The 52,748-nt window shown below is 43.4% G+C and carries 54 protein-coding genes and 1 pseudogene (1 of these 55 only partly in view); 30 read left to right on the top strand and 25 right to left on the bottom strand.

Going from position 1 to position 52,748, the window contains the following annotated elements; genetic code table 11:
• The 3 genes and pseudogenes from FTU00_RS03935 to FTU00_RS03925 all read left to right on the top strand — a co-directional run.
• Positions 1–108 (top strand): annotated as a pseudogene (locus FTU00_RS03935) (IS5/IS1182 family transposase); the annotation flags it as partial.
• A 646-nt stretch (positions 109–754) separates the two neighbouring features.
• The gene (gltS, locus tag FTU00_RS03930) at positions 755–1,993 is read left to right on the top strand and encodes a sodium/glutamate symporter (RefSeq protein ID WP_180105060.1); all 1,239 of its coding nucleotides are present in this window, start codon (positions 755–757) and stop codon (positions 1,991–1,993) included.
• Positions 1,994–2,035: 42 nt separating this feature from the next.
• Positions 2,036–3,511 (top strand): sodium:alanine symporter family protein, encoded by a 1,476-nt coding sequence (locus FTU00_RS03925; RefSeq protein ID WP_180179130.1) that lies wholly within the window; start codon positions 2,036–2,038, stop codon positions 3,509–3,511.
• A 53-nt stretch (positions 3,512–3,564) separates the two neighbouring features.
• Here FTU00_RS03925 and chrA read toward each other — a convergent pair whose 3' ends face one another.
• Positions 3,565–4,776, bottom strand: coding sequence for a chromate efflux transporter (chrA, locus tag FTU00_RS03920; protein WP_180179129.1), 1,212 nt, complete (start codon positions 4,774–4,776; stop codon positions 3,565–3,567).
• Between the two features lie 121 nt (positions 4,777–4,897).
• Between chrA and FTU00_RS03915 the strand changes: the two genes are divergently transcribed.
• The 7 genes from FTU00_RS03915 (at position 4,898) to FTU00_RS03885 (ending at position 10,825) form a co-directional block, all read left to right on the top strand.
• Positions 4,898–5,893, top strand: a complete 996-nt coding sequence (locus FTU00_RS03915; RefSeq protein WP_159123384.1) for a patatin-like phospholipase family protein — start codon at positions 4,898–4,900, stop codon at positions 5,891–5,893.
• Positions 5,894–6,226: 333 nt separating this feature from the next.
• Entirely contained in the window at positions 6,227–6,403 is a 177-nt protein-coding gene (locus FTU00_RS03910; RefSeq protein WP_005236977.1) for a hypothetical protein, read from the top strand.
• A gap of 316 nt (positions 6,404–6,719) precedes the next feature.
• On the top strand, positions 6,720–7,241 hold the full coding sequence (locus tag FTU00_RS03905) for an acyl-CoA thioesterase (RefSeq protein WP_004784949.1): 522 nt from the start codon (positions 6,720–6,722) through the stop codon (positions 7,239–7,241).
• A gap of 141 nt (positions 7,242–7,382) precedes the next feature.
• Entirely contained in the window at positions 7,383–7,946 is a 564-nt protein-coding gene (locus FTU00_RS03900; RefSeq protein ID WP_180179128.1) for a TetR/AcrR family transcriptional regulator, read from the top strand.
• Between the two features lie 40 nt (positions 7,947–7,986).
• Positions 7,987–9,189 (top strand): MFS transporter, encoded by a 1,203-nt coding sequence (locus FTU00_RS03895; protein ID WP_180179127.1) that lies wholly within the window; start codon positions 7,987–7,989, stop codon positions 9,187–9,189.
• Between the two features lies 1 nt (position 9,190).
• Positions 9,191–10,087: a LysR substrate-binding domain-containing protein gene (locus FTU00_RS03890; protein ID WP_180179126.1), complete on the top strand. Its 897-nt coding sequence runs from the start codon at positions 9,191–9,193 to the stop codon at positions 10,085–10,087.
• Between the two features lie 123 nt (positions 10,088–10,210).
• Complete coding sequence (locus FTU00_RS03885; protein ID WP_180179134.1) at positions 10,211–10,825, top strand: glutathione S-transferase family protein; 615 nt, start codon at positions 10,211–10,213, stop codon at positions 10,823–10,825.
• Between the two features lie 61 nt (positions 10,826–10,886).
• Here FTU00_RS03885 and FTU00_RS03880 read toward each other — a convergent pair whose 3' ends face one another.
• Together FTU00_RS03880 and FTU00_RS03875 are read right to left on the bottom strand one after the other, a co-directional pair.
• Positions 10,887–12,491 carry a bifunctional 3-(3-hydroxy-phenyl)propionate/3-hydroxycinnamic acid hydroxylase gene (locus tag FTU00_RS03880; protein WP_180179125.1) on the bottom strand — a complete coding sequence of 535 codons (1,605 nt, stop codon included), beginning with the start codon at positions 12,489–12,491 and terminating at the stop codon, positions 10,887–10,889.
• Positions 12,492–12,818: 327 nt separating this feature from the next.
• On the bottom strand, positions 12,819–13,073 hold the full coding sequence (locus FTU00_RS03875; RefSeq protein ID WP_034170131.1) for a hypothetical protein: 255 nt from the start codon (positions 13,071–13,073) through the stop codon (positions 12,819–12,821).
• Between the two features lie 388 nt (positions 13,074–13,461).
• Between FTU00_RS03875 and FTU00_RS03870 the strand changes: the two genes are divergently transcribed.
• The 5 genes from FTU00_RS03870 (at position 13,462) to FTU00_RS03850 (ending at position 18,245) form a co-directional block, all read left to right on the top strand.
• Positions 13,462–14,466, top strand: a complete 1,005-nt coding sequence (locus FTU00_RS03870; protein ID WP_180179124.1) for a GTP-binding protein — start codon at positions 13,462–13,464, stop codon at positions 14,464–14,466.
• 100 nt (positions 14,467–14,566) lie between these two features.
• Positions 14,567–15,097 carry a YaeQ family protein gene (locus FTU00_RS03865; protein WP_180179123.1) on the top strand — a complete coding sequence of 177 codons (531 nt, stop codon included), beginning with the start codon at positions 14,567–14,569 and terminating at the stop codon, positions 15,095–15,097.
• Positions 15,098–15,184: 87 nt separating this feature from the next.
• Entirely contained in the window at positions 15,185–15,808 is a 624-nt protein-coding gene (locus FTU00_RS03860) for an MgtC/SapB family protein (RefSeq protein ID WP_004784935.1), read from the top strand.
• A 79-nt stretch (positions 15,809–15,887) separates the two neighbouring features.
• Positions 15,888–16,226 (top strand): FKBP-type peptidyl-prolyl cis-trans isomerase, encoded by a 339-nt coding sequence (locus FTU00_RS03855; protein WP_159123393.1) that lies wholly within the window; start codon positions 15,888–15,890, stop codon positions 16,224–16,226.
• Between the two features lie 231 nt (positions 16,227–16,457).
• Positions 16,458–18,245: a GGDEF domain-containing protein gene (locus FTU00_RS03850; RefSeq protein WP_257229782.1), complete on the top strand. Its 1,788-nt coding sequence runs from the start codon at positions 16,458–16,460 to the stop codon at positions 18,243–18,245.
• A 13-nt stretch (positions 18,246–18,258) separates the two neighbouring features.
• On the opposite strand, the gene FTU00_RS03845 is transcribed toward FTU00_RS03850, so the two are convergent.
• Positions 18,259–18,705, bottom strand: a complete 447-nt coding sequence (locus tag FTU00_RS03845) for a GNAT family N-acetyltransferase (RefSeq protein ID WP_180002160.1) — start codon at positions 18,703–18,705, stop codon at positions 18,259–18,261.
• A gap of 390 nt (positions 18,706–19,095) precedes the next feature.
• Here FTU00_RS03845 and FTU00_RS03840 point away from each other — a divergent pair, with 390 nt between their 5' ends.
• Positions 19,096–19,581 carry a hypothetical protein gene (locus FTU00_RS03840; RefSeq protein WP_180179133.1) on the top strand — a complete coding sequence of 162 codons (486 nt, stop codon included), beginning with the start codon at positions 19,096–19,098 and terminating at the stop codon, positions 19,579–19,581.
• Positions 19,582–19,615: 34 nt separating this feature from the next.
• Here the strand turns inward: FTU00_RS03840 and FTU00_RS03835 are convergent, their stop codons facing one another.
• Entirely contained in the window at positions 19,616–20,497 is an 882-nt protein-coding gene (locus tag FTU00_RS03835; protein ID WP_180179121.1) for an alpha/beta fold hydrolase, read from the bottom strand.
• Positions 20,498–20,654: 157 nt separating this feature from the next.
• On the opposite strand from FTU00_RS03835, the gene FTU00_RS03830 reads away from it, so the two are divergent.
• Complete coding sequence (locus tag FTU00_RS03830; RefSeq protein WP_180179120.1) at positions 20,655–20,927, top strand: hypothetical protein; 273 nt, start codon at positions 20,655–20,657, stop codon at positions 20,925–20,927.
• Between the two features lie 137 nt (positions 20,928–21,064).
• The gene (locus FTU00_RS03825; protein ID WP_180159243.1) at positions 21,065–21,562 is read left to right on the top strand and encodes a DUF2505 family protein; all 498 of its coding nucleotides are present in this window, start codon (positions 21,065–21,067) and stop codon (positions 21,560–21,562) included.
• A 53-nt stretch (positions 21,563–21,615) separates the two neighbouring features.
• Here FTU00_RS03825 and FTU00_RS03820 read toward each other — a convergent pair whose 3' ends face one another.
• Entirely contained in the window at positions 21,616–22,893 is a 1,278-nt protein-coding gene (locus FTU00_RS03820; protein ID WP_180179119.1) for an MFS transporter, read from the bottom strand.
• 317 nt (positions 22,894–23,210) lie between these two features.
• Here FTU00_RS03820 and def point away from each other — a divergent pair, with 317 nt between their 5' ends.
• Positions 23,211–23,699 carry a peptide deformylase gene (def, locus tag FTU00_RS03815; protein WP_179992623.1) on the top strand — a complete coding sequence of 163 codons (489 nt, stop codon included), beginning with the start codon at positions 23,211–23,213 and terminating at the stop codon, positions 23,697–23,699.
• Here def and FTU00_RS03810 read toward each other — a convergent pair whose 3' ends face one another.
• From FTU00_RS03810 to sdsA, 9 genes are all read right to left on the bottom strand, one after another.
• Positions 23,700–24,137, bottom strand: coding sequence for a YbjQ family protein (locus tag FTU00_RS03810; protein WP_180179118.1), 438 nt, complete (start codon positions 24,135–24,137; stop codon positions 23,700–23,702).
• Between the two features lie 3 nt (positions 24,138–24,140).
• Positions 24,141–24,497, bottom strand: coding sequence for a YbjQ family protein (locus FTU00_RS03805; protein WP_103799673.1), 357 nt, complete (start codon positions 24,495–24,497; stop codon positions 24,141–24,143).
• A gap of 57 nt (positions 24,498–24,554) precedes the next feature.
• Complete coding sequence (locus FTU00_RS03800) at positions 24,555–25,352, bottom strand: RsiV family protein (RefSeq protein WP_180179117.1); 798 nt, start codon at positions 25,350–25,352, stop codon at positions 24,555–24,557.
• Positions 25,353–25,489: 137 nt separating this feature from the next.
• Positions 25,490–26,956 carry a multidrug efflux RND transporter AdeIJK outer membrane channel subunit AdeK gene (adeK, locus tag FTU00_RS03795; RefSeq protein WP_005236902.1) on the bottom strand — a complete coding sequence of 489 codons (1,467 nt, stop codon included), beginning with the start codon at positions 26,954–26,956 and terminating at the stop codon, positions 25,490–25,492.
• Entirely contained in the window at positions 26,956–30,132 is a 3,177-nt protein-coding gene (locus FTU00_RS03790) for an efflux RND transporter permease subunit (protein WP_180179116.1), read from the bottom strand. Before FTU00_RS03790 ends, adeK begins: the two co-directional genes overlap by 1 nt.
• 13 nt (positions 30,133–30,145) lie before the next feature.
• Positions 30,146–31,414, bottom strand: a complete 1,269-nt coding sequence (locus tag FTU00_RS03785; protein ID WP_034170140.1) for an efflux RND transporter periplasmic adaptor subunit — start codon at positions 31,412–31,414, stop codon at positions 30,146–30,148.
• 35 nt (positions 31,415–31,449) lie between these two features.
• Positions 31,450–32,052 carry a phosphatase PAP2 family protein gene (locus tag FTU00_RS03780; protein ID WP_180179115.1) on the bottom strand — a complete coding sequence of 201 codons (603 nt, stop codon included), beginning with the start codon at positions 32,050–32,052 and terminating at the stop codon, positions 31,450–31,452.
• 159 nt (positions 32,053–32,211) lie between these two features.
• The gene (locus FTU00_RS03775; RefSeq protein ID WP_180105315.1) at positions 32,212–34,254 is read right to left on the bottom strand and encodes a site-specific recombinase; all 2,043 of its coding nucleotides are present in this window, start codon (positions 34,252–34,254) and stop codon (positions 32,212–32,214) included.
• A 15-nt stretch (positions 34,255–34,269) separates the two neighbouring features.
• Entirely contained in the window at positions 34,270–35,247 is a 978-nt protein-coding gene (gene sdsA / locus FTU00_RS03770; RefSeq protein ID WP_004784900.1) for an All-trans-nonaprenyl-diphosphate synthase, read from the bottom strand.
• 444 nt (positions 35,248–35,691) lie between these two features.
• Between sdsA and rplU the strand changes: the two genes are divergently transcribed.
• The 8 genes from rplU (at position 35,692) to FTU00_RS03730 (ending at position 42,047) form a co-directional block, all read left to right on the top strand.
• Positions 35,692–36,003: a 50S ribosomal protein L21 gene (gene rplU, locus FTU00_RS03765; protein ID WP_004784898.1), complete on the top strand. Its 312-nt coding sequence runs from the start codon at positions 35,692–35,694 to the stop codon at positions 36,001–36,003.
• Positions 36,004–36,022: 19 nt separating this feature from the next.
• On the top strand, positions 36,023–36,277 hold the full coding sequence (gene rpmA, locus FTU00_RS03760; RefSeq protein WP_004784896.1) for a 50S ribosomal protein L27: 255 nt from the start codon (positions 36,023–36,025) through the stop codon (positions 36,275–36,277).
• Between the two features lie 247 nt (positions 36,278–36,524).
• Positions 36,525–37,217, top strand: coding sequence for an outer membrane lipoprotein chaperone LolA (lolA, locus tag FTU00_RS03755; RefSeq protein ID WP_180179114.1), 693 nt, complete (start codon positions 36,525–36,527; stop codon positions 37,215–37,217).
• Between the two features lie 165 nt (positions 37,218–37,382).
• A complete protein-coding gene (locus FTU00_RS03750) occupies positions 37,383–38,144 on the top strand; it encodes a DUF3298 domain-containing protein (RefSeq protein WP_180179113.1) in 762 nt (253 codons plus the stop codon).
• A 100-nt stretch (positions 38,145–38,244) separates the two neighbouring features.
• Complete coding sequence (gene serS / locus FTU00_RS03745; RefSeq protein ID WP_005236894.1) at positions 38,245–39,516, top strand: serine--tRNA ligase; 1,272 nt, start codon at positions 38,245–38,247, stop codon at positions 39,514–39,516.
• Between the two features lie 73 nt (positions 39,517–39,589).
• Positions 39,590–40,963 carry a siroheme synthase CysG gene (gene cysG, locus FTU00_RS03740; protein ID WP_180179112.1) on the top strand — a complete coding sequence of 458 codons (1,374 nt, stop codon included), beginning with the start codon at positions 39,590–39,592 and terminating at the stop codon, positions 40,961–40,963.
• A gap of 34 nt (positions 40,964–40,997) precedes the next feature.
• On the top strand, positions 40,998–41,474 hold the full coding sequence (locus tag FTU00_RS03735) for a tRNA (cytidine(34)-2'-O)-methyltransferase (protein WP_180179111.1): 477 nt from the start codon (positions 40,998–41,000) through the stop codon (positions 41,472–41,474).
• 183 nt (positions 41,475–41,657) lie between these two features.
• On the top strand, positions 41,658–42,047 hold the full coding sequence (locus FTU00_RS03730; protein ID WP_180002158.1) for a hypothetical protein: 390 nt from the start codon (positions 41,658–41,660) through the stop codon (positions 42,045–42,047).
• Between the two features lie 69 nt (positions 42,048–42,116).
• Here the strand turns inward: FTU00_RS03730 and FTU00_RS03725 are convergent, their stop codons facing one another.
• The 6 genes from FTU00_RS03725 to rpoD form a co-directional block, all read right to left on the bottom strand.
• A complete protein-coding gene (locus FTU00_RS03725) occupies positions 42,117–43,505 on the bottom strand; it encodes an APC family permease (protein ID WP_004784881.1) in 1,389 nt (462 codons plus the stop codon).
• A 264-nt stretch (positions 43,506–43,769) separates the two neighbouring features.
• On the bottom strand, positions 43,770–44,954 hold the full coding sequence (locus tag FTU00_RS03720) for an iron-containing alcohol dehydrogenase (RefSeq protein WP_180179110.1): 1,185 nt from the start codon (positions 44,952–44,954) through the stop codon (positions 43,770–43,772).
• Between the two features lies 1 nt (position 44,955).
• Positions 44,956–45,489 (bottom strand): hypothetical protein, encoded by a 534-nt coding sequence (locus FTU00_RS03715; RefSeq protein WP_180179109.1) that lies wholly within the window; start codon positions 45,487–45,489, stop codon positions 44,956–44,958.
• Between the two features lie 74 nt (positions 45,490–45,563).
• Entirely contained in the window at positions 45,564–46,223 is a 660-nt protein-coding gene (lipB, locus tag FTU00_RS03710; RefSeq protein ID WP_159123448.1) for a lipoyl(octanoyl) transferase LipB, read from the bottom strand.
• A gap of 163 nt (positions 46,224–46,386) precedes the next feature.
• A complete protein-coding gene (locus FTU00_RS03705; protein ID WP_159123449.1) occupies positions 46,387–46,674 on the bottom strand; it encodes a YbeD family protein in 288 nt (95 codons plus the stop codon).
• 107 nt (positions 46,675–46,781) lie between these two features.
• A complete protein-coding gene (rpoD, locus tag FTU00_RS03700; protein WP_180002122.1) occupies positions 46,782–48,668 on the bottom strand; it encodes an RNA polymerase sigma factor RpoD in 1,887 nt (628 codons plus the stop codon).
• Between the two features lie 373 nt (positions 48,669–49,041).
• Here rpoD and FTU00_RS03695 point away from each other — a divergent pair, with 373 nt between their 5' ends.
• Together FTU00_RS03695 and FTU00_RS03690 are read left to right on the top strand one after the other, a co-directional pair.
• Entirely contained in the window at positions 49,042–49,248 is a 207-nt protein-coding gene (locus FTU00_RS03695) for a PA3496 family putative envelope integrity protein (protein ID WP_004784869.1), read from the top strand.
• Positions 49,249–49,319: 71 nt separating this feature from the next.
• Positions 49,320–49,844 (top strand): YecA family protein, encoded by a 525-nt coding sequence (locus FTU00_RS03690; RefSeq protein WP_004784868.1) that lies wholly within the window; start codon positions 49,320–49,322, stop codon positions 49,842–49,844.
• Positions 49,845–49,931: 87 nt separating this feature from the next.
• Here the strand turns inward: FTU00_RS03690 and FTU00_RS03685 are convergent, their stop codons facing one another.
• The 4 genes from FTU00_RS03685 to FTU00_RS03670 form a co-directional block, all read right to left on the bottom strand.
• Positions 49,932–50,360 carry an ABZJ_00895 family protein gene (locus FTU00_RS03685; protein WP_159123450.1) on the bottom strand — a complete coding sequence of 143 codons (429 nt, stop codon included), beginning with the start codon at positions 50,358–50,360 and terminating at the stop codon, positions 49,932–49,934.
• A 29-nt stretch (positions 50,361–50,389) separates the two neighbouring features.
• On the bottom strand, positions 50,390–51,007 hold the full coding sequence (locus FTU00_RS03680; RefSeq protein WP_159123451.1) for a DedA family protein: 618 nt from the start codon (positions 51,005–51,007) through the stop codon (positions 50,390–50,392).
• A gap of 88 nt (positions 51,008–51,095) precedes the next feature.
• Complete coding sequence (locus FTU00_RS03675) at positions 51,096–51,374, bottom strand: FUSC family protein (RefSeq protein WP_159123452.1); 279 nt, start codon at positions 51,372–51,374, stop codon at positions 51,096–51,098.
• Positions 51,375–51,580: 206 nt separating this feature from the next.
• Entirely contained in the window at positions 51,581–52,513 is a 933-nt protein-coding gene (locus tag FTU00_RS03670; RefSeq protein ID WP_180179108.1) for a rhodanese-related sulfurtransferase, read from the bottom strand.
• 188 nt (positions 52,514–52,701) lie between these two features.
• Here FTU00_RS03670 and FTU00_RS03665 point away from each other — a divergent pair, with 188 nt between their 5' ends.
• Positions 52,702–52,748 carry the beginning of a DUF1289 domain-containing protein gene (locus FTU00_RS03665; protein ID WP_179992824.1) on the top strand. It continues 439 nt past the right edge of the window, so the window shows 47 of its 486 coding nt (coding positions 1–47); it begins with the start codon at positions 52,702–52,704; its stop codon lies beyond the right edge, outside the window.

Below are 52,748 nucleotides of genomic sequence, written 5' to 3'. Positions count from 1 at the left end.
AAAACCTTCAAAATCCTTGCTGAGCGTTATCGAAATAGAGGTAAAAGGCTTGGTTTGAGATTCAATTTAATCGCTGGAATCTACAACTTGGAACTGAGCAAAAAATGATTTATGAAAGAGGTCTATTCAATCTTAAAAATAAAATTAAATATCCGTTTTTACGTTCAATTAATATTTTATTTCGATTAAAATTTGGGGGTAGTAAACTATAAAAAATAAGAAGTTATAATTATTTTTTATATATTCACTAACTATAGTTAATAAAAAACAATAAAACTTTATACAAAGAAACAGCATAATGTGCGACTTTTCAGTTGAATACATGCATTTTGAAGAAATAATGAAGATTGCATGGTCAAGCTCTATTTGAAATATCTTATTGCAAATGACTTGATGAACTCAGTTAGGTTAAAAGCACTCATGCAGCAATTCATGCTGGTTGAGAAGTAAAAAATATAGGCTGGATGTTATCGCTATGAGTTGCACGTTTAGATGAATTTACGCATCTGGCGTAGCTTATGCAATCAGCAAAAGGCCGTTTTTCGCTTTTATAAATCTCTCACTGAATATGATCATCACGATGATATTCATAAGTTTGAAACAGATGCGGAATGCTTTGTTGATTCTAAAGGCGATGGATGAATGAAGTAGATGACAATTACATGGGGTAATGTAAGGTTTTCTTCTGTGGAAATGAATCGCAACACGACTTTTAGAATGACAAAAATTCAGAACCATCTTGGACAAAAAAATTATGGATTTTACTTTTAACGCATTTTATACCCTGATCGCTGCAGTAATTGTGCTATTACTGGGCCGGTTTCTGGTAGATAAAATCGATTTTCTAAAACGTTACAACATTCCTGAACCTGTCGCAGGTGGTCTGGTTGCAGCGGTTATCTCTCTGCTGGTTCATTCGTTCTGGGGCTACAGCATTACCACGAGCGCGGAACTGCAAACCAGTTTTATGCTGATTTTCTTTGCTTCGATCGGTCTGAGTGCGAACTTCGCTAAATTACGCGAAGGCGGGATCGGACTGGTGATCTTCCTGGTCGCTATCTCAACATTTATTGCACTACAAAATGCAGTCGGCATGGGCTTGGCAAGTTTACTGGGTATTGATCCTCTGATCGGTCTGATTGCCGGCTCGATTACGCTGACTGGTGGACATGGTACTGCTGGGGCTTGGGGTGAAATTATGGAGGTTCAGCACGGTATTCAGGGGGCTTTGGCGCTCGGGATGGCAAGTGCGACCTTTGGTCTGATTATTGGTGGAATTATCGGCGGGCCTTTGGCGAAACTGTTGATTAACCGTCATAATCTTGCTGTGGCCCGTACCGATCAGCAGATCGAAAAACGTGACAACACGCCAATGGACAGCACGACAGATGAATATGTGCAATTTGAATATCCACATCGTGTCCGTCTGATCACTGCCGATAATGCCATTACCACACTTGGTCTGTTTGCAGGCTGTCTGGCATTTGCAGAACTGATGACTGGCTTCAGTAAAGATACAGTATTTGAACTGCCAACATTTGTATGGGCACTGGCAGGTGGCGTGATTCTGCGTAACGTGCTGGAAGGCATCCTGAAAATCCAGATCTTCGACCGTGCGATTGATGTGTTTGGTAATGCTTCATTGTCGCTTTATCTGGCCATGGCGCTGCTGTCATTAAAATTATGGCAACTGGCGGATCTGGCAGGACCATTGATGGTGATTCTCGGTGCACAGACCTTGACTATGGCTTTATATGCAGCATTTGTCACTTTCCGGGTGATGGGCAAAAACTACGATGCCGCAGTACTTGCTGCAGGTCACTGTGGTTTCGGGATGGGTGCAACCCCAACGGCTGTTGCCAATATGCAGGCGATTACCAATATGTATGGCGCTTCGCATAAAGCCTTTCTGATCGTTCCATTATGTGGTGCTTTCTTCGTTGACTTGATTAATGCCACGATCATCCAGATGATCTTGAAATTTTTCGTCTAATTTTAAGCTTGATAATGAGTCATAAGCTCATAAGGATATGACATGAATGATCAGCTAAATGAAACCTTACTGGGCTGGGTCGATGCCTTAAATGGTCCACTCTGGGACTTTTTGGTGGTGTTCCTGGTCGCAGTCGGTATTTTGTATACGATCATGACCGGTGCAGTACAGATCCGTTTATTCTGGCACAGTATCAAAGTCATGAAACGTAGTCGTGGCAAGGTCGATGATGACCATGGTATTACGCCGTTTCAGGCCTTTGTAACAGGTCTGGCTAGCCGGGTCGGTGTGGGTAATGTTGCAGGTGTTGCCATTGCGATTGCTGTCGGTGGTCCAGGTGCTGTGTTCTGGATGTGGTTTACTGCATTTCTGGGAATGAGTTCTGCTTTTGTAGAATCGTCATTAGCCCAGTTGTTTAAAGTTCGGGATAACAAGAACCAGCAATTCCGTGGTGGACCTGCGTATTACATTACTCAGGGTCTTAAACAGAAATGGCTGGGAATTGTCTTTGCAATTGCGCTGATTACGACCTATGGCTTTGTGTTCAATGCCGTGCAGGCCAATGCGATTACTGGTGCAACCTCACATGCCTGGGGCTGGAATGAAGCCAATCTGATGTTGCCATTAGGCGGTTTCGATCTGGAAGTTTCCTGGATTGGTCTGGTATTAGTCTTGATTACGGCCATGATTATTTTTGGCGGGATCAAGCGGATTGCGAAAGTTGCTGAAGGTGTAGTGCCTTTCATGGCAGTTCTTTACCTGGCTGTTGCTTTATACATTGCTGTCATCAATTACGATGTGTTGCCGTCTATTTTCCATCTGATCTTTAGCAAAGCTTTTGAGTTTGAAGCAGCTGCAGGTGGTTTCTTCGGTGCCATGATCTCGATGGCCATGATGATGGGGATTAAGCGCGGCTTATTCTCGAATGAAGCGGGGATGGGTTCAGCACCAAATGCGGCAGCTGCCTCTGACGTGAAACATCCGGTGAATCAGGGTCTGGTTCAAATGCTTGGCGTATTTGTAGATACCTTCGTGGTGTGTTCATGTACCGCTATCATTATTTTAGTCTCTGGTCTGTATGAAAATGCCGGTTTTGAAGGCGTAACCTTGACTCAGATGGCGCTTGAAAGCCAGATTGGTGCTTGGGGTGATGACTTCCTGGCCTTGATTCTGTTCCTGTTTGCCTATTCTTCTATCATTGGTAACTATGCCTATGCAGAAGGAAATATTCAGTTCATCAATAATAACAGCAAGGTCATGTTTACTTTCCGATTGCTGGTATTGTTTATGGTGTATTTCGGCTCGATTGCCAGTGTGCCATTGATCTGGAATATGGCAGATCTGTTCATGGGTGTCATGGCCAGTATCAACCTGATTGCGATCGTACTGCTGATGCCATTTATTTTGATGCTGCTCAAGGACTATACCGGTCAGCTGAAACGTGGCATCGAGCAACCAGAGTTTAAGCTCGATGATCATCCGAAATTTAAAGATAAAGTTAAATCAGATATCTGGTAAGACTTGAGCAAAAAGCCCTGACTGGTTCGGGGCTTTTTTATGAGCTTAAATTGTTAGAATGACACAAAATTAAGATAACTTTGATATAGGATAAAGCCAGCAATCAGGCTGAACCAGACTGGTAATTTTGAGCGTAACAGTAGAATCATCACGATGACAAAAACCAGATCAGACCAGGAACGAAAATATGCCTGAGAGAGATCAATCAGCAAATATAAAAGCAGTCCGACCACTGCCGCATTAATCCCGCTTACCGCCTGAAAAATAATACGTTGCTGCATTAACCATGACCAATAAGGCAAAGTAGCAAAAATCAGAAAAAATGAAGGCAGGAAAATGGCACAGGTTGCTAAAAGTGTATTAATCCAGGGTGAGCCTGTCCAAGGCAACAGGGCACCGACATAGCTGGCAAAGCTAAATAATGGACCCGGCATCAGTTGAGCAAACGCATAACCTAGATCGAAAGATTGGGACGAAAGTAAATTGGTCGCCACAAAGTCCTGATACAGCAAAGGCAGAATGACATGTCCGCCACCAAAAACCAGTGAACCGGTTTGATAGAAATCAGCAAAAAATGTGAGTTCAGGCCAAGAACCAGATTTGACTAGTAGAGGAATCAGGAAAAAGGGCAGTATAAATGCGATGAACCAGTAGGGTGCATGACGTGGCCGAATATAGCTTGAGTGAATGGTAGATGAATTTGAAGCAGGCTTATTTTCCTGAGGATTAGAAAATTTTGCCATTACAAGGCCAAAAACCGCCCCTAAAATAATGACCAGTAGCTGGTTCAAACTGATACTAATGAAGCTCAGGATCAGAACTGAAATCAAGACCAGTATACACTGCCAGATGCTCTTGCAGAAACTGTTAAGCATTTGCCAGAATGCCCAGACGATTACAGAAAAAACGATCAGTTGAATGCTATGAAAGCTGTTTGAGTTTAGAATATGGAAATAGTGCTGACCGAGTACGGCGATCAAACTCATCAAAAGCGCTGAAGGCAGGGTAAAGCCAAGCCAGGCCATGAATGCCCCAGCATAACCCCTTTGCAGATAGCCAATTGAAAGGCCTACCTGGCTGCTACTTGGGCCGGGCAAAAGCTGCGCTAATGCAACCAGCTGACCATATTGTGTCGCATTTAACCACTGTAACTGGTCGACAAATTTACGGTGAAAAAACACCAGATGCGCTGCCGGTCCACCGAATGCCATACAGCCCAGTTGCAGGAAGGTGAGAAAGATCCAGTACAGTGAAGGTGTATTCATACAGTGGTTGAAAATTGAAAGACATTAGTGCAACTGTATGACAGTTTTACGAAATTCTACAGATTATTTAAGCATGTGTTTATACACTATGCTGCTTTAACAAAATGAGGACGTGCTCTGCATGCAGAAATATGTACTGAGTATATTGGCGATGACAATGGTAGGTTTGAGCGGCTGCCAAACGACATCCGGTTTTAATCCATCTAACTCTAGTCATATCAAATCTGCCAGTTCAGTAGCAGAAGCCCAGGCACGTCCAAACCAGATCAATTTCCGCAAGATCAAGCAAACAGAAAACCGTCCGGTGATTGCACTCGTTCTTGGCAGTGGCGGTGCGCGTGGCTATGCGCATATCGGTGCAATTGAAGTATTGGAGCAGGCAGGCATACAACCTGACTTTATTGTGGGAACCAGTGCTGGCAGTATCGTAGGTTCCATTTATGCCAGTGGTAAACCAGCGATTGAACTGCGTAATATTGCATTAAGCATGAAAGCAACTGACGTCCGCGACATCAAGCTGGACCGTAAAGGCTTTTTTGATGGCAAAAAAGTTGAAAATTATGTGAATTTACAGGTCGATCAGACACCTCTGCAAGCCATGAAAATCCCGATGTTTGTGGTAGCCACAGCCTTGAAAGAGGGCAAGCGCGTAGTTTTTAATTATGGTAATACCGGTCAGGCAGTGCGTGCATCCGTTTCTATTCCAAGCATGTTTATTCCGACTGTTATCCAGAAAAAAGAATATGTGGATGGAGGACTGGTCAGTCCGGTACCGGTCAAAGTAGCTCGTGAGTTGGGCGCTGATATTGTGATTGCTGTCGATATTCTGGCGCAGCCCATCCATACTGAAACCACCAATGTCTGGGGCTTATTCAACCAGAATATTAATATCATGCAGCAACGTTTAGCTTCTGAGGAACTGCAATACGCCGATGTGGTGATTCAGCCAGACTTACGCGAAAAAGGTCATATCTTTGATGTGCGTGGCAGGGAATTGACCATGGATGCTGGGATTGAGGCGGCTAAACTCAAGCTACCAGAAATTGCTCAGGTCTATCAGAAGCATAATTATAGCCAAGGTCATCAGATTCCATTGCTCTTGGCTCAGCAACAATAGTTTGTTCTAAGATTTTGAATAAAATATTTATTTTTCAAATAGGTGTATAAAGATATTCACCACTTTCCTCATATAGGTGAAAAGCGGCTCATTTTTGCTCATCGTTTTTAGAGATGAGCTGATGTTTTCTACCTATTGAAAGTCACTTAAAGCCCAAGTTTTAATGGGAAATAAATCTTTGAATTATAAAAATATAGTGATTTTATGAAAATATTTTAAGGCTATTTTTTGATTTTAACAAAATTATTCACAGACTTAAGTTAAACAACTGTTCAAAAGCTTAGAAGATCATGACAGAATAAAAATCGACAGATTAATAAATGTAAAAGCCATATGAATCACATCGAAATTGGCCAGCAAGTCACATTAGCTCAGTTTGAAAATACGATTTTTACTGTAACTAAAGTTCATCTCGATGGTTCTTTTACCGTTGAAACTATATTGCATGGCCAGCAGACTTTAAGTTATGAGAATGTGGCGCGAGAAATGTTGAGACAGGTGCCTGCTTAATTCGAGGTTATTTTTTGTTAATGCATGCAGTTTTCTTAAACCGAGTTTTGCATGCTTAATGGAAAATCTCTTCATCACAGTGCATTGATTCAAGAAAATAATTTAGTGGATAAATTCCTGTTTATTTTATAGTTACTGAAAATAACTTTCCGATGATTTCTATGAATCCTTAGAGAAATATCTTTTTTTTTGTATGAAGAAAAATTTCATATCAAGAATTATGATGTTTTATTTGCCGAATTGAACATTTTATTTAGGTCAAAAACGCTATAATAATGGTCTATATCATTGTCATTCAAAGAGTTCAGAGAAAACGATGGCCCCTTTAGATCAAATTGCAACAGCATCGGATGACCAGTCAGAGTTAACGATGTCGGTTCTTATGACGCCAGATATGGCGAACTTTTCAGGAAATGTACATGGTGGAACAATTCTGAAATTATTGGACCAGGTTGCTTATGCTTGTGCGAGTCGCTATTCGGGTAGTTATGTCGTAACCCTGTCTGTAGACAAAGTAAATTTCAAAGAACCGATTCATGTCGGTGAGCTAGTGACTTTCCTGGCAAGTGTGAACCATGTAGGTCGTACTTCCATGGAAATTGGCATTCGTGTAGAAGCACAAAATATTCAGAAACGTACTGTACGCCATACCAATAGTTGCTACTTTACAATGGTCGCTGTTGATGAAAATGGTAAGCCTAAACAGATTCCCCCACTGAATCTGGACAATGACTGGAAACGTTGCCGTTTTGAAGCAGCTGAACAACGTAAAGTTGCCCGTCTGCAGGAAAACCATCATCCTTCATGCAGTATCTATAAAAAATCAGCACATAGCTAAATGCTAAACTTAATTTGCTTGTTAAAAAGACCTTCAATGTGAGGTCTTTTTTTTTGCTAAAAATTCATTCAACTCTGGCTTAAGCTTCTTTTTTAATCTAATATGAAACGATACGTATCGTTTTGTTTTTTGGTTTTAAGCATGAGTGAAGAAGAAAAATGTTCACGGCGTCAGCACAGTATTCTGCAGGCGGTTTCGGATGCACTGGCAGAAGGTGAATATCATCAGCTAACCATTGAAGATGTGGCTGCACGGGCAGGGGTTGGCAAATCTACGATTTACCGCTGGTGGAAACATAAATCTGAAGTGGTACTGGATGCGTTTAAGCAGCGCACAGCAGGGGTATTTGAACTGGATGCTTCACAAAGCCTGCGCAGCAATCTGGTTCAACAGCTAACTCTATTGGTTCAGGCACTTAATCATCCAGTAGGCCGTGCTTTGCTGGTCGTTATGGCCAATCATCGGGAGCTGGCTGCAGACTTTTTTCAGCAATATCTGTTACCACGTCGAAAACAAACCCATCAATTGATCCAACAGGCCATCGAGCGTGGAGAATTACGTGCGGATTATCCTTTTGATCTGATGCTGGACACCTTATACGGACCGATTCATTACCAGATCATTTTTTTCAACCGCATGCCGGATGATCAATATATCCAGAATCTGGTAGATCTGGCCTTAAGCCCAGCTTTGATTTCTCCCTGAGTTTAGTCAGTTCTTAAATTTGCTTTAAAAGTTGCGTGTTATGTCTGCTAGTCCTGAGCGCTTATGGAATCGCTCCTTTATTCTGTGTTTATTGAATAATCTGTTCCTGTTTGTCTATTACTTTGCCTTACTGACCATTCTGCCGGTTTATATCATGAAAGATCTGGGCGGATCAGTCAAAGAAGCAGGTTTGGCTTTGACTCTGTTCTTAGTTTCATCCATCGCCATTCGACCTTTTTCTGGCATGATCATCGAGAAACTCGGCAAGAAATTGGCAATGCGCGGAGCCGGAGTTATTTTTGCCTTATTTTCCTTTAGTTATCTGCTGGTCGATAGCATGTGGTCATTATTGGCAGTGCGTTTCTTACATGGGATCTGGTTCAGCATACTGACGACGGTCACCGTTCCTGTCGCGAATGAGTTTATTCCTGAACAACGTAAGGGCGAGGGCATGGGCTATTTTGTCATGTCGACCAATCTGGGCGTGGTATTTGGTCCATTACTGGCCTTAACCATCGTTCAGTTTACTAGCTTTAAAGTGCTATTTGGCTTGCTTGCCGTGATTATCTCTATCGGCTTGATCTTTTCCTTCATGTTGAAAATTACCGAATTACCAAAACATCAGATCAAAATAGCTGAAAAAGCAAAATTCAGCCTGCATGACATTATTGAAGTCAAAGTGCTGGCAGTCAGTTTTGTGGCTCTGCTCACCGCTTTTGCTTACTCCAGCATCATGAGTTTTATCACGCCCTTTAGTGAAACCAAGCAGCTATTGGCTTATACCGGCATCTTCTTTATTGTTTTTGCTGCCTCAATGTTGTTGGTACGGCCTTGGGTGGGCAAAATTTACGACCGTAAAGGGCCAAGTGCAGTTATCTATCCTTCCTTTATTTTCTTTGCGATTGGCATGATGATTGTCAGTGTCATGTCCAGCCAATGGATCATGTGGTTGTCTGCGGTATTTATCGGAATTGGTTACGGTTCATTATTTCCATGTTTACAAACTCTAGCGATTCAATCTGTCGAAAAACAGCGTATGGGCCATGCAATTTCTACCTTTTTTACCCTGTTTGATATTGGACTGGCAGGGGGTTCAGTAGTGATGGGTATGATCATTGCGCAATACGGTTTTGAAAAGACCTATATGTTCTGTGCAGTGATGGTGATTTTCACTTTATTGATCTACCGTCAATATGTGGCCAGGAAGCAACTTTCGATTTCAGCATCCTTACCGGAAGAATAAAATGGAATTAAGACATTTACGCTATTTTGTTACAGTGGCTGAAGAGCTGAATTTCACCCGGGCAGCTGAAAAACTGAATACTGTTCAGCCTTCACTCAGTCAGCAGATTAAGGATCTGGAGCGTGAAGTGGATGCGCAGTTGCTGGAGCGGAATAACCGCAAGGTTGAGCTGACCGAGGCTGGACAGGCTTTTTTAAAGGAAGCTTTACTGAGTTTGGAACATGCAGAACGTGCCGTGCAGGCAGCTCGACAGATCGCACATGCGCATAAGGGTCAGCTGAATATCGGCTTCGTACCGGTCGCGGAAATGAAAATTTTTCCTTATATCATGCCGAATATCCGTGCACATTTTCCTGAACTGAAAGCACTGTTTCATAGCCTGACCGATGCAGAACAGTTTAGCGCGCTAAGACAGGGCAGTATTGATATTGCCTTTACCCGTTATCAGGATCAGTCGAATGAGTTTGAATCCGTTCAGATTTTTGATGAGCCACTGGCGCTGATTGTGCCGAAAAATTCTCCAGTCGCAAAAATGCCCTATGTCAGTATCAAGAAGTTTGAAAATCAGGACTTTGTGATTAGTGATGAGCAGGCTTCACCACAGCTGCATAAGATTATTGATGATTTCTTTAGGCAGTCGAAACTGAACGTGAATGTGGTGCAGTATTCCACCAATATTCTGCTGAATGTCAACCTGGTCGGCATGGGGGTTGGCTGGAGTCTGGTACCAGCCTATGTGATTCCTTTACTCGGCGATAATATTGTGGTGAAGAAAACGCTGGAACCTTTACCGATGATTGCTCTCTATGTCAGTTACCGTAAAAATAACCAGCATCCTGCGATTGAACTGATTCTGAAAGTGCTTAAAGAAAAGTTTTGTGTAGACCTTTTTAAGTAAATTATTGATCTTCCATAAATGAAATGTGCTACAGAAATGATCTGTAGCACATGCTTTTTAATCGCAGAGGAAAATCGCTTTATACTGAAATTCAAAAAATAAGAAATCGGTTGAAGCAGAATGATGAAGCTCTATAACAACCCTCAGTCACGTGGCATGACCTTGCTGCCTATACTTAAAGAACTACAGATTGAAGACCAGCTTGAGCAGGTGGAAGTTCCTTTTAAAGATATGCATCAACCTGAATATCTTCAGATCAATCCGATGGGTAAAGTTCCCTGTCTGGTTGATCAAGGCATCGTGATTTCAGAAATGGCTGCCATCATTATCTATCTGGCAGATAAGTATCAGGACAAAGGATTGGCACCCGCTTTAGATGATCCCAAGCGTGGTACTTATTTAAAATGGATTTTCTTCTGTCATGGGCCACTGACTGAATATATTGATGTAAAAAATTTACTGGTACCCCAAGAACAGATTGAAAAGGTCCGAACCAGTTTAAGTTTTGGTAACGAAGCCGCGGTATTTGATTTTCTTAAACGAGGCTTGTCGCAGGCCAAGCCTTATCTTTTAGGTGAAAAAGTTTCTGCTGCAGATCTATATGTAGCCTATTGTCTGATCTTCGCGATTAGTACCAAAATTTTACCGCCGTTGGAAGAATTTAAACCTTTCCTACAGCAGATGGCACGTCGTGATTCTCTCAAAGATATTTCATGGTTTAAGCAATACCGGACTTAGCTTTTATGTTCATCTATAAATAGGAAACCACGCCGTAGCGTGGTTTTTTGACTGAGGTCAATTATTTGACATGGAGCTTGTTAAATAGCGCCTGACTTGTGCTTTCCATAGATTGTGGAATCGCTAAGGCTGCCACGAAGCGGTCTGGACGCAGGATGACGATAGAGTCCTTGGTCTTGCCGAACCAGGTACGAATGTCCGTACCAATATCACCAATGGTGATCACATCTTTGTATTTCTTGCGCTGTTGGTTGGACAATTGAACCGCAGGAATGACTTGGATAAATTTCACACCCAATCTTTTCCACTGTTGTATCGTTTCTTTGCTTAAGCCCCATTTTGGATCCACACCCCAAGCAATGATGGCGAAGTCATTGCCAATCACTTCATCGAGTAATACAGTTTCACCAGACTCCAGTTTCACCTGCGGCTGAATAAACATCTTGCCGACTGGAGAGTCTTTTTGAGTATTGGCCAGCAGGGCACCATTATGATATTTCGGCATAGGCTTAAAGCGCATTTCCAGCAGGTACTGTTTGATTGGCTTGATATAGTTCAATGCATAAGCAATACCGTCACGAACAAAGCCTTGCCATTTTTTTGGTGGAGCAAGGACGTGGCCTGCCATGACTGAAAGATCGATCATCGCTTTGGCATGATCCTTACGTTCTACCTGGTAAGAGTCCAGTAATTCATGGCCTGCTTTACCCTGGATCACCAATGCAACTTTCCAGGCCAAGTTAAAGGCATCACGCATACCGCTGTTATAGCCTTGGCCTTGCCATACCGGCATGATGTGCGCAGCATCACCAGCGAGCAGAATGCGGTCAGCACGGAATTTATCTGCAATACGTGCATTGTGGGTATAGACACGTTGACGAATCACTTCAATACCGTCGGTATTTGGTAAAACTTTAGACAACAGTTTGGCAATATTTTCCGGTTTGCTGAGTTCTTCCTGAGTTTCGCCTGGCATGACCATGAATTCGAAGCGGCGAATGCCATGCGGCAAGGCAGCCGATACATAAGGACGTACGGGGTCACAGCATAGATAAATATGTGGGGTTGCCAATGGGTCATTATCGATATCAATCACGATCCACTGATTTGGTGCAGTTTCACCTTCAAATGGAATATTCAGCGTACGGCGTACATAAGAGTTACCACCATCACAGGCAATCAGGTATTGGGCATGTATAACTTCTGCGCCACCGTCTTTAGTCTGAACATTTAAAGTTACACCCTCAGCATCCTGGCTGAAATGCGTCAGATGGCGAGAGAACAGTACTTCAGTTTTCTTATATTGTTTGAGGCCTTCTAGCAGAACATTATCTACTTGAGGTTGAATGAAAGCATTACGGCGGGAGAAACCAAATTCACGAGTTAGTGGCTGAATGTCTGCGAAGCAACGGCCTTTGGGTGTCAGGAAGCGCATGGCATGGTTAGGGGTCGTATGCGGCAAGACCTGATCAACCAGTCCCAAAGATTGAATGGTACGCAAGGATTCATCATCAATGCCGATGGCACGCGGGTAATCGATCAGACTATCTAGCTGTTCAACTACGGTGACTTGTATACCCTGTTTGCTTAAATAGTTGGCAATCGTTAAACCTACCGGGCCAGCCCCCAAAATCGCCACTTCAGTGGTGTAATTTGTATTGCTCATAGCGAATGTCCATTCAATTAATTCAGGATTGAGACTATTAAGGAACAATCAATGGCGCTAAACAAGCTAGTCCATAATAGGTTATGTCTATCAAAAATATTTAGTTGAAAAGATTTTAATTTTAATAAGTTATTGATAATAAATGATAATATTTAAATTTATTCATAAGATGAATGAATCCTATGATCATTTTTGGCTATAGTGAACAGCCTATAACATATAAAAAAGCTGAATCACGCAGTTGCATGATTCAGCCTCAGTCTACATCCGGCAGCATAGGTTGAACCTACTGGAGATTTACTGTACGAGATGTTGCTTTAAACCTGATTAACGAGTCGATGTCGACTTAGTCGTTTTTTTACCATCTTTGTCTTCTGTAGCAGCTTCAGACGCAGCAGGCTGGTCAGCAGGTCCAGCCGTGGTTACATTTGGATTTGGATTATTCGTTGCAGGAAGTTCCTGAGTTGTCACAGTGACTTTCTGTTCCTCAGTGGTCTTCGTGTCAGTGGTATTGTTTGCTGCAAAACTGGTAGCTGCGGCTGCAGTAAGTGTTGTTGCAAGTAAGATTTGTGCATATTTCATGTTGAGCATCCTTTTTATTACATTTATAAACTGCCGAATGACCATCACATCAATCCCGCAGGAATTCATCCTAAGCATGAAAATTTTATGGAGCAAAGCAATTAACAAAAGCCGCACGAAGCTGTTAACCAAGCAAATACAATCATTGGAAATTTGTTTTCTTCTGTTAAATGTATAGGAGATTGTTAGCTGGAAATGTGTGTAAATATTTCAAATATAGCGTTTAAGTGAACTAGTTAACGTTAAAAAGTACTTATTACAGGCTGCTATTTTTATTTACACTGAGTTAAATAGAATCTAATCATCCAAGAATGAACATTTTTGCAAGAGTCCAGTGTTCTATAATAGTCAGGTTTACTACTTCTAATTCTACCTTTGAGAATCAATTTTGAAAGTTCTTGCCGCTCAGCAGCCTATTCCTGTACACATCATTTCCGGATTCTTGGGTGCCGGTAAAACCACTTTATTAAAATATTTACTGAGCCAGAAACCGGAGCAGGAAGTCTGGGCTGTGCTGATGAATGAATTTGGTCAGATTGGCGTCGACCAGCAATTATTGCCTCAGGATCAGGGCTATGCAGTAAAAGAATTGCTCGGCGGCTGTTTATGTTGTAGCAGTCAGTTGCCAATGCAGATTGCGTTGTCCCGGCTATTGTCAGAAACTAAACCGGACCGGCTATTTATTGAACCTACAGGACTCGGACATCCCGGGCAATTGCTGGAACAGCTCACCGAACCGCATTGGCAGAGTCATTTGAAAATGCAGGCTTTGGTCACGGTAGTCGATGGTTCACGTTTACATGATCGGGACTGGACGCATCAAAACCTGTATGCGGATCAGCTGAAAGTTGCCAATATCGTGGTCATTTCCCATGCTGACTTGATGACTGAAACTGATCATGCTGCTTTAACTGAACTCAAGGCTGAGTATCAGCCATATGCCCAGCACTGGCTGATGATAGAAAACGGACAGCTGGATATTGAGCAAATCAAACAGGATTATCAGGGTACTCCACGGCAGATCCAGCCACTGCTCAAGCAACAGCGCCAAGTGTTGGGAGAGGTGCCAGCTATCGTACATCAGTTGCCTTATCATTATGTAGAAAGTGCACAAGGCTATCAGGTGGCAGGTTGGAAATTGCCAAAACGCTGGCAATTTGATTTTTATGATCTGCTGGATTTGCTTTGTGAGCAGCAGGACTGGCTCAGAATCAAAGGGATTTTTAATACCAATCAGGGCTGGAAAAGCTTTAATTTCAATCCTGATCAGTTTAATTATCAGTCTGCCGAAGAAGGCATTGATAACCGGGTAGAAGTGATTTACCAGACCTCACGTGACTGGCTGGAATTTGAAACCGCCTTAATGCAATGCCGGATTGATCAGGAAAAATAGCTTCAAATCTGCGCAGAGAAAATAGCTGGATAAGACGAAATCTGTCCAGCAAAAATGCAATAAATCTTATATGCTAGGCGCCAAATTTGAGGATTATGTTATGGCGTTAAAAGCGACAATTTATAAGGCAGATTTGAATGTTGCCGATATGGATACCCATCGTTATGAAGACTATCAGTTGACGATGGCGCTGCATCCTTCGGAAACCATTGAACGTCTGATGGTACGTATTCTGGCTTATGCACGTTTTGCTGGCGAGGCACTTGAATTTACCAAAGACCTGTTTGAGACTGATGAGCCAGCGTTGTGGGAAAAAGACCTGACTGGCCAATTATTGAAATGGATCGAAGTGGGTTGTCCTGACGAAGATAAAGTCAAGAAAGCCAGTGCGCGTTGCAAGCAGGTCGCAGTAGTTGCTTATGGTTCTTCAGTTGATGAATGGTATAAACGTAATTCCAAATTGAAAACTTTATCAAATGTTGAGGTCTGGAAAATTTCAACCGCCAGCACTGAAGCGGTACAACAGTTATGTGAACGTACCATGCAGCTGCAACTAAATATCATGGATGGTGAATGGACCCTGATCGGTGATCAGGCCCAAGCTGTAATTGAATGGGAAAAGTTACAATAACAACTCACAAGGATGCAAGTTTCGACTTGTATCCTCGCCCCAATATTTCGTATATCTGGAGACAATAATAAGGTCCAGGGACGAAGCATGTATCATGAACTTTATGATTTGCTGTTAGCAGTCGTGATTGGTGCAGTTATTGGGGCAGAACGGGAATATCACAGTAAATCTGCCGGACTGCGCACCATGATCATGGTCAGTCTGAGTTCCTGTCTATTTACTATTATTTCCTTAAAAATCGGCGTCGCCAACCCCGACCGTCTGGCAGCCAATGTTTTAACCGGTCTGGGTTTTCTGGGAGCCGGAGTAATTTTAAAAGATGATAACCGGATTTCTGGTATTACCACTGCGACCACGATCTGGATGACTGCTGCACTGGGCATGGCAGTCGGTGCCGGCTATGAACTGTTAAGTGTCTGGGCAACGGTGATTGTGCTGGTGGTGCTGGTACTATTGGTCTATGTGCAACGTGGGATTGAGCATCTGAATCAAGAACGTAACTACGAAATTGTCTGTCCTTTTGAGCAGCATGAGCCGGATCATTATGAAAAACTGTTTAAACAATACAAATTAAAAGTCATTCATTCCAGCCAGCAAAAAATCGACCGACGGATCACAGGCCGCTGGATCCTGATGGGTTCGGCTAAAAATCACCAGAAATTAACCCAGTATTTATTACAGGATAACAAGATTCAGGAACTCAGCTTTTGATCCATTGGAGTGAAAGTCTGAGGAATTTGGCTTAATCGTGTTTATACTAGGGCTATTTGCAAAATGAAGGATATTGGTCATGACCAAAGAGCTAGAAATTATTGATTTGAAAGTGGGTGAAGGGAAAGAAGCGGTTAAGGGCGCGCTTATTACAACTCACTATACCGGCTGGCTAGAAGATGGCACCAAGTTTGATTCATCACTGGATCGTGGTAACTATTTTGAAACCGTGATTGGCACTGGCCGTGTGATCAAGGGCTGGGATCAAGGGATTATCGGTATGAAAGTAGGCGGTAAGCGTAAATTGATCGTGCCTGCTCACTTGGCTTATGGCGAACGTAAAATGGGTAATATTATCCCGGCCAATTCCAACCTGATTTTTGAAATCGAACTGTATGATGTTAAAACACGTGATTAATTTACTGCCATAAGCTTCATTCATTGTTATGAATGAATGCTGAACGGGTGAAGTCATAGCTAGATGGACTTCATCCGATGAACTACAAAAAAAGCTTTGCACTCTCTGTTATTCGACGTAGATTATAAGAAGAATAAAGCACTTTTCAGGAAAATACTGTCTTTGCAAAACATGATAAGGAATGTCTATTCTGTAATATTGATTTGGAGCATTAGCTGGGTCCTATTAGTGATGATTCCAGTTTTCGCCCAGGCATCTCTTGAATCTTCCTCTGTCACGCAGCACAGTCAACCGCATATTTCCGAAATTCACTTTACTGAAGATCATAGTAGCCAATTGCCCCAAAATTGGCAGTTTTATCCAAACCAGTTTATTACTGAACCAAGTTCCGTACTTACTCCGCAAGAGGTTCAATTACCCGCTTCATTTAAAGACCTGACCGGTTCAAATATTGGCTATGGAACCTTTATCGGACATTTCAAAATTCCATCAGAATTTATCGGACGTCGGATCGCTGTGCATATTCCGGCTGAATATGGTGCCTATCGAATCTATATCGATGGAAAATTTATTCTGCGGCATGGGGAAATTGCGAAAACAGCGGAAGAGCAGAGAAATGAAAGGGCTCCTCGAATCGGTTATTTTGTTCCTGAGAGTGAATATTTCACCATGAGTATTCAGGCCTCAAACTATACCCATCTGCATGGCGGGATTGAACAGCCTATACGCATTGGAACAGCCGGAACTATTAACCGTCAGTATCAGCAGCTTATGATGAGCATCAGTATAGTCTGTGGACTGGTGCTTGGGGTGGGTTTTTTTACGATTCTTTTTTCGATGTTCAGGGGTTCAACCGAACGCAATAGCAAAAGTATTTTTATCTTTGGCTTGTTCATTATTTTTCTGGCCCTGCATAACTTTTTTGCAGCGCCGTATGCCTATTCGATCGTGACTAAGCTCGGTTGGCTATGGGGAACACGCCTGGAATATCTGTTCACTTTCCTGGCGATTCTATTTTTCCTCAGTTATATGTACCTGTTTAATCAGCGCTATTTGCATCGATTCATTTATGGCGTTGCAGCAGGATTTTTACTACTGAACTGTGCCGTAACCCTGTTGACCGATCCGGAAACTTTTCAACGTCTGGCCTTGTATAGCGCGATTTTCGGGATAGTCGTGGTGGCCAATTTTATCTATGGCTTTTATCAGACTTTGCATCATAAAGACAATTATTCGCGCTTAACTCTCTATGCGGTCATTTTTCTATGTCTGACCTTTATAAATGACTATTTATTGCTGATCAATGTGATTGAAAGTGTGCATCTGTCTTTTATCTCGACCAGTCTGTATGCCGTGATCATTATGTTTCAGCAGTCGCAAAATTATGCCCATCAAACCTATGCGACAGAGCAGTTGAATATGAATCTGAAAGAGTTAAATAATTCACTCGATCAGAAAGTCAAAGCACGTACCGAGCAATTACGTGAACTGAATGCCAAACTCGAACATCAGGTGAATATTGATGCTTTGACGGGTGCCTTTAACCGCCGTGCTTTAAATGACCAAATCCAGCAGCAGTTTTTATACTGTCAGCAACATCCACACAGTACACTGATTTTTGCCATGCTCGATGTCGACTATTTTAAAAACTACAATGATTATTATGGGCACTTAAAAGGAGATGAAATTTTACAGAATCTGGTCAAGGTCATTCAGACGGTACTCCCCGAATCCGCGTATTTAGCCCGCTATGGTGGAGAAGAATTTGCGATTCTACTTACTGATGTACCTGTCCAGGCAGCATTTCAATCTCTGGAAAAAGTCTTAATCAAGATTCGCGAACAGCAATTTGAACATTTAAATCGCACAGATGATAAATCCTATGTCACGGTCAGTATGGGCATTTCCTGGATGGATCAAACACATCCATATCCAGATATTCATGCACTGATGAAAGCGGCAGATGTACAGTTATATGCGGCTAAGCAGGCAGGGCGAGATCAACTTAAAATGACATAAAAAAGTTTTAATTTTAAAAAGCGTATTTATATAAATGATAATTTTCTTCATTTTCCGATTGAGGATTCGGTGAGAAAAATCCATTTTTTTGATAATAACTTAAAGCCGTTTGAGTCGATTGGACTTTAATTTTATGGATATTTTTACGCACTAAGGATTTGTGCATCTGATCAAAAAGCTGGGTGCCAAACCCGAGTCGCTGGAAACGTGCAGCCACATAGTGCATCAGGATTTCTCCAGTGTCACTGACCAGCAAAAAGCCGACAATCTGATCATTTAAAATATACACCCAGCAGTCGTTATAAAGCATTTCCACAATTAACTGGGCGTGATTAAACTGCTCCAGCCAGCGCTGGATCACGCTGTCTTCACGTTGATGATCCAAAATACAGGATTGAATACTGTCGTGGATGACCTGAATTATTTGAGGTATATCTTGAATCTTCCCTTCACGAATCATAATTTTATTCATTTACTCGACCATAAAGAGGGACCTTTTATTTGAAGGAAAATGATCAGAAAAACAAATACCAATCGTGTAGCTTTTTGAGTGCATTTGCTAAAGAATCTAGAGTTGATGATCGATTCTGTAGTGATTTGTCTGATTTATTTATCCTGATCAATATTGGCCTCCTGGATTAAGTCTAATTTTAAAAAAGATTTTAGATCCTTATTTCAAATTGAATACTGGGAAATAAGGCTCAACCGAAGAAAAAATCCAAGAAGATCTAAAAAAATCCTTATGTTTGCTGTACAAAAAATAGACTTGTGTTAAGTTAAAAGAAGATCGCCAAATCAAGAATTGGCAGACCGTGATAAAAATAAAATTAACCACACGAGATGATCAATGATGCTTAAATTCCTGATTTTTTCATGTCTAGCCCTGATAATTTATGCGATGTGGTTTATCGGCATGAAAATCTATAAAACCCAGCGGTATGTAAAGAGTAAACGTGTCGAAAAAAAGGGTCCGATTTCCAGTAGTACTGAAGAGAGTCAACCTGAGTCTCAGGAAACCTTGCACGTGGTCGATGCCTATGAGCTGGAACTGTTTGATGATGTGGCGCAATTATTTTTCCAACATCAGGTTCAGATTCAGGATCGCAATGAAGCAGAGCAGTTACAGCAGGAACTGCTCCGTAAGATGCCGATGCATACCGGTACACAAATCCGTCAGATGGATTTAGGCGAATGGTCAATTTTCTGGAATTTTTATGACCAGTCACTGGAATATTATGTCGGCCGTTATGGGGTATTTTATGCCCATGTCGACCGTTTCGGCGAGGAACACCGTCAGGAAATCAGAACCGATATTCAACAGGCATATTATGCTTAAGCAGCTAAATGCTTAAATACTCTAGAGACTAAAATCAAGCTGCATTTTTGAGTTGATGTAATTCACTGAACTTAGCGAGCACTTCATCCCAGAGCTGTTCTGCGCCCTGACGGAAATAACCCATATGTCCAATGTGTTTGAGTCCATAATCGGTCGCCTGAATATCAATATAATGCAACGAGGCCTGACGGTAATGTTGCATAAAAGCCTGTCTGGATTCAGGTAAGGCCCAGGCATCATCAAGCGCGGCTACGGCATAAATAGGTGTTTTTACCGCGGCATAATGGGTATGCAGGTCTTTCAATTCAGGATCGGCAAAGAAATAGGTCGGATTTTTACACCATTTTCGCCACTGACGATAAACATCACGTGGCAAGTCAGCGCCCATATTTAAACGGCTCCATGGCAAATAGCCTGTCACTGCCACCATCGGTGGAAAAACAATATTCCAGATTACCTGAACCTTGATTCTTTCAGTTAAAGGCATATAACCATGCCAGCCAGCACCGGTGCCAAAGCAGTACATTGCTTCAATGCGATCATGATATTTGCTTAATCCCAAGGCCTGTCCGCCATAGGAATGGCCAATCATATAAACATCCAGACCGGTTTGGCTGAGATAATCAATCGCAGCGCTAAGATCATATTGTCCCCAGTCCAGATAGGACATCTTAAAATTCTTTAACCGTTTAGGTGCAGAATCAGCCACCCCGCGATAATCAAAAGTCAGTACCTGAAAACCTGCATGTGCTGCATAATCGGCAAAGCGCCGGTAAAAAGCTTGGGGAACACCTGTCGCACAGGCGATGACAATATTGGCTTTGGCATATTCACTGCGGTAAAGCTTGCCGGTTAAGGTATAGCCATCTTCTGCCAGAAACTGCACGGTTTCAACCTGAACTTTTCCTTGTTGCATACTGGATATCCTTATACGTGGATTGAATCAGGGGAGGTGAATCTATATTATTTTTAATCTGATCTAAGCCATGATGTCAAAACTCACGAGTCGTAAATGACATCTATGCTTACCTATATGGCATGTAATCGCCTCATACAAAAGGAAGGGCTGCCTCATGCTGATTGATTTTCATCAGGCACAATTACAGAAATTTATGGCTTTAGCGACTCAGGTTGAAGCTGAACCGGAACACTATTTACTGTTTGATTCCGTTTCTGATTTTTATAAGGCCAGCTGGTTAAAGAAATTTCCTGCGGGTACGGTCTGGTATGCTTCCGGCCTAGATGATGGGGCAGAAGAATTTCATGCGGTCATTGAGTATCGTGAAGTTCAGCTTTTACTCAGCTGTGGACCCTGTATATCTGCAAAAATTGCCTGGAAACATTGACCTCAATGCCAATTTTTCTCAATAAAAAATAATGACAGCCGATGTAAAATTGACTTAAATAGCTTATCTTCTCTGTCAGATGATTCATTTGACTTAATTTGAGTCCATAACCCCTAATAAAAATAAGGAAAATAGATATGGCCCACCAGTTTACCGTAAATGCAATTATTCGCGGTGTTTCGATTGATGAGTTTAAACGTCTGGCAAATGACATCAGTTTGCATGAAGCGGTTTGTCATCGGATCCCTGCTCAAAATATGGAAATTCTGGTTTCAGAAAAGCAGGGACACCTGTATACCCTGAAACGTGCCTACAATCTGGATGTCAAAATCCCAGATATTGCCAAAAAACTGCTAAAAGATGCATTTCGCTTGCAACGTACCGATGTCAGCAATTTAGAAGAAATGACTTCTGTTGTGGAACTAGGTGCCAATCTGCCAATTGAAGCCAAATGTCAGCGTGCCGTTACAGGTGATGAACAGCAGATCCAGTTCCTGTTGAACTGGACGGTGAATGTGAAAGTGCCTTTGGTCGGTGGCATGCTAGAAAAACATGCCGAAGGTGAAATCCGTAAGTTCAGTGAAATCGAGATCAGCATCGTGGAAGATGAGCTACGCAAGAATCTGACAGCTTAAGCTCGTATTTTTACGATTAGAAAAAGAGCCTTTGAGTCAGGCTCTTTTTTATTTTAGGCTGTTTTTTCAAATTTGCTGCGGTAAAGCAGGGCAGTGAATAGGGTCACTAGACACACAGTCCAGATATAGTACAGGGCGCCAATATTGCTATACAGGCTCAACCATTGCACCAGTGGCAAGGTGATTCCACCTGCAATCGCATAGGCCAGATTATAGGAAAATGAAATTCCGCTGAAACGGATTTGTGCCGGGAACATTTTCACCATGCTATAGGACACCATGCCCACGGTTCCTGAGCTTAGACCGAGCAACATGTAAAGCATGAACACCGTTGACGCTTCAACATGACCCAGACTGTGATAAAAAATCCCGGCCATTGCCGCTACAAATATAGAGCCAAGTAAAATTACCTTGCCTGCACCGAAACGGTCAGCCAGTACACCAGCGATAATGCAGCCGAGCATTTGCATCAGGATCGCAGCACTTTGCATCTTGAATGCATCAGCACGTTCGAAGCCAAAACTGGCCACCAGTAAATTCGGCATCGCCAGAATTAACACTACTACACAGCCGGTCAGGAACCAGGTAAATAACATCCCAATGCCTACAGCAGTTTTGTAGCTTAATAGTACCTGTTTGACTGGTAATTCTTTCGCCAGTTCTTTTTTCGCCTGCATGGCTTTAAAGACTGGAGTTTCTTTCAAATAACTGCGCAGGTACAGTGCCACAAAACCGAAAATCCCACCCAGAATGAAAGGAACGCGCCAAGCCCAGTCTTTGATTTCCGCTTCAGTGAACTGAAGTGAAATAAATAGCGACATTAGGGCACCAAGTAGAATCCCGAGCGATAGGCCGGCAGTCAGCAAACCATTGGCAATCCCAATTCGGCGTTCTGGCACATGCTCTGACACAAAGGTCCAGGCAGCCGGAATTTCACCGCCAATCGCAATACCTTGAATAACACGCATCAATAGCAGCAGTAATGGTGCAGCATAACCAATACTTTCAAAGGTTGGCATGATCCCGATCATGAGGGTCGGTAGCGCCATCAGCAAGATGGATAGACTGAATAGACGTTTACGACCGATCAGATCCCCAAAATGTGCCATCACCACACCACCGAGTGGGCGGAAGAAATAGCCTGCGGCAAAGATGCCATAGGTATTCAGCATGGCCCAAAATGGACTCAGGGTACTTGGAAAGAACAGTTCGGAAATTAGTTTGGCATAGAACACATAAATGACAAAATCATAGAATTCCAGTGCGCCACCTAGGGACGATAGTCCGAGGGTGCGTTTATCAGCACGGCTCAGATAGGGTTGTGCATTCATGTGGTCGTTCCATTATTTAATATCCATGACTTGAATGCTGATTTTAAAGAAGGGTTATTTTCTTGAATAATCAATCTTTCTTTGTTTAATCTAAACTAAAAGTTATTAAAATTTGAACGAACGAAATTATTTGGAATATTTTGATTAATTATTTTCCTGTTAAGTGAAGTTATTAAGGCAAAAATAAGCTGGATTTCGACATATTACTTAAAACCCAGCTTATCTTTTTTAGACGTATTTATTCATTTTAGTATGATGTTCATTCTGTAATTTTCCCTCTAAGATAGAGTTAAATGAAAAAAATACAGGAAAGCGCGATGACAAATACCTTGGCGGTGGCACAGCAAGGTGAGGCCATTTTAACCCTAATTGCCAGTCCGGTCACACAGGCTGAATTTGACAGTGACTGGTTGCGGCAATTTAACAGCGCCTTGATGGAGACCATGCAACAACGTCAGGGCGTGGGCATTGCAGCACCGCAAGTTTATGTGTCTAAACGCATTATTATTGTCGCATCACGGCCGAATTTACGTTATCCGGATGCGCCGTATATGGAAGCCGTGACCATGATCAATCCGGAGATTATCAGTACTTCAGCTACACAAGTATTGGGTGAGGAAGGCTGTTTAAGTGTGCCCGAGCAAAGAGGGAGGGTAGCTCGAGCAGAAGAGGTTGAGGTGCGTTATTTTACCTTAGAGGGAAATGAAATGGTTCAAGTGTTCAAAGGCTTTCCGGCACGAATTGTACAGCACGAAATTGACCACCTGAATGGAATTCTATTTGTAGAGAAGCTTGCAGAAGCATAATTACCAGGTCTGAATTGCAGTGCCATAAGCAAAGACTTCAACCATACCGCCTTGCATGCCAAGTTCAGTCGTACTGAGGCGGATTCCCATAATCTGGTCAGCACCCATTTTTTCTGCTTCCAGTTTTAATCGTACTATAGCTTCACGTCGTGCCCGTTCAACGACACTCTCATAACTGGTCAAACGGCCACCTAACATGTTTTGCACATTAGCAATCGCATATTTAAAGTAATCATGTGAAATCACCACATTGCTGCTGATCATATGGCCGGGGAATGTAGATTCGATGAAACGGCTATTATTGACCCGGATATAAGCCAAACGCTGTTCCTGTTCATCCAGATATTGCAGATGCTTGCGTTCGTTATAGCGACCAAAACCGAAACCCACACTGAACAGAATGGCAAAAATGACAATCTGTATAATCAATCCGTCCATGCATTAGTTCGCCTGTGGAAATGGATCAGGCAGTTTAGGCATGACGGGATCAACGATGACTGCTGTGCCATAAACAAACAGCTCAGAAGCACCTTGGGCAATATTTGAGGTAGAAAAACGGATACCTACAATCGCATTGGCACCCATACTGCGAGCTTTTTCAATCATTCGGTTCATGGCTTCCTGACGGGATTCTTCCAGTAATTCGGTATAAGCGGTCAACTCGCCACCGACAATATTTTTCAGGCCGGCCAGTAAATCACGTCCAACATGCTTACTGCGCACAGTACTGCCATAAACCACATCAATCTGTTGGCGAATGGTATGTCCCGGTACAGATTCCAGATTGCTGAGTAACATTCATATCCCTAAATTAGAAAAAATACTTTGATTATTATTACACTTAAAATAGATAGTTTAGTCATTATAAATTTCTTCAGATGACTCAGGCAGCTGGGGTAAATACTTTGTTTGGATCACCCCTTGAGCTGACCAATAGGGAAGTTCAAGTTCAGTAATACCTTCTGCATAAGAAGCCAATTCATACAATGGATAGACAAATACAATTCCATTGGCATTGAAATAGAAATTATCACTTACTTCAAATGCATTTTGCTCAATATGATGTTGTTCAAGCCACTCACGATTATGTTCGTAAAGTTCAGTTTTGAGTTTTTCTTTGCTTGCAGGTGCCAAAATATCATTCAGGCTTAAACGCTGCTTGGTATTGAGATCAAAAATAACGTAGTCACTATGATGCATACCATGTGCAGCGCCTGCTGGGTAATATTCGGAAAAGTATGTAAAGTTTGCGATATTGTAATGCTGACCGATATAACGTACAGCAGTGGTACTGTAGTTGGTTGATGGTATTTCAGGATCAAGAGTGACCTCTACAGCAGGTGATTTGTCGAAAGCCTCAGCATGGTCTTTTTGTAAACGCTCCAAAAAATATTGGTTTAACCAATTTACATTCGTTTTCACTGTTTGCAGATGATATTTAGTGCAACTGGCAAACTCATCCTCACTGGCTGGATGGCATACTTCATTTTTACTGAGCTGTACACGTTCAGTTTTAGCCTTAATCAACGGTAAGCTTTCTTTTTCAGCGACGGTTTCCGCTGTTGGTTCAGGTTTTGAATCTACTGTATTTTTTTGTTGGCATGCGGTTAAGAAAATTGAACTTACCAAGGCAGATAACAATATTTTTTTCATCGATTTACATTTTATAAAGTGTTAAGTCTCATCCAATTGAGTATACAGATTTCTTGATTCAATAAAATATATCGGCTATTGGACCAACGTATAAAAAAAGCCCACCGAAGTGAGCTTTTCTGAAAAAGAGATTAAGCTTATTTTGCCTGTTCGGCACGACGCTGTTCGGTCACAGACGGGCGATACGGTACGGTGTCTGAAGTGTTAACTTTCAAACCACCACCAAGACTCTTGTACAGCTCAACCTGGCTGTTCAGATTCGCCTGTTCAAGTAATAACAAACCTTGTTCTGCTGCATATGAAGCACGTTGTGCATCCAGTACAGTCAGATAGCTGTCAATACCGGCACGGAAACGTGCTAGAGACAGGCGGTAAGTCGTGTTGGTCGCATCAACCAGACGGCGTTGAGCAGCAATACGGTCACCAATATTCTGACGTACCGCCAGGGCATCATTCACTTCACGGAATGCAGTTTGAATGGATTTTTCATAATCTGACAGCGCAATTTGCTGATCTGTTTCAGAAATACGAATATTGGCCTGACGTGTACCCCAATCGAAAATTGGAATATCCAGACTTGGGCCTACAGACCACGCAAAACTGCCAGATTTAAACAGATCACCCAGATCCGCAGATGCAAAACCTGCAGAACCCGTCAGACTGATGGTTGGGTACAGACGTGCACGGGCAGCCCCAATATTGGCACCTGCCGCAGACAGACGGTATTCAGCTGCACGTACATCCGGACGGTTAATCAGCAGGTCACTTGGTAAGCCTGCACCTAGGGCCGCATTAGAGGTAATGCGGGTAACACGTTGTGCCGGTAACAGGTTGGCCGGTACGGGTTGACCTACAAGCAGATTTAACAAGTTTTGTGCCTGAGCCACCTGGGTGCGATAGTTGGCAACATCATTACGTGCAGTTTCAACAGAAATCTGTGCCTGACGTACTGGAAGTTCGCTATCGATTCCCACATCAAAACGTTTCTTGTTCAGGTTGTAAGATTCAAGCTGGGCTTTCAGCGTTTGCTCAGCCAGCGCCAGATTGGCATTGGCAAATGAGTAACTGAGCCATGCTTGAGCCACCTGACCAATCAGGGAAATCTGAGTCGCATCACGTGCACTTTGAGTCGCCAGATAAGTATCTAAAGCATTATCACGCAAGCTGCGCACACGACCCCAGAAATCCAGCTCAAATGCAGTTACGCCTAGACCGACATTATAAGTCGTCACAGCGCCACGGCTTTGCGGGTTGTTACTGCCAGTATCCTGACGTAACACGCTGCCGCTCGCACCAATGGTTGGCAGACGGTCATTTTCAGAAATCTGATAAGCCTGTTGGGCACGCTGAATGTTTAATGCGGCAGTACGCAAATCACGGTTATTGGTCAATGCCAGATCCAGTACCTGTAACAGGCGCTGGTCAGCAAAGAATTCTTTATAACCCTGTTCTGCTACAGAAGTACCTGAAGCATTGGTATAACTGCTTGGGATATTTGCCTCTGCAACGGGCTCTGGGCCACGCATGCTTTGACATGCAGTCAAAGCAAGCGCGAGGGCAGATACCGCAATGCTACGACCTGTAATAGACCATATATTTTGCATTACGACTTGTACTCCTGATTTTGTTGTTTTGGTTTGTATTTAAAGATACTTCGAATCCACACGTAGAATACAGGAATAAAGAAGATACCTAAAAGAGTCGAACTGATTACACCACCGAGGACACCGTAACCGACAGAGTGCTGGCTACCCGCACCGGCACCTGAAGCAAGTGCTAGTGGAAGTACACCAAAACCGAAGGCAAGGGTGGTCATGATAATTGGACGTAAACGCATTTTTGCCGCATGCAGGGTCGCATCAAACAACTCTTCACCCTGTTCCTGCAGCTCTTTGGCGAATTCCACAATCAAGATTGCATTTTTCGCAGAAAGACCAATTACGGCGATAATCGCTACCTGGAAGTAGATGTTATTCGACAGGTTCGGGTCTTTAAACAGAATCATACCGCCAAAGGTCAATAGTAATGCACCCACGATACCTAGTGGTACAACCAAAAGAACCGAGAATGGAATTGACCAGCTTTCATACAATGCAGCCAGACACAGGAACACGATCAACAGTGAAAGCGCGTACAAGAATGGTGCTTGTGCGCCAGACTCACGTTCTTCCAGAGACAGACCAGTCCATTCATAGTCGAAACCTTGCATGCCCATTTCAGGAAGCTTGGCAATGATTTCTTCCATTGCGCGCATTGCATCACCTGAGCTCACACCCGGTGCTGGTGTACCCTGAATGTTCATCGCAGATACGCCGTTATAGCGTTCCAGACGAGGCGAACCATAGGTCCATTCGCCGGTTGCGAATGCCGAGAACGGAACCATTTCGCCACGGTTGTTACGAACATACCACTGGTTCAGGTCTTCCGGCATCATACGAGAGCTGGCTTCACCCTGAACGTACACTTTTTTCACACGACCACGGTCAAGGAAGTCGTTAATGTACGAACCACCCCACGCCATGCTCATGGTGCTGTTAATTTCAGAAATGCTGACACCTAAAGCACCGGCTTGTGCATGATCGACAATCACACGGTACTGCGGGTTATCTTCCTGACCATTTGGACGAACACCTGCAAGACGTTTGTCTTGTGCAGCCAGACCCAGAACAGTATTACGCGCTGCTAAAAGTTGCTCATGGCTTTGACCACTTGCTGCTTTTAACTGCATATTAAAGCCGGCAGATACACCCAGTTCAGGCATTGCTGGCAATTGTAATGGCATGATGTAAGACGCATCTTTCACAATCATGTTCAGTGCCATACCACGCTGGATAATTGCACCGACCTGTGATTCTGGTGTGGTACGTTCAGACCAGTCTTTCAGTTTGATAAATGCCAGACCAGCGTTTTGACCTACACCTGTGAATGAGAAACCAGCCACACTGAAGACAGATTGGACATGATCTTTTTCATTTTCCAGGAAGTAGCCTGTCATGGTATTGATGACTTTATCGGTACGTTCCAAGGTTGCATTTGGTGGCAACTGTACCAGCGTCATCACGACACCTTGGTCCTCATCAGGTAAGAATGAAGAAGGCAGTTTCTGGAAGATCAGCACAATAATCCCGATCACCACCGCATAGATGATACCGGAGAAAATCTTGTGGTGGGTCATACGATTGACACCGCCCTGATATTTCACAGAAACACGGTCAAAGCTATGGTTAAACCAGCGGAAGAAACGCGCAGCCGGGTTGTTGCTTTGCGGCTTGTTCGGATCATGCTGTTTCAGAATGGTCGCACACAGGGCAGGGGTAAAGGTTAAGGCCACCACCAGAGACAGAACCATTGCTGTGACCAGCGTGATTGAGAACTGGCGATAGATAACCCCTGTAGAACCACCAAAGAATGCCATTGGTACGAATACTGCAGACAGTACAGAGGTAATACCAATCAGCGCACCAGAGATCTGTTTCATCGACTTTGCAGTCGCCGTCACAGGATCAAGATGCTCTTCAGCCATGACACGTTCAACGTTTTCGACCACAACGATCGCATCATCGACTAACAGACCAATTGCAAGAACCATCGCAAACATGGTCAAGGTATTGATCGAGAAGCCGAAGATATTAATGATTGCAAAAGTACCCAGTACAACTACTGGAACGGCCATGGTTGGAATAATCGTTGCACGCCAGTTCTGCAAGAACAGGAACATTACGATGAAGACCAGAATGACCGCTTCAATGAGAGTATGAACCACCGATTCAATCGATAACTGAATAAATGGTGTGGTATCAAATGCCAGGGTATCCACCATCCCTTGCGGATAGTTCGGACGTAACTGTTTTAGCCGTTCTTCAACTGCTTCAGCGGTATCCAGCGCATTGGCGCCAGTTGCAAGTTTAATCGCAACACCGCCAGCCGGTTTACCGTTGAATTTAGAATCAAACTGGTAGTTGTCTGCACCCAGTTCTACACGTGCGACATCGCCCAGACGGACTTGAGCACCTGAAGTGGTATTTTTCAAGAAGATGTTTTCGAACTGTTCAGGTGTTTGCAGCAGACTTTGCGCATTCACCGTCGCATTCAGCACCTGACCTTCAATCTGTGGCGCACCACCTAATTGACCGACAGCCACCTGAGCGTTCTGGGTACGGATTGCCTGAGCCACATCACTTGGAGTCACTTGCAGACTAGCCATTTTGGCTGGATCCAGCCAGATACGCATTGCATAAGAACCACCAAAGACCTGAACTTCACCAACCCCGGCCACACGGCTTAAAGGTTCAGAAATGTTTGAGTTCACATAGTCTTTAATGTCATCTGCAGTCAGGCTGCCATCAGGCGAATAGAAAGCTAATACCTGAAGGAAGCTGGCACCAGATTTGGTCACACGTACACCCTGACGTTGTACATCATCAGGTAAAAGTGCAGTCGCAGACTGTAACTTGTTTTGTACCTGAACCTGAGCAATATCAGGATCGACACCTTGTTCAAAGTTTAAGGCGATGGATGCCTGACCGTTACCGGCACTGTTCGAAGAAATATAACGCAAGCCATCCAGACCGTTCATCTGCTGCTCGATGATCTGCGTTACTGTATTTTCTACAGTCGCTGCAGATGCACCCGGATAAGTTGCAGAAATGGTGACTGTTGGTGGCGCGATCGTCGGATACTGGGCAATTGGCATTTTGCTGATGGTTAAAATACCCGCCAGCATAATTACCAATGCAATCACCCATGCAAAAATCGGGCGATGGATAAAGAATTGAGCCATGAACCATTACTCCTTATGCATTTGCAGCAGGTTTTTGTTCAGGTTGTTTCTTTGCATCATCTGCCTTTTTTGCATCTGCTGCAGGTTGTTGTGCAGCAGGAGCAGCACCTTGTGGGGCAGCTGCTTGAGGTTGATAAGGTTTAGGCACCACTTGCTGTTCAGGTTTTACCTTGGCAATACCATCAACAATCACTTTATCACCCGGATTCAAACCTTCGGTTACGATCCAGTTACTACCTTGAGTACCGACTGTCGTTACTGGACGTGGAGTTACTTTATTGTCAGCACCCACCAGCATCGCCATGGCCTGACCCGTAGGCGTACGGGTTAACGCTGCTTGTGGAATCAGGAAGGCATTTGGAATTTCGCCTTGTACGATTTGCGCTGTGGCAAACATACCTGGCAGAAGTAAATGGTTTTTGTTCGGGAATACTGCACGTAAAGTCACAGTACCTGTTTCAGGGTTCACGCTGGCATCCGAGAATGCAAGACGGCCTTCGACAGGGTAGATGCTGCCATCTTCAAGCTTTAACTTCACTTTGGTGTTGTTTGAGCTGTTGAGGTTGCCTTTGCTTAGCTGTTGACGCAGGCGCAGCAGTTCAGCACTGGATTGGTTGATATCTACATAGATTGGATCTAGACGCTGAATCGTAACCAGTGGTTCTGTCTGATTTGCAGTCACTAACGCACCCGCCGTAATTGAAGAACGGTTGGTTTGACCAGAAATCGGTGCACGTACGGTTGAATAGCCCAGGTTGATTTCAGCATTACGTAAAGTTGCACGGTTGGCATTCAAATCAGCTTCAGCCAGTTTGACCTGTGCTGCGATGTCATCGTATTCCTGTTTAGAAATGGCATTGGTACCGACCAGTTGACGGTAACGGCCTTCTTTAACACGCAATACACCTAAATTCGCTTCAGCACGGGCAATCGCAGCACGGGCATTATCAACAGTAGTACGGTTAGTGCTTGAATCGATTTCATACAGCGCCTGACCTTCACGGACATAGCTACCCTCAGTGAATAAGCGTTTAAGCACCACACCACTAGCCTGTGGACGTACTTCAGAAATCTCAAATGCTGTTGTACGACCTGAGAGCTCTACAGACTGCTCGACACTTTGTGGCTGTGCAACAAGAATACCGACTTCAGTCGGTGGCATTTGCTGCTGAGCACCAGCTTGCTGGCCCTCTTTAGGATCTTTGCTACAACCAACAAGTGCAAGACTTGTTGCTAATGCGCAAGCAGTCAGGGCGGGTGCCCAAAGCTTTGCAGACATCATTGTTCCACCTCAATTGGATTCTTATCTAAATTTTTTTATTTGTGAACCGTGCAATATCTGATCCAGACCATATACCACAACGAAATCCAAATAAAACTTATACTCCAGCCGGATATGACATCTGAAGGAAAATGTACACCTAGATAAACTCTTGAAATACCCATAATCAGCATCCATGCACCTGCACCCATCCAGATGATGGTATGTCGGGGATGTTGCCGATATATGAACATTGCCAGACAGCCGAGACAGGCTGCATAGACGCTATGGGCACTCGGGAAGGAGCTTCCATAGCTTTCAACCAGATGAAAAGACTCTGCTGGTCGAGATCGGGCAATACTGAATTTTAAAAGCCAGCCTAGGAGAATTCCTCCGATAATTCCGATACATATAAAAATTACGCTTGCATGCTTTTTATACCACAGTAGAAAAATACACCATAGTGTGGATAAAAATAATACAAATGGCATGCCACCTATCACTGATAAGGACTGATTAATTTGATTTAAAAATTCTGTGCGATAGCCGCTAATCCATTCTATTGCAAGCACATCTAACTGGCTTAAAGTTGCAATATCAAGAAATAACACACTGAAAATTAAAAATAAAATTCCGACAATAAGTAACAAGTAATGCATGCCAAAAATCCTTGTCCTTTTAACCGTTATTCAGCCGGTTAACTGTCTGCGCTAAAGTGTACTTGTCAGTACACTTTTTTTCAAGAGTGCGTATTTTATGCAAATTCCATTTTTTATTTATGGGATTTTGTACCTAAATGCCCAAATATTCTCGCAATTTTACAGTTTTGTGGATGTATGATTTTCGTCAATTTCAATGGTTTGCTTCGGCGGCCAGAAAAACTCACTTGGACGAGTCAGGAAATGAGTCATGACCAGTTTAGCGAGCGGTTTCCACTGTTCGAAACGCACACGTCGTGCGCGTAATGCCACAATAATGGTCAGGCTAAAACTTACAAAAAGGTTAGTCAGACCAATCAGCAGAACACCCAGGAAAGAGATAATGATGAGTCCAATATCTGGACCATTGATATTGATCAGTCCTTGGATAAAGTTGGCAGAGGCAAAGGCAATATGACGAATATCTAAAGGCAAGCCGAGAATGAAACCGATGGTACCCATACTGCCCAGCATAACCCCAAAAATAAAATTACCCGCCAGTGCCCCTAAATTACGCTCAATATAATCGGCAAATCGATGCAAACGTTCTTGTCCCATGAGTTGCGACAGGCGAACATGAGCTCTCAGACGAGGACCAACCTTCCGATACACTGCCATATTGTCAAAATAACCCGCCAGCAAACCTGACAGGAATAGACAGACCCCAGCAATGGCCGCATGTGGAATAGCCAGAGAGGTAAAGGGATTCAGGTCATGCAGGGTTTTGGCTGCTTTGGCATGATTCATCAACGGTTCATGCAATGCGGCATCCCAGAAAAAAGCAATCAAGGCCGCGACCGGAATGGCAATCGAAATATTTCCAAGAATTGCCACAAACTGGGTCCGGATAATATTCACAATCAGGGCAGCCAGTTCAGCAATCTGGGCAGTTTTCGAACCCTTACGCTGCTGTACGGTAGAAGCCAGTGCAGCTGCGGTCATTGCCGGTTGTTTGGTCGCAACGGTGAAGTGCAGTACATGAATGAGCATAAAACCGAGCGAATAGTTCATGCTATAGCTAAAGGCTTGCATTAAAGGTGCCATCGTGACACGCGCCATTAAGACTTTCAGCGAGGCCATAAAGGCAATGATGACTCCGGCACCGGCTGCCGATTTGTACATGGCCAGAAAGCCTTGCTTGTCAGTACTTACATAATGTTCACCGGTTTTACTGGCATTTTCAGTCACCTGTAAAGCCAGGAGTTCACTATTGGTGGTCAGTAAAGCACGCACACTGCGTTCACTATAAATTGCTTCGGTAATATCTGCGATAAACAGACCAATGGATTGATAACGCAGGTCATCATCATCCAGCACCATATTCAGCAGGATTTCAATCCGTTCCAGACATTGTTCCAGCAAGGCCAGCATATAGGTCAGGCTGACACTGACCCCGATCCGTTTGGTAGAGCGGCGAATTTTGGCGACAACATCGTGACACTGCTCCAGCATGACCAGAGCTTGGGAAGCATCTGGCGGTGTAATCGCATCTACCAGTTCTACGGTGTTATAGCGTTTTTTATATTCCTGGATAAATTCAATGATCTCACGGTTTTGCACCAGAAAAGGTGATTCATATTCCATGAGCTCAGGCTGGGCATTAATAAATTCAGGATGCAGACCGATTCCACTTACCCGGTAAGACAGAATCGTTAATGCTTTAATGATCTGATCTTTGATTCGGGTTTTTTCTACCTGATTAGAATGACCCTGATTTACAACAGCAAAAAGTCGCTGCCAGTCTGCTTCATCAAAATAATCCAGCCAGTATTTATCGGTACGCAAATAGAAAATTTTGCGGAACAATTCCTGAAGTTGTAGATGATCTGGAATCACCGGCAGGATATGTGCCCCGATCCGCTGATTCAGCTGGTTCCAAAAACCATCTAGAGAAAGAATCCCAGTATCGGAAAACAGGCTGGCTTGTTTATAACGATTGATAACTCTTAAAGTGAAACTTTGTAAGGTTAAGACTGCATTGGGAGTGAGCAGTAAGGCCCGGATAAATGCATTAAATTTTGTTTCGATTTCTTCTGTATTTCTGCTGTCTTCTGGGCGTATACGTTCTACAAGTTGGATGAGCAAATTCTCATCCAGCACCGCCTGTGGTTGTTCAAGCTGGTGCTGCATGCTTTGAAAAATATCAAGAAAATTAATATGCATAGGCGAGGTAAGCGGCTATTGAATCCGGTGAAGAGCCAGTTTGGCCAGATTAACGAGGGCCTGACGATACTCTGAATCGGGTAGTGCATTCAAGGCTTGAATTGCAATTTCTGTTTCTTCAGTTGCACGCTGGCGACAATAATCCAAGGCGCCAGAATCATTTACGATCTTGATGACTTCTGCCAAATGATCTGTTCCGCCCGTTGCAATACTGCGACGGATAATTTCATGTGATTCACCTGTAGTATTCTTCATGGCAGCAATCAATGGCAGGGTCGGTTTGCCTTCCATCAGGTCATCACCGATGTTTTTACCTAGGGTTTCAGCATCAGATGTATAGTCCAGAATGTCATCAATAATCTGGAAAGCATTACCGAAGTGACCGGCGAATTTACGTAACGGTTCACGGAACTCAGTCTTGTCGGAAAGAATAGCGGCACCTTCGGTCGCCAGTTCAAACAGGCGAGAAGTCTTGCCATGAATAATGCTCAAATAGGTTTCTTCTGAGGTTTCTGGCTGATGTTGCGATTGCAGTTGCAGAACTTCGCCTTCGGCAATTTCGCAGGTACCCGTAGAGAAGTCTTTGAGCAGGGTCATATTGTTAAGGTCGACCAACAAATCAAAGGCACGCGAAATTAGGAAATCACCCACTAGCACAGCTGTCTGATTGTTCCAGGTCGCATTGGCAGTTGGACGGCCACGGCGTAAGCCTGACTCATCCACAACATCATCATGAACTAGAGTTGCCGTATGCAACATTTCGATAATGGCGGCCAGTTTGCGATGTTGTTCCAGTTCTACGGCACCACAGGCTTTTGCTGCCAACAGGCACATGATTGGGCGCATACGCTTGCCGCCAGCTTCAACCACATGCTTGCTGACCGCCATCACCAGCGCTACTTTTGAGGTAATTCCTTCGTTAATGAATGTGTCCATCGCAGCAAAGTCGTTAGCAACAGGAGCGAGAATATCTTGCTTAAAGTCGATGGCCATGTGAAAGAAAACCTCTAGTTTGGTAAATCGCAGCGGGTAGTTTAACAATTTATAACATGAGTGAAAGCTAAGAAAAGCACAAACTCCACTAAAAATCAGCTTTTTATAGCACTTCTTTGAGTTTAGCCTAAATTTTGACATTTAAAAAATTAACAATATCTTTCCGCTAAAGTTTTTTTCTAAACATTCTCAGGCAGCTGGAAAACTCGGAATTGAGCAGCGTTTTTTGGTCAGTATATCCGGTATTAATCTTTGATTTTGAATGAATAATTTAATGATTTATAGGCTTTGTAATGGAGTTCATGATTATTTCCTTAAAATGGCTTGTTGTTTCTTATAATATCCCTTAAAATCTTTGCCCTTGTATAACCCCCAGTGGCGCGCGTTTTAAGATCGATATATTCCTTTATCGGCACGTCGACACGGGCATGTTTGGAGTACATTATGTACGCAGTAATCCAAAGCGGTGGTAAACAGCACCGTGTAGTTGAGGGTGAAACCCTTAAAGTTGAATTATTGAAAGCTGAAACTGGTTCAACAATTACGTTTGATGACGTACTTATGCTTGTAAACGGTGATAGCATTCAAATCGGTGCTCCAGTTGTAGCTGGCGCTAAAGTAACTGCAGAAGTAGTTAGCCATGGTCGTCACGACAAAATCCGCATCATCAAAATGCGTCGTCGTAAGCACTACCGTAAACAACAAGGTCACCGTCAATGGTTCACTGAGTTGAAAATTACTGGTATCTCAGGCTAATTACTAGGAGTAAATAGACATGGCAACTAAAAAAGCCGGTGGTTCGACTAAGAACGGTCGTGATTCGAATCCTAAGATGTTAGGTGTTAAAGTTTACGGTGGCCAAACTGTAACTGCAGGTAACATCATCGTTCGTCAACGTGGTACTGAATTCCACGCTGGTCAAAACGTAGGTATGGGCCGTGACCATACATTATTTGCTACTGCTGATGGCGTAGTAAAATTCGAAGTGAAAGGTCAATTTGGCCGTCGCTACGTATCTGTTGAAGCATAATTTGTTGAAATAGAAAAAAGACCCACAGTTTCTGTGGGTTTTTTTATGCATGAAGATTTATCGGCTTATAAAGCTGTGACAGCGAATGTAAATATCACTATTGAATCTTCATCATGATGAATAAAAACAGGAATTCTGCATTAATAACAATACAAAACTTCTTATTTTCTATCATCTTAGTTCGAGAAATTGGTTTAATATGAGCCATTAGATAAATAGCAATATGCAAATACAAAAAGGTGAGATTATGAGTATGCTTCGTAAAACTGTATGTGCCATAACAATCGGTACGGCGACACTGGCACCTGTCATGAGCACGACTGTATTTGCCGCAACTGCAGCGACGGAGCAGCAAGCTACTGCGAATCTGGTGAAACAGCTCAGCAATATCCGTAGCTTAACTGCAAATTTTGAACAAACGACTAAAGTCACGAATCCGAAAGCGACCCAGAAAAAAGGCTTGACCGCGCAGCACATGAACCAGACCTTTAAAGGTGTGATGAAAGTGGCACGTCCGGGTAAATTCTACTGGGAAACTTCTAGTCCATCTAAACAGACCATTGCTACTACAGGTAAAACCGTATGGATCTATGATCCGGACTTGCAGCAAGCAGTGCGTCAGAGTCTAGACGACCAGGTGGCAAATACACCGGCATTATTATTGTCCGGCAATACCAGCCAGATTATGCAATCTTATCGCGTAACTCAGCCGAATAAAGCTAAAACCTATTACACGCTTTATCCGAAAAATACCGATGGGGTGTTTGAAAGCCTGATTATTAGTTTTGGTGCGAACAAAGCGCCTAGCTTGATGATTTTGCAAGATTCCTTAGGTCAGACTACGAATATTAAATTTAGTAATGTAAAACTGAATACCACGATTCCGGCATCTACGTTTAACTTTACTCCGCCAAAGGGCACAGACATTATTGATCAGTAAGCATCAATACACCCTAAATAAAAAAGCAACCTCCGGGTTGCTTTTTTTGTTCCTGATCGGGATGGATTTGGAGTCATTACAAGGTTGGCGTATATCTAGAAGTTCGGGTGTTTTAGAATAAACAAAAGTTGAGTCAATGAAATTGCAAAATTTTAGGAGCTCAGGATGAAAATCACTTTATATAAAATAGGCTGGATCGGTTGTATCTTATGTTTGAATCTGGGGTTATTTGCCTGTCAGCCTCAAACCTCTTCAGTCACTACATCCGCGCAATCAGAAGACACGGGGCAAATTCAGTCCAAAACAATTCCGGTTAAAGATGCTAATCAGGTCGTGTGTGAAATCGAAGGTTGTGTGCGTTTTGATTTGCAGACTGTAGATACCAATATAAGCTGGATTGATCAGTATTTTATGGAGCGGATCCAGCGTACTGAGCCGGTCGCTTTTAGCAAAGTGACCAGTAATAAAATTAAAGCAAAGGATGAGCCGAAATTTATTGATCAGCGTTCCATTCAGGTGAGTTACCTGAATCAGCATGCTCATCTGGCCACTTTTATATTTAAAACTGCTCATCAGCCTGAACGTGTAGCACAGCCCCAATCTCATAGTGAATATGTCAATCTAGATATAAAACAGAAGAAACGTCTAGCTCTTCATCAGGTTGTGCGCGGTAATACAGATGAAAAACTGAAACAGGCTCTATATCAAGCAAATAAAGACTGGCTAGATCGCTATCAAATCACCCAGCAGAAATTAGCATTGAGCGACAATTATTATTTTGACGGTCAGGGCTTGGTACTGGTTTATCCGGCAGGTGAGTTGAGTAAGCCAATCAGTGACATGGCAGAATTAAAAGTACCTTATACAGCATTAAGCGAGATCATCCGGCCTGAATATTTATCGCTTCTGCCTCAAACAAGCCTTTAAATATTGCGCTAATAAACTCCAGCCGGTAGGTCAGTCACTGTATTTTTTGACGTTAAGAGCTTACACTATAGCCAGTTTTTTTCTTATCCAAAGATTGGCTATGATCGACCCGAAATTACTTAGAAATAATATTGAGGCTGTAAATTTAGCCTTGGCAAAACGTGGTGTTCAACTGAATGTTGAGGAGTGGGCATCATTAGAAGCTCGACGTAAAGAGATTCAATCCAAAACTGAATCCTTGCAAGCTGAGCGTAATGCCGGTGCCAAGCAAGTGGGTCAGATCAAAAAAGCAGGTGGCGATGCCTCTGAAATTATGGCACGCATGTCTGCGATTGGTGATGAAATTAAGGCTGCTGAAGCTGCTCTGGCTGAACTGCAAGCTGAACTAGAAGAAAAATCACTGTCTATTCCAAACCTTCCAGATGAATCTGTACCTGAAGGTAAAGATGAAAATGACAATGTGGAAGTCCTGAAATGGGGTACACCACGCGAATTTGATTTTGAAATCAAAGACCATACTGACCTGGGCGAAATGATGGGCGGTCTGGAATTTGAAACTGCGACCAAACTGACCGGTTCACGTTTCAGCGTTCTGAAAGGTCCTTTAGCGCGTCTGCAACGTGCGATTACCCAGTTTATGCTGGATACGCATACCACTAAAAATGGCTATACCGAAGCCTATGTTCCTTATTTGGTGAATGCAGATTCTCTACGTGGTACTGGTCAATTACCAAAATTTGAAGAAGACCTGTTCAAGCTGCAAGGTGAGAAAGAATTCTACCTGATCCCTACGGCTGAAGTGCCTGTAACCAACTTCGTGCGTGATGAAATCATTGATGCTGACCGTCTGCCACTAAAATATGCAGCACATACCCCATGTTTCCGTAGTGAAGCTGGCTCTTATGGCCGTGATACCCGTGGTTTGATCCGTCAGCACCAGTTTGACAAAGTTGAGATGGTGCAGATTGTAAAACCTGAAGACTCTATGCAGGCACTGGAAGAGCTAACTGGTCATGCCGAAGGTATTTTGCAGGCATTAGGTCTGCCATACCGTAAAATCATTCTGTGTGGCGGTGATATGGGCTTTGGTGCATGCAAAACTTATGACCTTGAAGTCTGGGTGCCAAGTCAAAATACGTATCGTGAGATTTCATCTTGCTCAAATATGTGGGATTTCCAGGCACGCCGTATGAAAGCGCGTTACCGTGCTGACCAGAAAAAAACTGAATTCGTGCATACGTTGAATGGTTCAGGCCTGGCTGTAGGTCGTACTTTACTGGCGGTCATGGAAAACTATCAACGTGCTGATGGTTCAATTGAGATCCCTGAAGTACTGCGTCCGTATATGGGTGGTGCAACTTATATCGACTAAATGTCGTTGTATGCACCAAAATGTGCATGAAAATTGCTTAGACAGTCAGATTTAAAACTTTTTGAGGCATTTTGTGGATATCTTTCCAATCTCGTTAAAGTTGCAACAGCAACCTTGTCTGATTGTCGGTGGTGGACATATTGCATACCGTAAAGCGATATTGCTACAGAAAGCAGGAGCAGTCATTTCGGTGGTTGCCCCTGAGATCGAAGCGAGTCTGCTTGAGATTGTTCAAGCGACCGCCGGTCAATATGTTCAGGCACCTTTCAATTCTGAAATTCCTCTACGTTCCTACCGTCTGGTGATTGCAGCGACCAATGATGCTCGAGTCAACCGTCATGTGTTTGAAGACTGTGAAGCTGAAAATGTGCTGGTCAACAGTGTTGATGATCCACCACATTGCCGTTTCATGGTACCAGCGATTATCGACCGCTCACCACTGATTATTTCAGTCGCGAGTAACGGTACTTCACCGGTATTGTCCCGTCAGATCCGTACTCAGCTTGAAGCTACCATTCCGCATGGTATGGGTAAACTGGCTGAGTTCTCTGGTAAGTGGCGTAGTGCAGTTAAAGCCAAGATCACTAATCCCGATGAACGCCGTATCTTCTGGGAAGATTTATATGCCAGTCCTTTGAAAGAACAGGTATTTAATGACAATCTGGCTGAAGCTGACCGTCTGATTGAACAAGCTTTAAATGAATGGCAAAAGCCAAAAGGTGAGGTTTATCTGGTCGGTGCTGGACCGGGTGATCCAGAGTTATTGACGCTAAAAGCCTTACGTTTGATGCAACAAGCCGATGTGGTGATCTATGACCGTTTGGTCTCTGCACCAATCATGGATCTCTGTCGCCGTGATGCAGAGAAGATCTATGTCGGTAAGGCGCGGTCTAATCATGCAGTGCCACAAGAAGGAATTAATGCCTTACTGGTGAAATATGCCAGCGAAGGCAAGCGCGTTTGTCGTCTAAAAGGCGGTGATCCGTTTATCTTTGGTCGTGGCGGTGAAGAGATTGAAGAGCTGTTTGCTGCTGGCGTGGCCTTTCAGGTCGTGCCTGGCATTACTGCAGCTTCAGGCTGTTCAGCTTATGCTGGTATTCCGCTCACTCATCGTGATTATGCGCAAAGCGTGCGCTTCCTGACAGGTCATTTAAAAGAAGGTTCACCAGAGCTGCCTTGGAATGAACTGGTCTATGAAAACCAGACCTTAGTACTATATATGGGACTGGTTGGACTGGAAAAAATCTGTGCACAATTGATTGAGCATGGTCAGCGTCCAGATATGCCAGTAGCCCTAGTCTCAAAAGGCACCACACCAGAGCAAAAAGTCGTGGTGGGAACGCTCCAAGATATTGCATCGAAAGTGAATGAGCACCATATTCAGGCACCAACCTTGACCATTATTGGTGAAGTGGTGCGTTTACGTGAAAAATTGAAGTGGTCCTAAACGGCCATTGGACTCCCAAAAGTAGAGAAAAGCTGTGATCCATGTTGTTTTATATGAACCTGAAATTCCTGCCAATACAGGTAATATTATTCGCCTATGCGCAAATACGGGAGCACAGTTACATTTGGTCAAGCCGCTTGGCTTTGAACTGGATGATAAAAAACTAAGACGTGCCGGTCTCGATTATCATGAATATGCCAATATGCAGATTTGGGAAAATATTGAAAACTGTCTGGCCGATCTGGCTGCTAAGGGCGTAGGTGTGGATGCGGTTTATCCACTCACCACCAAAGGTTTTGAAACCCCGCATACCTCAGATCTAAATCGTTCTGTAGCCTTGTTGATGGGACCAGAAACTCGTGGCTTGCCAGAGCATGTACGTATGATGTTTCCGAAAGAGCACTGGATTCGTTTGCCAATGGCAGAGAATTCACGTAGCTTGAACTTGTCTAATGCGACTGCTGTGATTGTCTATGAAGCATGGCGTCAGCAGGGGTTTAAACCGCTTTAAGTTCATCGTACCGATTTAAAAAGCTGCCTAAGGGCAGCTTTTTTATTTTATGTAACAGATGCAGGTACATATTTGTTCTTTCAGGTAATCTTGTAGATAAGCTCTTGAGAATGTAGAAAAAAGGAACAAGATGTGAAAATAGGATGGATTCTAGCAGGATGTAGTACGTTATTGCTGGCTAGCATGATGACACAGGCTCAAGAAGCGCCACAGCAATTAGTATCATTACAAGATACAGTTCAGCCCATTACTCAGGAAGAAATCCGCCAAGGGCTGGCAGCGATGCAACAGCGCTTGAATAGCCGCATTGAGCAGTGGGGTAAAACCCTTAGCCGTGATGATTTCGAGTGGACTTGGCGTGGACGTCAGATGAAACCTGCCAAACGTCAGGAAGTTTGCGATATTTTTCAGGGCGTGGTGAATGAAATGTATCAAATGGCAGTGAAAAACAAGGCTCGGCTCAGTCCGGAAGATCAGAAACTATTATCCAATCGTGATCAGTTTATTGAAAAATTGGGCTTTCAAAATAACCGGGTAAATACCCAGATGGGCTTCGATTGTCGTCTGCAATAAGCTCAGTCTATTATCCAAGAAAATAAAAAAGGCGCATAAAGCGCCTTTTTTAGGTATGAACAATATCGATTATTCAAACTCGTTATGTTGTGGAGCAGGGTGCTTAAAGCCCTTGGTTTTATAACCCAGGTACAAAATACCGAACATCGCCCACCATAAACCGTATTTCAGTGCAGTTTCTTCAATTTCCAGCCACATCGCAAAGATGCTGATAAAACCAAGCATCGGGATGACCACAAAGCTGAAAATATCTTTTGCAGTTTTAGTACGACCATCACGCAGTGCATAACGGGAAATCACTGACAGGTTCACGAATGTAAACGCAGTCAAGGCACCGAAGCTAATCATTGAAATCACGATATCCAGATCCATGAAGCCAGCAGTTAAGGCCACTGCACCTACAATCAGAATGTTGTAGTTTGGTGTATAGCTTTTCGGACTGATATGACCAAAGATTTTCTTGTTGATCACGCCATCACGGCCCATGACATACATCAGACGAGATACACCTGCATGAGCAGAGATACCAGACGCCATTACGGTAATGATCGCAAAAGTCAGAACATAAGACTGGAACAGTGAGCCGCCTACAAGAAGCAGAATTTCTGGCTGAGTTTCAGCAATATTCTTGAAGTAAGAACCCGGTGTAGAAGGGAAGTACAGCTGCATGAAATAAGTGCTGATAATGAAAATCACACCAGCGATTAAAGCAGTCAAGAAAATCGCTTTAGGCAAGGTGTTTTCAGTATCTTTGGTTTCTTCTGCCAGAGAGCTTAAAGAGTCAAAACCGGTGAATGAGAAGCACAGTAAGGTCGCACCAGTAATCAGGGCGCCTACCGAAGTCAGTTCATTCCAGAACGGTTCAAGACTCCAAAGCTGGTAACGCTGTTCAGCTGTAATCGGACCATCAGCATTGAAACCGGCCTGCAGTTTGGTAAAGACCATCCAGGTAAAGATACCGATCACCAGTAACTGTACCAGTACGATCAAACTGTTAAAGTTTGCCACGAAGCGTGCACCGCGCAGGTTTACCCCGGTCATGAAGGCAGTCAGCACGATTACCCAGACCCAGTGGTTCACATCAGGAAACAGTGCTTCAAGATAGATCACTGCCAGGATGATGTTCACCATTGGTGATAACAGATAATCCAGCCAGGAAGACCAGCCCACCATGAAGCCAATATTCGGGTGAATCGATTTTTGGGCATAGGTATAGGCCGAACCCGAAGAAGGGTAGCGGCGAATCATGTGACCATAGCTGATCGATGTAAACAAAATTGCAATCAGGGCAATGATGTAAGAAGTAGGAACATGCAAATGACTTTCTTCAGATACCAAACCAAAAGTATCAAATAAGGTCATTGGTTGAATGTAAGCTAAACCAATAATAATGATGTGCCAGAGCCCTAGCGTTTTTTGCAGTTTAGCTGCCGATTGAGTCCCAGAGAAATTTGTCAACGGCGTTATCCTCTTAATCGTTGATCAAGGATCAGTCATATTTAATAAGGATCGTTTGAGACGAACGATCCCCCCTACAATTTTCTATAAAAGCGCGCCAATCTACTTTAAAATTACGGCTTTTACTAGCTATTTTTTGAATTTAGGCCTGCACGAAATGTGCCATTCGAAGCAAAAAACGGCGATTTCCTGCAAGATAAAAGCCCGATGTCTAAAAAAACATCAGGCTTAAATTTTTCGCTATATTGGCTTATTTTTCAGTAATTACCAAGCCTTTTTTAAGATAGATTTCAAATCTTCCAAACTGGCTTCTTTTGGGTTGTAAATGATGGAACCATCATTTAATGCTTTTTCAGCAACTTCATCCAGCTGTGCTTCAGAAATCTTACCTGTTTCACTTAATGTGCGCGGTAATTTGGTCAAGCTATAGATTCGATCACGCATGGTTAAAATTGTAGCAATGGTCTTGTCTGCACGTAAGTGTGCTGGTGTTTGTGCATAGATGTCTGCACCCGCCAATGGCAGCAGCAGCTCGGCAATCTTGTCGCCATTCACTTCCTTGTTGTATTCCAGTACATAAGGCAGGAACAGATTCATACATAGGCCATGCGGCAAATGCGCGACTGCACCTAGAGCATGTCCAAGGGAGTGCACCAGACCCACCATTGAATTGGAGAAGGCAATTCCGGCCATGGTAGAGGCCTGAGCCAGCTCCAGACGACCTTGGGCATCAGTTGGGTTGTCGAGTACGTTAAACAGGTTGGCACTGACCTTTTTCACGGCAGCTGTGGCATAGGCATCTGAAATTGGATTGGCTGCGATACAGGTGTAGGCTTCTACAGCATGTGTCATCGCATCCATGGCTGTCATGGCAGTCAGATGCGGTGGCAGGGTCTGAGTCATACGTGGATCCAGAATCGCTGCATGCGGCATCAGATAATAAGATGCGAATGGCATTTTCACATTCTTTTCGGTATCCGATACCACAGCAACCATGGTCACTTCAGAACCGGTACCAGAAGTCGTAGGAATTACGAAAAATGGCTTCAGCGGTTTAGGCAGGTTATGCGCACCAGAATATTTGAGTAAGTCGTCACCACCTTCAGAGACCAAAATATTGGTCGCTTTTGAGGTATCAATCACTGAACCGCCGCCAACAGCAATAATGGCATCGCAATCATGATCACGATAAAGCTGTGCTGCGCTGCGCACTGTACCTAAACTGGAATCTGGCGGTACATCATCGAAAATCGCTGCAATTTTGGCATCGGTCGATTCAAAAGCAGCTTCAATCGGCGCCAGCAGGTTATTGGCACGTACACCTTTATCGGTAATGATCAGTGGACGTTTGGCACCTAAAGTGGCCAATTCAAAAGGAATGTGTTCTAACGCGGCATGACCAGCAATTACTTTGACTGGGCAGAAAAATTCATAATAAGGTTTTGCCATGTTATACACTCCGTTTCAAATAAGATTGAGCGACTTTTAAGTAGATGCTGCTCGCTTCCATGATTTTATCTTTGAGTCCCAGATTATTCGGGTATTCTTTTACTGCCAGTTGCGCCACCATTTTCGGCAAGATCAGCGCTTCCATTTTGTTCAGGCAACGTACCAGACGGATCGCATAGGAAATATCACCATCGGCAATCATGCGGTCATTGGCAAAGGCCTGAGACGTGCTTTCCTGAAAGGAAAACACCAGAAAGGCATGATGCAGATGCTTAAAGGTAATGGTCAGGTCTGGCTTGATATTGCTTTCTTTGACCAGTTCCAGCTGATGTTGTTCCGTGACCCGGGCAACGAAGGCCGGGCCATGTGGAAAAACATTCATTGAAAGCCTAAAATTGGCGGGAAACTGGGCAACTTCCTGTTTGATTTCTGGGTCTACCTGACTTGCCATGACCAGGCCACGGCCAATGATATCCATCATCAGTTTGACATAGGCAAGCTGCAAAGCGGGTTTTACGGATTTTGTCGTAATCACGTGATGATCCCTATCTTGATATTATTGGTTTAGAGTAATTACTCTAATTTATTTATTGTTAAAATGCAAAGGCTTTATCTTTGCTCGACGTTCACCTGCTTAAAGTAACCGCTGCTGCTTAAAGTTTCAATAATTTCAACACACAAGTCATTAAACTTTGGCGGGTTGCTGACGAGGTCATTAATTCGCACCATTTCCAGGCCTGCATAGCCGCACGGGTTGATGGTATGGAAACCAGTCAGGTCGCAATCAATATTTAAAGATAAGCCATGATAGCTACGGCCTTTACGGATTTTAAAGCCGAGAGAACCAATTTTACGTTCATTCACATAGACGCCCGGAGCATCGGGTTTGGCATAGGCTTCAATCTCATGCTTTTTAAGTAGTTCAATCATCAGGTTTTCGGCATAAGACACCAATGTACGGACATTCCAGCCCAGACGATTCAGGTCAAACATAAAGTATGCGACGAGCTGACCAGGACCATGCCAAGTGACTTGACCACCACGGTCGGTTTGAATGACAGGAATATCAGTTGGAATCAGGATATGTTCCGGTTTACCGGCCTGACCTTGGGTCAGTACATCATGGTGCTGCAAAATCCATAACTCATCAGGCGTATTTTCATCACGGTTTTCCGTGAAGCTTTTCATTTCCAGAAAACGGTCTTCGTAGGGAGTCAGGTTATTATATTGACGGATAATCAGGGAGGGTTTTTGAACCGCAGCTGTCACAGTGTGCGTCCTTAGAAAATTAAATCATACTGCAAATAATTATAATGATTTCAGCAATAGATAGGGGAGAGATTCGTAGTAATTGTTGGTGAGCTAGTCACACACATAAAAAACACGCCCGAAAGCGTGTTTTTTAATTTGCCAAGGTTGGAGCAGAATAATCTTAAAGTGCAGTCTTGATTAGTGGGCAAGCTGCAAGATCAGCATATACGGCATGCACCTGTTCCAGTTCAAGGAAACGTAGCTGAGCAGTGATCGAATGATATTTACCAGTACGGGATGGAGTGATGCTTACGCTATCGCCATCAAAGTCAGGGAAATGCTTGGTAAAAATCTCAACGACTGCATCCAGCAGTTCTTCACCTGCCAGGCCAATGAGTTTGATTGGGTAATCCATTGGAAAAACCCAAAGATCTTCGCGAAGTTCACGAGATGGTGTACGGTCTAACATGTAGTCCCCCTATTCGAAACGCCTGCATAGCGCAGGCGTTTGGGTGTATTGCAATACAAAATGGAGACGAGAGATGAAATTTCAAGTCTCCAAAATTGTATCAAATCTTAGTCATTTTCCAGGAATGAACGCAGGTGCTCAGAACGGGAAGGGTGACGTAACTTACGCAGTGCTTTCGCTTCAATCTGACGGATACGTTCGCGGGTTACATCGAACTGTTTACCGACTTCTTCCAAAGTATGATCCGTTGGCATGTCGATACCGAAACGCATTTTCAGGACTTTCGCTTCACGCTCAGTCAGGTTTTCCAGTACTTCGCGAGTCGCTTCTTTCAGGCCTTCTGAAGTTGCAGCATCAACAGGAGAGGTGATGTTGCTGTCTTCAATGAAGTCACCCAAATGCGAATCTTCATCATCACCGATTGGTGTTTCCATCGAAATCGGTTCTTTGGCGATTTTCAGTACTTTACGAACCTTCACTTCGTCCATTTCCAGACGTTCGCCCAGTTCTTCCGGAGTCGGTTCACGGCCCATTTCCTGAAGCAATTGACGAGATACTCGGTTGATCTTGTTAATCGTTTCAATCATGTGTACTGGAATACGAATGGTACGTGCCTGATCCGCGATTGAACGGGTAATTGCCTGACGAATCCACCAGGTTGCATAAGTCGAGAACTTGTAACCACGACGGTATTCAAACTTGTCTACGGCTTTCATCAGACCGATGTTACCTTCCTGAATCAGATCCAGGAACTGCAGACCACGGTTGGTGTATTTTTTCGCAATCGAAATCACCAGACGTAAGTTTGCTTCAACCATCTCTTTCTTGGCACGACGCGCTTTCGCTTCACCGACTGCCATACGTTTGGCAATGTCTTTGATGTCACGAACTTTAAGATCAAGATCTTTTTCGATATCTGCAATTTTTTGCTGGAAGGCCAATACGTCAGGACGTACTTTTTCCAGATAAGCTTTCTGATCAGCAGGTGCTTTCGCAATCTGCTCATCTAACCAGGCTGGATTCGATTCCTGACCCGGGAAGGTTGTACGGAACTGGGTGCGGTCCATACGGCCACGACGGACGGCATAACGCATCACTTCACGTTCTGCACCACGGATCTGGTCATGTGTGCCACGAATCATTTCAGAAATGATATCGAACAGACGCGGCGTGAACTTGAACATCATGAACACAGTAGCAAGCGCTTGAAGTGCTTCTTCTGCTTCTTTGCTGTTACGGCCGTGTTTTTCCAGTACCGCTTTGGTATTTTTCCAGGCATCGGAAAGTTCGGCAAAACGAACTTTGGCAATTTCTGGATCTGGGCCTGAGTCACCTTCAGAATCGTCATCGCTATCAGACTCTTCATCTTCCTCGTCATCATCCAGTTTTACATCTTTGGTTGACTTGGTCGTTGCTTCTTCGTCTTCTTCGATTTCAGCGACTTCTTCCAGGACTTCTGGAATTTCTTCATCTGATTCAGGGTCTAAATAACCTGACAGAATGTCAGCAAGGCGGCGTTCGCCAGCTTCATAATCTTTGTATTCTTGTAGTACAACTTCTACAGCATTCGGCCAGTAAGCAATAGAGTGAAGAACGTCTCGGATACCTTCTTCAATGCGTTTTGCAATGCTAATTTCGCCTTCACGCGTTAAAAGTTCAACGGTACCCATTTCACGCATGTACATACGTACAGGGTCAGTCGTACGACCTGGTTCGTTTTCTACAGATGCAAGTACAGCCGCAGCTTCTTCTTCTGCAACTTCATCAGCAGCTTCTGCAGTATCCTCGAACATTGCATCATCAGATTCAGGCGCACGATCATGGACAGGAATACCCACATCATTCAGCATTTGAATGATGTCTTCAATCTGTTCGCTTTCTGTGATGGAGTCCGGGAGATGATCGTTAACCTCAGCGAAGGTTAAGTAACCTTGTTCTTTGCCTCGGCTAATCAGAGCCGCTACTTGAGAAGTAGGGGAAGTCATATCGCTCATCTTTGCTTACTCTTCGTTGAATCTGTGGCAGTGAAAAACCGTGCATGATAGCACAATTCACCTGAAATAGTTTTGGAATTGATCAGTCAAGCATGATTTTATAAATATGTTTGAATAACAATTGAATATCGATATTGGGTCTAAGTTTATCTTTTCAAGTGTATTTCCCAATCTAATTTTAGAAACGTCCTTCATCCATGGGATAAAAAGCGTTCACTATCTAACCAGCTAATAAATACACAATTATGCTGTAGAAAAACAAGAGCTAACTAGTATAAACATACAAAATATATAAATAAAACTTGACAAGTTTTTAAAGGCAAGATAAATAGCGCCTAGACCCATTTACATTTTTCACTACGAGGTAGTTTTAGTGTCTTCGACAGATTTTGAACTAGATGATAGCTACGGTGATGATGATGTTAATTTCGATGAGGCATCGAGTAAGCTAAGTGCGAAAGAGTCGTTGGAAAAACGTCGTCTGATTGATGATCTGCTCTCGCAACGCCGCCTGGAACGCGAACTCAAAGATTTTGATTATGACTTCGACGATGATGACGACTTTGACGACGAAGATTAACGAATTCAGATTTAGCATAGCCTGAATAAATGCTATGCTAATCCTTTCGGTTTTCTAAGTTTGGATGTTAAATGAGTGCTTTAGATTTAGACCTGTTGAGTGAATATCTGGATGGCGACCAAAATGAGTATGGTCTGGATTTTGCGGCAACTCATGGTTTCTTATGTGCTATCGCAGTAGGCCCGCAATTTGACAAATGGATGGATGAACTTTTTGAAGGCAACCAGAAAAAAGTGCCTGCAGAAATCATCAATCAGGTTAAAGCATGGTTAGAGTCAATCCGTCAAAGCTTGGCCAATGAAGAAGGGATCACTTTCCCATTTGAAATTGAAGAAGCAGATACCGAATCAAGTCTAGGTGACTGGAGCGTGGGCTTTGTAGATGCCATGTTCCTGAACGAAGAAGCCTGGTTTACAGAAGAATTTGAAGAACAGTTGGTCGATTTAACGCTGCCAATTATGGTATTCAGTGGCATCGATGAAGAAGATCCGCAAATGGAATCTTTCCGTCGCAATGGCCAGTTAATGGATGAGCTTGCAGAAGAGATTCCAGAAAACTTGAATGAATTATATCTGATGTACCACACACCAGAATAAGTCATGCGCCGCCATGAAAAAGCACCGTCAGGTGCTTTTTTTAGCTCAGGTGTTTTGTACAACGTTTGGACTAGTGGATGATTTAATCTAAGGTTTATGATCAGCACCGGTACGCTTGCTCAAGCTGTAACGCGCATAGCCATTGTAGGCGATATGGAACAGCAAGGCATGTAAAGCAATACTTGCAGCTACCAGAAACGAATTTGGCCCGCGTCCTGTATAGGCCATCCTTCTATAGATTTCCTCCGTCTGCGGATGCAGCCAGATGACTATAAACAAAAAGATAAATCCGAAGGTCATGGCAATAATCGTGGAACCCCAGACCAGTCTGCTTTTCTCTTCCTGGGTGGGTAGTCGGAGTTCTTTTTTTACAAAGTACCGGGCGCTGAGAAAGGCGGAGGCAATCAGGGCAGGAATCAGCAGAATGGCGCCCAGATTGAACACGTAGATGAGTATGCCGACTATTAAGACCAGAGTCAGATAAACGGTGGCAAAATATTTAAGATAGTGCGACATCGTTTTAGCCTCCTTATGCTGAGGTCTCTTCAGGATGGACGATTTTTACGTTGATGTCTACGGTATAAAACCCAGCCCATGATGATCACGACAATCGCAATAATCACATAACTGACCTGACTGAAGATTTTGTGCATCAATTCCTGATTTTCACCAAAATAAAAACCGACACAGGCCAGGAACGTGGTCCAGATAACAGTACCTAGTCCACTATAGAACATGAATTTCCAGAAAGGCATATGGCTCATGCCAGCCGGGATACTGATGAGGGAACGTACTGCCGGAACCATCCGGCCAAAGAATACAATCCGGTGTCCATACTGCTCGAACCATTCCAGAGATTTTTTCACGTCTTCAGATTTGATAAACAAGAATTTTCCATATCGGTCTATGAATCTGAAAATACTGTCGTGGTTAAATTTATAGCCAATCCAATAGAGCAATGCCGCTGCCAATAACGAACCGATACTGCCTGCAATAATGACTCCAACCAGCAGTAATTCTCCCTGAGAAGCGGAATAGCCGGCAGAAGGCATAATAATTTCAGAGGGGATCGGGGGAAAGACATTGTCAAGAAACATGAGCAAGGCAATGCCCCAGTAGCCCAGCTGTTCCATGACAGAAATAATCCATTCAGTCAGATTCATAAAATTGGCAAAATAAAAAATACTGCTTGTATCCTAAGCAGTATTTTTAAGAGGGTAAAGTTAAGTTATATAAATGGCCAAGTGCGGATTAACTATGGGTTAAGGTATAAATGTAAACTTTACGTAAGCTGTAAGCCAGGCAAACTGGCAGAGCACTGAGCAGTAAATAGTGTGCTGCTGTAGCCTCAATATGGTAGCCAATAAACAGGGCAAGAATGGCACCAATGATAGTTCCCAAGATCACAATAAACAGATGTGATTCTGCTTCTAGCTCATCTGTCAGTTGGGTAATACGTTCCAGTTTTGTATTTTCTTTAGGTTGGAATCTAACAATATTATCTGGATCCCGAGCAAGTGAATTGGCCATTTTGTTTTCCTTTTCATTTAAAAAATTAATTAATAATGAAAGACTTATGGTAACAAAGTAATGTGATATAAAGACTATCAAGCTTAGCTGTAAAAATATGCTGTTCTTGGTAAGGGATTGGTAAGTTTTTTATTGCAGATGTAATGCTTATGTAAACAAAAAGCCCTCCGAAGAGGGCTTAGATATTTTTAGTTACAAAACTGGAATTAGAGACGTTTACGTTTTGCAGCCAGAATTTGCGATTGACGCATACGGAAACCTTCTTTTTGTTTCTCGGTAGTTTTATCGATGCAGTACACACAAGATACGCCGTGTTCATAACTTGGCAGCGCTGCCTCTTCAGGCGTTAATGGCCAGCCACACGCATGACATTTGGTATTTTGACCTTCTTCCACACCATGTGTAACTGCAGTACGGCCATCAAATACGAAACATTCACCTTCCCAAAGACTTTCTTCAGCTGGAGTTTCTTCTAGGTATTTCAGAATACCGCCTTTCAGGTGATACACCTCTTTAAAGCCTTCCTGAAGCAATAAAGAAGTTGATTTTTCACAACGAATACCACCGGTACAGAACATGGCAATTTTCTTATCCTTGTGCTGTTCCAGGTTCTTTTTCACATATTCAGGGAATTCACGGAAAGTTTCAGTTTTTGGATCGATTGCGCCTTTGAAGGTACCAGCTTTGTACTCGTAATCATTACGGGTATCAACCAGAATCACATCATCACGTGCAATCAGCTCGTTCCATTCTTTAGGATCAAGATAATGGCCAACCAGATCTCGTGGCTTAACCGGTACACCTAAAGTCACAATCTCTTTTTTCAGCTTGATCTTCATTTTACGGAATGGTTTGTCAGAGCTATGAGATTCTTTGTATTCCATTTCGTTGAAGCCTTCATCAAGCAGGAACTTGTGTACTTTGTCGATAGCTTCACGGTTACCCGCAACAGTACCGTTAATGCCTTCACCTGCCACAATTAGAGTACCGCAAAGGTTGATGGTTTTTACCAAGTCTAAAAGACGTTGTTGCAGACCCTCAGGATCTTGAACTTCTTTGAATTGATAAAGTGCGGCAACAACCCAACCAGTCGTCGCTTGCTGTTCTACAGGTGCAAGCTGTTCTACAGTAGCGTTCATGGAATACTCCAACGTAGCATGATAATTTGAAAGGCGCATATTTTAACGTGATTTGAATGAATAAGCGAGTAAAAGGCCGGGTTTTAACGGACTTCAAATCGATAGGGAGAGCGTGTATAGTCATGCCCACCCAGGATTTTGATGCAATGATGCAGATGCTGGAAGTTGCAGCACAGTTGGAGTAAGTTTTGAGTTCGGATCGTCGTATTGCATCTTTAACCCCTTGCGCAGGGCG

The sequence above is a fragment of the Acinetobacter sp. YH12041 genome (assembly GCF_013419975.1).
In the GTDB taxonomy this organism is placed as follows: domain Bacteria; phylum Pseudomonadota; class Gammaproteobacteria; order Pseudomonadales; family Moraxellaceae; genus Acinetobacter.
Note: the sequence above shows the minus strand (reverse complement) of the source record. Positions and strands in the feature narration are given on the sequence as shown.

Excerpts from the sequence above, each read along its gene's own strand:
- FTU00_RS03670 (WP_180179108.1), bottom strand. The coding sequence starts at position 52,513 with ATGAACGCTACTGTAGAACAGCTTGCACCTGTAGAACAGCAAGCGACG.
- FTU00_RS03680 (WP_159123451.1), bottom strand. The coding sequence starts at position 51,007 with ATGAATCTGACTGAATGGATTATTTCTGTCATGGAACAGCTGGGCTAC.
- FTU00_RS03705 (WP_159123449.1), bottom strand. The coding sequence starts at position 46,674 with ATGTTAGACCGTACACCATCTCGTGAACTTCGCGAAGATCTTTGGGTT.
- FTU00_RS03800 (WP_180179117.1), bottom strand. The coding sequence starts at position 25,352 with ATGAAAAAAATATTGTTATCTGCCTTGGTAAGTTCAATTTTCTTAACC.
- FTU00_RS03750 (WP_180179113.1), top strand. The coding sequence starts at position 37,383 with ATGAAAATCACTTTATATAAAATAGGCTGGATCGGTTGTATCTTATGT.
- FTU00_RS03730 (WP_180002158.1), top strand. The coding sequence starts at position 41,658 with ATGATGACACAGGCTCAAGAAGCGCCACAGCAATTAGTATCATTACAA.
- FTU00_RS03910 (WP_005236977.1), top strand. The coding sequence starts at position 6,227 with ATGAATCACATCGAAATTGGCCAGCAAGTCACATTAGCTCAGTTTGAA.
- serS (WP_005236894.1), top strand. The coding sequence starts at position 38,245 with ATGATCGACCCGAAATTACTTAGAAATAATATTGAGGCTGTAAATTTA.
- FTU00_RS03805 (WP_103799673.1), bottom strand. The coding sequence starts at position 24,497 with ATGTTACTCAGCAATCTGGAATCTGTACCGGGACATACCATTCGCCAA.
- FTU00_RS03895 (WP_180179127.1), top strand. The coding sequence starts at position 7,987 with ATGTCTGCTAGTCCTGAGCGCTTATGGAATCGCTCCTTTATTCTGTGT.
- FTU00_RS03675 (WP_159123452.1), bottom strand. The coding sequence starts at position 51,374 with ATGGCCAATTCACTTGCTCGGGATCCAGATAATATTGTTAGATTCCAA.
- def (WP_179992623.1), top strand. The coding sequence starts at position 23,211 with ATGACAAATACCTTGGCGGTGGCACAGCAAGGTGAGGCCATTTTAACC.
- FTU00_RS03885 (WP_180179134.1), top strand. The coding sequence starts at position 10,211 with ATGAAGCTCTATAACAACCCTCAGTCACGTGGCATGACCTTGCTGCCT.
- FTU00_RS03880 (WP_180179125.1), bottom strand. The coding sequence starts at position 12,491 with ATGAGCAATACAAATTACACCACTGAAGTGGCGATTTTGGGGGCTGGC.
- FTU00_RS03905 (WP_004784949.1), top strand. The coding sequence starts at position 6,720 with ATGGCCCCTTTAGATCAAATTGCAACAGCATCGGATGACCAGTCAGAG.
- FTU00_RS03810 (WP_180179118.1), bottom strand. The coding sequence starts at position 24,137 with ATGGACGGATTGATTATACAGATTGTCATTTTTGCCATTCTGTTCAGT.
- FTU00_RS03915 (WP_159123384.1), top strand. The coding sequence starts at position 4,898 with ATGCAGAAATATGTACTGAGTATATTGGCGATGACAATGGTAGGTTTG.
- FTU00_RS03690 (WP_004784868.1), top strand. The coding sequence starts at position 49,320 with ATGAGTGCTTTAGATTTAGACCTGTTGAGTGAATATCTGGATGGCGAC.
- FTU00_RS03860 (WP_004784935.1), top strand. The coding sequence starts at position 15,185 with ATGTATCATGAACTTTATGATTTGCTGTTAGCAGTCGTGATTGGTGCA.
- FTU00_RS03830 (WP_180179120.1), top strand. The coding sequence starts at position 20,655 with ATGCTGATTGATTTTCATCAGGCACAATTACAGAAATTTATGGCTTTA.
- FTU00_RS03840 (WP_180179133.1), top strand. The coding sequence starts at position 19,096 with ATGCTTAAATTCCTGATTTTTTCATGTCTAGCCCTGATAATTTATGCG.
- FTU00_RS03820 (WP_180179119.1), bottom strand. The coding sequence starts at position 22,893 with ATGAATGCACAACCCTATCTGAGCCGTGCTGATAAACGCACCCTCGGA.
- FTU00_RS03890 (WP_180179126.1), top strand. The coding sequence starts at position 9,191 with ATGGAATTAAGACATTTACGCTATTTTGTTACAGTGGCTGAAGAGCTG.
- gltS (WP_180105060.1), top strand. The coding sequence starts at position 755 with ATGGATTTTACTTTTAACGCATTTTATACCCTGATCGCTGCAGTAATT.
- FTU00_RS03685 (WP_159123450.1), bottom strand. The coding sequence starts at position 50,360 with ATGTCGCACTATCTTAAATATTTTGCCACCGTTTATCTGACTCTGGTC.
- FTU00_RS03845 (WP_180002160.1), bottom strand. The coding sequence starts at position 18,705 with ATGATTCGTGAAGGGAAGATTCAAGATATACCTCAAATAATTCAGGTC.
- rpmA (WP_004784896.1), top strand. The coding sequence starts at position 36,023 with ATGGCAACTAAAAAAGCCGGTGGTTCGACTAAGAACGGTCGTGATTCG.
- FTU00_RS03825 (WP_180159243.1), top strand. The coding sequence starts at position 21,065 with ATGGCCCACCAGTTTACCGTAAATGCAATTATTCGCGGTGTTTCGATT.
- FTU00_RS03775 (WP_180105315.1), bottom strand. The coding sequence starts at position 34,254 with ATGCATATTAATTTTCTTGATATTTTTCAAAGCATGCAGCACCAGCTT.
- FTU00_RS03790 (WP_180179116.1), bottom strand. The coding sequence starts at position 30,132 with ATGGCTCAATTCTTTATCCATCGCCCGATTTTTGCATGGGTGATTGCA.
- sdsA (WP_004784900.1), bottom strand. The coding sequence starts at position 35,247 with ATGGCCATCGACTTTAAGCAAGATATTCTCGCTCCTGTTGCTAACGAC.
- rplU (WP_004784898.1), top strand. The coding sequence starts at position 35,692 with ATGTACGCAGTAATCCAAAGCGGTGGTAAACAGCACCGTGTAGTTGAG.
- FTU00_RS03850 (WP_257229782.1), top strand. The coding sequence starts at position 16,458 with ATGATTCCAGTTTTCGCCCAGGCATCTCTTGAATCTTCCTCTGTCACG.
- FTU00_RS03720 (WP_180179110.1), bottom strand. The coding sequence starts at position 44,954 with ATGGCAAAACCTTATTATGAATTTTTCTGCCCAGTCAAAGTAATTGCT.
- FTU00_RS03855 (WP_159123393.1), top strand. The coding sequence starts at position 15,888 with ATGACCAAAGAGCTAGAAATTATTGATTTGAAAGTGGGTGAAGGGAAA.
- rpoD (WP_180002122.1), bottom strand. The coding sequence starts at position 48,668 with ATGAGCGATATGACTTCCCCTACTTCTCAAGTAGCGGCTCTGATTAGC.
- FTU00_RS03780 (WP_180179115.1), bottom strand. The coding sequence starts at position 32,052 with ATGCATTACTTGTTACTTATTGTCGGAATTTTATTTTTAATTTTCAGT.
- FTU00_RS03785 (WP_034170140.1), bottom strand. The coding sequence starts at position 31,414 with ATGATGTCTGCAAAGCTTTGGGCACCCGCCCTGACTGCTTGCGCATTA.
- chrA (WP_180179129.1), bottom strand. The coding sequence starts at position 4,776 with ATGAATACACCTTCACTGTACTGGATCTTTCTCACCTTCCTGCAACTG.
- FTU00_RS03865 (WP_180179123.1), top strand. The coding sequence starts at position 14,567 with ATGGCGTTAAAAGCGACAATTTATAAGGCAGATTTGAATGTTGCCGAT.
- FTU00_RS03875 (WP_034170131.1), bottom strand. The coding sequence starts at position 13,073 with ATGAAATATGCACAAATCTTACTTGCAACAACACTTACTGCAGCCGCA.
- lolA (WP_180179114.1), top strand. The coding sequence starts at position 36,525 with ATGAGTATGCTTCGTAAAACTGTATGTGCCATAACAATCGGTACGGCG.
- FTU00_RS03925 (WP_180179130.1), top strand. The coding sequence starts at position 2,036 with ATGAATGATCAGCTAAATGAAACCTTACTGGGCTGGGTCGATGCCTTA.
- FTU00_RS03900 (WP_180179128.1), top strand. The coding sequence starts at position 7,383 with ATGAGTGAAGAAGAAAAATGTTCACGGCGTCAGCACAGTATTCTGCAG.
- adeK (WP_005236902.1), bottom strand. The coding sequence starts at position 26,956 with ATGCAAAATATATGGTCTATTACAGGTCGTAGCATTGCGGTATCTGCC.
- FTU00_RS03835 (WP_180179121.1), bottom strand. The coding sequence starts at position 20,497 with ATGCAACAAGGAAAAGTTCAGGTTGAAACCGTGCAGTTTCTGGCAGAA.